Annotated in this window: 49 protein-coding genes, 1 tRNA gene and 2 pseudogenes (1 of these 52 running past the window's edge); 27 read left to right on the top strand and 25 right to left on the bottom strand. The window is 59.2% G+C overall.

Annotated features, from left to right (window positions below):
- The 3 genes from VG146_12975 to VG146_12965 all read left to right on the top strand — a co-directional run.
- Nucleotides 1-403 carry the 3' portion of a prepilin-type N-terminal cleavage/methylation domain-containing protein gene (locus VG146_12975; GenBank protein HEV2393260.1) on the top strand. Its footprint begins 377 nt before the window's first position, so only the last 403 of its 780 coding nucleotides appear in the window; its start codon lies beyond the left edge, outside the window; it ends in the stop codon at nucleotides 401-403.
- A gap of 48 nt (nucleotides 404-451) precedes the next feature.
- Entirely contained in the window at nucleotides 452-2,740 is a 2,289-nt protein-coding gene (locus tag VG146_12970) for a DUF5703 domain-containing protein (protein HEV2393259.1), read from the top strand.
- Between the two features lie 373 nt (nucleotides 2,741-3,113).
- Nucleotides 3,114-3,344, top strand: coding sequence for a hypothetical protein (locus VG146_12965; GenBank protein ID HEV2393258.1), 231 nt, complete (start codon nucleotides 3,114-3,116; stop codon nucleotides 3,342-3,344).
- 95 nt (nucleotides 3,345-3,439) lie between these two features.
- On the opposite strand, the gene VG146_12960 is transcribed toward VG146_12965, so the two are convergent.
- Entirely contained in the window at nucleotides 3,440-5,464 is a 2,025-nt protein-coding gene (locus VG146_12960) for an ATP-binding protein (protein ID HEV2393257.1), read from the bottom strand.
- 242 nt (nucleotides 5,465-5,706) lie between these two features.
- On the opposite strand from VG146_12960, the gene VG146_12955 reads away from it, so the two are divergent.
- From VG146_12955 to VG146_12945, 3 genes are read left to right on the top strand one after another with little or no spacing between them, the layout of a single operon-like run.
- Entirely contained in the window at nucleotides 5,707-6,285 is a 579-nt protein-coding gene (locus tag VG146_12955) for a hypothetical protein (GenBank protein ID HEV2393256.1), read from the top strand.
- 18 nt (nucleotides 6,286-6,303) lie between these two features.
- Nucleotides 6,304-6,687 (top strand): alpha/beta hydrolase family protein, encoded by a 384-nt coding sequence (locus VG146_12950; GenBank protein ID HEV2393255.1) that lies wholly within the window; start codon nucleotides 6,304-6,306, stop codon nucleotides 6,685-6,687.
- Nucleotides 6,688-6,691: 4 nt separating this feature from the next.
- Nucleotides 6,692-7,108 (top strand): Rrf2 family transcriptional regulator, encoded by a 417-nt coding sequence (locus VG146_12945; GenBank protein HEV2393254.1) that lies wholly within the window; start codon nucleotides 6,692-6,694, stop codon nucleotides 7,106-7,108.
- Between the two features lie 98 nt (nucleotides 7,109-7,206).
- Here VG146_12945 and VG146_12940 read toward each other — a convergent pair whose 3' ends face one another.
- The 10 genes from VG146_12940 to VG146_12895 all read right to left on the bottom strand — a co-directional run bounded on the left by VG146_12940 (nucleotide 7,207) and on the right by VG146_12895 (nucleotide 17,544).
- Entirely contained in the window at nucleotides 7,207-7,479 is a 273-nt protein-coding gene (locus tag VG146_12940) for a hypothetical protein (protein ID HEV2393253.1), read from the bottom strand.
- A 46-nt stretch (nucleotides 7,480-7,525) separates the two neighbouring features.
- Nucleotides 7,526-9,604 (bottom strand): thioredoxin domain-containing protein, encoded by a 2,079-nt coding sequence (locus VG146_12935; protein HEV2393252.1) that lies wholly within the window; start codon nucleotides 9,602-9,604, stop codon nucleotides 7,526-7,528.
- A 219-nt stretch (nucleotides 9,605-9,823) separates the two neighbouring features.
- Entirely contained in the window at nucleotides 9,824-10,216 is a 393-nt protein-coding gene (locus tag VG146_12930; protein HEV2393251.1) for a molybdenum cofactor biosynthesis protein MoaE, read from the bottom strand.
- Nucleotides 10,217-10,258: 42 nt separating this feature from the next.
- Nucleotides 10,259-10,504 carry a MoaD/ThiS family protein gene (locus VG146_12925; protein HEV2393250.1) on the bottom strand — a complete coding sequence of 82 codons (246 nt, stop codon included), beginning with the start codon at nucleotides 10,502-10,504 and terminating at the stop codon, nucleotides 10,259-10,261.
- A gap of 11 nt (nucleotides 10,505-10,515) precedes the next feature.
- Nucleotides 10,516-11,160, bottom strand: coding sequence for a hypoxanthine phosphoribosyltransferase (gene hpt, locus VG146_12920; protein ID HEV2393249.1), 645 nt, complete (start codon nucleotides 11,158-11,160; stop codon nucleotides 10,516-10,518).
- Between the two features lie 38 nt (nucleotides 11,161-11,198).
- Nucleotides 11,199-12,083: a polyphosphate kinase 2 family protein gene (locus VG146_12915; protein HEV2393248.1), complete on the bottom strand. Its 885-nt coding sequence runs from the start codon at nucleotides 12,081-12,083 to the stop codon at nucleotides 11,199-11,201.
- A 27-nt stretch (nucleotides 12,084-12,110) separates the two neighbouring features.
- Nucleotides 12,111-13,457 carry a threonine synthase gene (gene thrC / locus VG146_12910; protein ID HEV2393247.1) on the bottom strand — a complete coding sequence of 449 codons (1,347 nt, stop codon included), beginning with the start codon at nucleotides 13,455-13,457 and terminating at the stop codon, nucleotides 12,111-12,113.
- Between the two features lies 1 nt (nucleotide 13,458).
- Nucleotides 13,459-15,291, bottom strand: coding sequence for a homoserine O-acetyltransferase (locus VG146_12905; GenBank protein HEV2393246.1), 1,833 nt, complete (start codon nucleotides 15,289-15,291; stop codon nucleotides 13,459-13,461).
- A 53-nt stretch (nucleotides 15,292-15,344) separates the two neighbouring features.
- Nucleotides 15,345-15,728 carry a hypothetical protein gene (locus VG146_12900; GenBank protein ID HEV2393245.1) on the bottom strand — a complete coding sequence of 128 codons (384 nt, stop codon included), beginning with the start codon at nucleotides 15,726-15,728 and terminating at the stop codon, nucleotides 15,345-15,347.
- Between the two features lie 67 nt (nucleotides 15,729-15,795).
- Nucleotides 15,796-17,544 (bottom strand): arylsulfatase, encoded by a 1,749-nt coding sequence (locus VG146_12895; GenBank protein HEV2393244.1) that lies wholly within the window; start codon nucleotides 17,542-17,544, stop codon nucleotides 15,796-15,798.
- A gap of 316 nt (nucleotides 17,545-17,860) precedes the next feature.
- Here VG146_12895 and VG146_12890 point away from each other — a divergent pair, with 316 nt between their 5' ends.
- Nucleotides 17,861-18,124 carry a hypothetical protein gene (locus tag VG146_12890; protein HEV2393243.1) on the top strand — a complete coding sequence of 88 codons (264 nt, stop codon included), beginning with the start codon at nucleotides 17,861-17,863 and terminating at the stop codon, nucleotides 18,122-18,124.
- A 154-nt stretch (nucleotides 18,125-18,278) separates the two neighbouring features.
- Nucleotides 18,279-18,497: a PIN domain-containing protein gene (locus VG146_12885; protein HEV2393242.1), complete on the top strand. Its 219-nt coding sequence runs from the start codon at nucleotides 18,279-18,281 to the stop codon at nucleotides 18,495-18,497.
- A gap of 173 nt (nucleotides 18,498-18,670) precedes the next feature.
- On the opposite strand, the gene VG146_12880 is transcribed toward VG146_12885, so the two are convergent.
- From VG146_12880 to VG146_12855, 6 genes are all read right to left on the bottom strand, one after another.
- Nucleotides 18,671-18,757 (bottom strand) — tRNA-Leu (locus VG146_12880).
- A gap of 205 nt (nucleotides 18,758-18,962) precedes the next feature.
- Nucleotides 18,963-22,085: an efflux RND transporter permease subunit gene (locus VG146_12875; GenBank protein HEV2393241.1), complete on the bottom strand. Its 3,123-nt coding sequence runs from the start codon at nucleotides 22,083-22,085 to the stop codon at nucleotides 18,963-18,965.
- 3 nt (nucleotides 22,086-22,088) lie between these two features.
- Nucleotides 22,089-25,208 carry a multidrug efflux RND transporter permease subunit gene (locus tag VG146_12870; protein ID HEV2393240.1) on the bottom strand — a complete coding sequence of 1,040 codons (3,120 nt, stop codon included), beginning with the start codon at nucleotides 25,206-25,208 and terminating at the stop codon, nucleotides 22,089-22,091.
- Between the two features lie 11 nt (nucleotides 25,209-25,219).
- On the bottom strand, nucleotides 25,220-26,629 hold the full coding sequence (locus tag VG146_12865; GenBank protein HEV2393239.1) for an efflux RND transporter periplasmic adaptor subunit: 1,410 nt from the start codon (nucleotides 26,627-26,629) through the stop codon (nucleotides 25,220-25,222).
- A gap of 104 nt (nucleotides 26,630-26,733) precedes the next feature.
- Entirely contained in the window at nucleotides 26,734-27,132 is a 399-nt protein-coding gene (locus tag VG146_12860) for a pilus assembly protein (GenBank protein ID HEV2393238.1), read from the bottom strand.
- A 494-nt stretch (nucleotides 27,133-27,626) separates the two neighbouring features.
- Complete coding sequence (locus VG146_12855; protein ID HEV2393237.1) at nucleotides 27,627-29,480, bottom strand: Ig-like domain-containing protein; 1,854 nt, start codon at nucleotides 29,478-29,480, stop codon at nucleotides 27,627-27,629.
- A 368-nt stretch (nucleotides 29,481-29,848) separates the two neighbouring features.
- On the opposite strand from VG146_12855, the gene VG146_12850 reads away from it, so the two are divergent.
- The 4 genes from VG146_12850 to VG146_12835 all read left to right on the top strand — a co-directional run bounded on the left by VG146_12850 (nucleotide 29,849) and on the right by VG146_12835 (nucleotide 34,402).
- Nucleotides 29,849-31,552: a tetratricopeptide repeat protein gene (locus VG146_12850; GenBank protein ID HEV2393236.1), complete on the top strand. Its 1,704-nt coding sequence runs from the start codon at nucleotides 29,849-29,851 to the stop codon at nucleotides 31,550-31,552.
- A 104-nt stretch (nucleotides 31,553-31,656) separates the two neighbouring features.
- Nucleotides 31,657-32,115 (top strand): hypothetical protein, encoded by a 459-nt coding sequence (locus tag VG146_12845; GenBank protein ID HEV2393235.1) that lies wholly within the window; start codon nucleotides 31,657-31,659, stop codon nucleotides 32,113-32,115.
- A 106-nt stretch (nucleotides 32,116-32,221) separates the two neighbouring features.
- Nucleotides 32,222-34,048 (top strand): alpha-L-fucosidase, encoded by a 1,827-nt coding sequence (locus VG146_12840; GenBank protein ID HEV2393234.1) that lies wholly within the window; start codon nucleotides 32,222-32,224, stop codon nucleotides 34,046-34,048.
- A 129-nt stretch (nucleotides 34,049-34,177) separates the two neighbouring features.
- Nucleotides 34,178-34,402 (top strand): SHOCT domain-containing protein, encoded by a 225-nt coding sequence (locus tag VG146_12835; GenBank protein HEV2393233.1) that lies wholly within the window; start codon nucleotides 34,178-34,180, stop codon nucleotides 34,400-34,402.
- Nucleotides 34,403-34,459: 57 nt separating this feature from the next.
- On the opposite strand, the gene VG146_12830 is transcribed toward VG146_12835, so the two are convergent.
- Complete coding sequence (locus VG146_12830) at nucleotides 34,460-34,741, bottom strand: DUF2442 domain-containing protein (protein ID HEV2393232.1); 282 nt, start codon at nucleotides 34,739-34,741, stop codon at nucleotides 34,460-34,462.
- Complete coding sequence (locus tag VG146_12825) at nucleotides 34,725-34,958, bottom strand: DUF4160 domain-containing protein (protein HEV2393231.1); 234 nt, start codon at nucleotides 34,956-34,958, stop codon at nucleotides 34,725-34,727. Before VG146_12825 ends, VG146_12830 begins: the two co-directional genes overlap by 17 nt.
- Before the next feature lie 353 nt (nucleotides 34,959-35,311).
- On the opposite strand from VG146_12825, the gene VG146_12820 reads away from it, so the two are divergent.
- The 11 genes from VG146_12820 to VG146_12770 all read left to right on the top strand — a co-directional run bounded on the left by VG146_12820 (nucleotide 35,312) and on the right by VG146_12770 (nucleotide 45,865).
- On the top strand, nucleotides 35,312-35,653 hold the full coding sequence (locus tag VG146_12820) for a hypothetical protein (protein ID HEV2393230.1): 342 nt from the start codon (nucleotides 35,312-35,314) through the stop codon (nucleotides 35,651-35,653).
- 24 nt (nucleotides 35,654-35,677) lie between these two features.
- Complete coding sequence (locus VG146_12815) at nucleotides 35,678-37,066, top strand: hypothetical protein (protein ID HEV2393229.1); 1,389 nt, start codon at nucleotides 35,678-35,680, stop codon at nucleotides 37,064-37,066.
- A gap of 143 nt (nucleotides 37,067-37,209) precedes the next feature.
- A complete protein-coding gene (locus tag VG146_12810; GenBank protein ID HEV2393228.1) occupies nucleotides 37,210-37,674 on the top strand; it encodes a hypothetical protein in 465 nt (154 codons plus the stop codon).
- A gap of 5 nt (nucleotides 37,675-37,679) precedes the next feature.
- Nucleotides 37,680-39,626 (top strand): FAD-dependent oxidoreductase, encoded by a 1,947-nt coding sequence (locus tag VG146_12805; protein ID HEV2393227.1) that lies wholly within the window; start codon nucleotides 37,680-37,682, stop codon nucleotides 39,624-39,626.
- A 114-nt stretch (nucleotides 39,627-39,740) separates the two neighbouring features.
- Nucleotides 39,741-40,211, top strand: coding sequence for a ubiquinol-cytochrome c reductase iron-sulfur subunit (locus tag VG146_12800; protein HEV2393226.1), 471 nt, complete (start codon nucleotides 39,741-39,743; stop codon nucleotides 40,209-40,211).
- Between the two features lies 1 nt (nucleotide 40,212).
- Entirely contained in the window at nucleotides 40,213-41,487 is a 1,275-nt protein-coding gene (locus VG146_12795) for a cytochrome b N-terminal domain-containing protein (protein ID HEV2393225.1), read from the top strand.
- Nucleotides 41,488-41,492: 5 nt separating this feature from the next.
- Complete coding sequence (locus VG146_12790; GenBank protein ID HEV2393224.1) at nucleotides 41,493-42,884, top strand: c-type cytochrome; 1,392 nt, start codon at nucleotides 41,493-41,495, stop codon at nucleotides 42,882-42,884.
- 159 nt (nucleotides 42,885-43,043) lie between these two features.
- A complete protein-coding gene (locus tag VG146_12785) occupies nucleotides 43,044-43,940 on the top strand; it encodes a PocR ligand-binding domain-containing protein (protein ID HEV2393223.1) in 897 nt (298 codons plus the stop codon).
- Between the two features lie 89 nt (nucleotides 43,941-44,029).
- Nucleotides 44,030-44,647 (top strand): riboflavin synthase, encoded by a 618-nt coding sequence (locus tag VG146_12780; GenBank protein HEV2393222.1) that lies wholly within the window; start codon nucleotides 44,030-44,032, stop codon nucleotides 44,645-44,647.
- Between the two features lie 41 nt (nucleotides 44,648-44,688).
- The gene (locus VG146_12775) at nucleotides 44,689-44,859 is read left to right on the top strand and encodes a hypothetical protein (GenBank protein ID HEV2393221.1); all 171 of its coding nucleotides are present in this window, start codon (nucleotides 44,689-44,691) and stop codon (nucleotides 44,857-44,859) included.
- Between the two features lie 40 nt (nucleotides 44,860-44,899).
- Complete coding sequence (locus tag VG146_12770; GenBank protein HEV2393220.1) at nucleotides 44,900-45,865, top strand: XdhC family protein; 966 nt, start codon at nucleotides 44,900-44,902, stop codon at nucleotides 45,863-45,865.
- A gap of 33 nt (nucleotides 45,866-45,898) precedes the next feature.
- Here the strand turns inward: VG146_12770 and VG146_12765 are convergent.
- Nucleotides 45,899-46,039 (bottom strand): annotated as a pseudogene (locus VG146_12765) (glutamine synthetase).
- A 355-nt stretch (nucleotides 46,040-46,394) separates the two neighbouring features.
- Nucleotides 46,395-46,877, bottom strand: a pseudogene (locus VG146_12760) (GAF domain-containing protein).
- A gap of 120 nt (nucleotides 46,878-46,997) precedes the next feature.
- On the opposite strand from VG146_12760, the gene VG146_12755 reads away from it, so the two are divergent.
- The 4 genes from VG146_12755 to VG146_12740 all read left to right on the top strand — a co-directional run bounded on the left by VG146_12755 (nucleotide 46,998) and on the right by VG146_12740 (nucleotide 52,435).
- A complete protein-coding gene (locus VG146_12755; protein ID HEV2393219.1) occupies nucleotides 46,998-48,692 on the top strand; it encodes a carbohydrate binding domain-containing protein in 1,695 nt (564 codons plus the stop codon).
- A 155-nt stretch (nucleotides 48,693-48,847) separates the two neighbouring features.
- Nucleotides 48,848-50,974: a hypothetical protein gene (locus tag VG146_12750; protein HEV2393218.1), complete on the top strand. Its 2,127-nt coding sequence runs from the start codon at nucleotides 48,848-48,850 to the stop codon at nucleotides 50,972-50,974.
- Nucleotides 50,975-51,232: 258 nt separating this feature from the next.
- Nucleotides 51,233-51,397 (top strand): type II secretion system protein, encoded by a 165-nt coding sequence (locus VG146_12745; GenBank protein HEV2393217.1) that lies wholly within the window; start codon nucleotides 51,233-51,235, stop codon nucleotides 51,395-51,397.
- A 27-nt stretch (nucleotides 51,398-51,424) separates the two neighbouring features.
- Entirely contained in the window at nucleotides 51,425-52,435 is a 1,011-nt protein-coding gene (locus VG146_12740) for a zinc-dependent alcohol dehydrogenase family protein (GenBank protein ID HEV2393216.1), read from the top strand.
- Nucleotides 52,436-52,451: 16 nt separating this feature from the next.
- Here the strand turns inward: VG146_12740 and VG146_12735 are convergent, their stop codons facing one another.
- Genes VG146_12735 through VG146_12720 form a run of 4 tightly spaced genes read right to left on the bottom strand, consistent with a single transcriptional unit; the run spans nucleotide 52,452 to nucleotide 57,071 of the window.
- Nucleotides 52,452-53,780 (bottom strand): Gfo/Idh/MocA family oxidoreductase, encoded by a 1,329-nt coding sequence (locus VG146_12735; GenBank protein HEV2393215.1) that lies wholly within the window; start codon nucleotides 53,778-53,780, stop codon nucleotides 52,452-52,454.
- Nucleotides 53,781-53,838: 58 nt separating this feature from the next.
- Nucleotides 53,839-55,125, bottom strand: coding sequence for an MlaD family protein (locus tag VG146_12730; GenBank protein ID HEV2393214.1), 1,287 nt, complete (start codon nucleotides 55,123-55,125; stop codon nucleotides 53,839-53,841).
- A 22-nt stretch (nucleotides 55,126-55,147) separates the two neighbouring features.
- Complete coding sequence (locus tag VG146_12725) at nucleotides 55,148-56,068, bottom strand: SPFH domain-containing protein (protein ID HEV2393213.1); 921 nt, start codon at nucleotides 56,066-56,068, stop codon at nucleotides 55,148-55,150.
- Complete coding sequence (locus VG146_12720; GenBank protein HEV2393212.1) at nucleotides 56,061-57,071, bottom strand: SPFH domain-containing protein; 1,011 nt, start codon at nucleotides 57,069-57,071, stop codon at nucleotides 56,061-56,063. The genes VG146_12725 and VG146_12720 overlap by 8 nt, the downstream gene beginning before the upstream one ends.
- Between the last annotated feature and the right edge of the window lie 600 nt (nucleotides 57,072-57,671).

The raw sequence follows: 57,671 nt of genomic DNA, 5'->3' as shown, positions 1-57,671 counted from the left end.
GGCCCAGGCCGGGCCACGCTTGCGCAGCATCTCGATGAATTCGTTGGTGGGCGATCCGCTGGTCAAACCAAACCGGTTCAATCCCAACTGGTCCCAGTTCCTCAAAATCGTTCAGTTCCCACGTCCTTCGACCTTCTTTGTTTTCATCGAGGAACATCCGGACACCATCAACGACGGCTATTTCATGAACCGCTGGGACCAAATCCAGTGGGGCAACCTGCCTGCCTCCTATCACAATGGCGCGGCGAACATCTCCTGGGCGGATGGCCACATCGAGCGCCATCGCTGGATAGCTGACACCATCCGGGCTCCGGTTAAAGGGGCCGTTGGCGGTGGATTTGTCCCTTCGCCCACGACCGATTACCTGTGGCTGAGAGACCGCACAAGTTTCAAGATTAATTGATCACGAGCCGGAGGGGCGAGCGCGCCAGCCCCCCATATTTATTCATTTATGAAACCCGCTGCTTGTGTTGCCCTCCTGCTTGTTCTGCTCCCAATTGCGCCGGCCGCGCAGCCCACCGACTTCGCATCGTCGAATGACGTAACCTGGCATTCCCTCGGCGCCGACGAAAACAGCTCGATGCCGCTGGGCAACGGCGACCTCGCCCTCAACGTTTGGACCGAACAGAACGGCGATATCGTCCTGCTCCTGGCCAAGGCCGATGCCTGGAGCGAGAATGGCCAGTTGCTCAAGCTGGGACGAGTGCGGGTAAGGCTAACGCCTAATCCATTCACGTCTCCTGGTCCATTCACCCAAACTCTGAAACTGGAAGATGGCGAAGTTCGGATTCAAGCAGGCAAAACCCTCGCCAGCATTTGGGTGGATGCCAACCATCCGGTGGCGCACGTGGAGATTCACACCGAGCAACCGGTTGAACTCGATGCGAGCTCTGAACACTGGCGCGCGAAAACCTATCACCTCGAGCAACAAGCTGTCTCTCGCGCCGGCTTCTTTGAATGGGGCAATAATCCGGAGGGCCTAACCTTCGGCCCGGACACAATTTTGCCGGCGCGCCCGGATCGGGTTTCCTGGTGCCACTTTAACTCCAACAGCATTTATCCGCTCGTTTTTCAACGGGAGCATTTGGAGTCGTTGCTGGCAAAATATCCGGACCCGCTGCTGCATCGATGCTTCGGCATCACCATGCAGGGCCCGGGGCTGGCCAGCCGCGACAACCAGACGCTGCGAGCCAAAACCGCTTCCCGCTCATGGCGACTGGACCTCTTCGCCCTCACCAGCCAAACCAGCGGCCCCGAGGCATGGCAGGCCGCTTTGGATAAAAACATCGTATCCATCAGCGCAGTAAGCCTCTCTGCTGCGCAAAAAGCCCATCGGCAATGGTGGCGGGCGTTCTGGAACCGCAGTTGGGTGCATGTCGAAGGGACACCCGAGGCCGAGAAGGTTTCCCAAAGCTATGCTATCCAACGATACATGACTGCCTGTGCAGGGCGCGGCGCCCAGCCGATTAAGTTCAACGGCTCGCTTTTTACCGTTGGGCATAATCTGCCGGGGGGGTCCAGCTCGACGCAGAGCGCTCACGACCCCGATTACCGTGCTTGGGGCGCCTCTTACTGGAACCAGAATACCAGGTTGATTTATTGGCCTCTGCTGGCCTCCGGGGATTATGACCTCCTGGCGCCCTGGTTCGATATGTACGTGCGGGCCCTTCCCCTGGCTAAAGACCGCACACGTCAGTATTTTCATCATGGTGGAGGGGCGTTCATCGAGACGATATACTTCTGGGGGTTGCCCAATGTGAACGATTTCGGCTGGAACAACCCCGGCCCCGAACTCGAGAGTGAATGGATGCGCTATCACATCCAAGGTGGCATCGAGGTCCTGGCACAGATGCTCGACCGCTACGACAATACCCAGGATGCCGATTTTGCCCGCAACTCCCTCCTCCCCATGGCCGATGCCACCATCCAGTATTATGCCCAGCATTGGCAACCCGGACCCGATGGTAAGATTCTCATGGAACCCTCTCAATCCATCGAGACTTATCAAAAAAATGCGGTTAACCCAACCCCGGACATCGCGGGTTTGTTGAGCGTTCTGCCTCGCCTCCTCTCTCTTCCTCAAACCTTGGGCAGCCAGACCCAACGGGACCTGTGGAAAAAGGTCCTCGAGGAGCTTCCGCCGATCCCGATGGGCGCCACGGCGGCAGGAAAGCTACCCCCCGAAGGCCAGGGCGACCACGATGGAACCAAGACCATCCTGCCCGCTCAAAAATATGGCAGGCCAAAGAACCACGAAAACCCCGAGCTTTACACTGTCTTTCCATATCGCCTCTATGGCATCGGCAAACCTGGCCTGCCCCTGGCACGGCAAACCTTCGACGCCCGCCTTTATCCCTTTGCCAAATGTTGGGGTCAAGACGGCATGGAATCAGCCCTCCTGGGCCTGACGCCTGAGGCAAAGAAGGTCGTGCTCCAGGAGTTTACCTCCTACGGCGACCAGCGGTTTCAATGGTTCTGGTCCAAAAACAGCGACTGGATACCGGATATGGATAACGGCGGCGCAGGAATGGAAACCCTCCAACTCATGCTGGTTCAGTGCGATGGCAAGCGCATCCAACTTCTGCCGGCCTGGCCAAATGATTGGACGGCGGATTTCAAATTACACGCCCCTTTTCAAACCACCGTCCAAGGCCGTGTCCAGCACGGCAAAATTACCGAACTGGAAGTCACTCCCAAACGACGGGCTAAGGACATTATAGTGCTCCAGCGCTCGCTCTGATGCGAATGCGAAAACGCACTTCTCTGCCGGCCCACAAGAGGGATGCCAACCCAAAAGCTCCCCCGGATTTGCCTGCTGGTTAGGGGTTAAGCACCACGTTCTCGCGGCCCGATCCCGTAGCGCCAGAAGCGCCTCCAAAGACAGGAATCGCTTGCTGCCGCCGAGAATTCCCCCATCGCCGGCCCACCAAAACATTTTTTGCAAACAGGACTAGTAATTTCTTTTGGGCTATGCGATAGTAAAGCAACCCCAGCGACTGCGCAGGCGAGCGGGGTTACGAAGCGAAAAAGAAGTTCAACATTTTTTGAGCGGAGAACGCCAAAAGATGTCGAACCTAATAGACAATCAAATTCCAGACTAAAATTCGTTGGAAATGAGAAGACCGATTAAAGATGAATTCACGGACCTGCCGATTTCACGGCAGCGCAAGTACCAATTGCGGATGCAACGCGACCGGCGCTGCACCGAGTGCGGCGAACCGGCGGCCATGGGCTCGCGCTGTTTGAAGCACTTGGTCAAAGCCCGCGAGCGCCAGCGCAAGAAGCGCGGACTCAAGCGGCGTTATTACAACACGCTCAGCTATAAGCTCGAGGCGATGGCATAGAGAGACTGTTTGTAGTTCCCAGGGGGAGACCAGCCCTCGAAGGCTACCCCGCGAGGGTGCTCGTGCTGGAGTCCCTTCGACAATGGCGCCCCGGCTCAGCCGTTAAAACGCTGGTAGAACGAGGTCTCTCTACCGGCCGGCACCCCTGTCAATTGAGTCAGGGCATCCACCAACTCCGTCACGCGGGGGGGTTTGCTTAACACCGCATCGACGTTAGGCACTGCGTGGTCCTGTTCTTCGAGCATCGTTCCCCAGCCGGTGAGCATAATCACTGGGGTCTTGGGTGAGGCGCTCTTGATATCTTGAGCCACCTGGCGTCCGTTGACGCCGGGCATGCCTAAATCCGTAATGACCACATCAAAGGGCTTGCCGCGGGTGGTGGCTTGTGCGAAGAGGTCCAGGCCAGCCTGCCCGCCATCGGCGGTTTCCACGTGATGGTGATAGAATTCGAGGATTTCCTTGAGCAACTCGCGCAGGAGCGGTTCGTCATCGATGCACAGCAGGCGCAGGGGCGAGCTCTGGATGATTTGCGGCTTAAGCTGATTATCTCTCGGTTTGGGCGGGTCGCGGAAGGAAAAAATAAGCCGAATAGTGGTCCCTTTGTCGGGCTCGCTTTGGATTTCGATATGGCCCTCGTGCCGCTCCATCATGCCGTACACCATGGCCAGGCCGAGGCCCGAGCCGCCGTGTTCGCGTTTGGTGGAAAAGAATGGCTCCAGACAATGCTGCCGGGTGTTTTCGTCCATCCCGATGCCATTATCCGTGATTTCGAGAATAATATGGCTGGGCTTGCTATCGCCGTTGGAAGGGGTGGTGAGGCTGACGGTCCGAGTGGTGATGGTGATTACCCCCCCTTTGGGCAGAGCCTCTACGGCGTTAATGATCACGTTTGTCAGGGCTTCACGCAGCTCGGACTCATTGCAGTGCAGGTCCGGCAATCCATCAGCCAGATTGGTTTTGATGTCAATCGAGATGCCTTGGCCCTGGGCTATGTCGCGCCAGCGTGGACGAGTTAATTCGATCACTTGCTGAACCAGGTGGTTGATGCCTGCGGGGCGCAACTGCTCGTTGCGGTCCCGTTGCCGGTAAAATTCGCTCATGCGCCCTACGATTTGGGCGATGTCCTCGGCCGAGGTGTGGATGTACTCGAGGTTCTTGCGCGAGTTCTCTGCCAGGCGCCCTTCCTTCCTGAGCACCATCTCCGAATAGGCCAGGATCGGTGAGAGCGCATTATTGATATCGTGCGCAATGCCTCCCGCCATCTGCCCAACGGCCCGCAGGCGCTCCTCCTGCACCACCGACTGTTGCGTCTGGCGCAGTTCGTCATAAGCCGACTGGAGTTCTTCCCGGGAATTGGCTTGATGAAAGAGTTTTTGACATTGCTCCTCAGTCGAGAGGATTTTGAGCAATAACTCGCGTTTCTCGGCGTTGACCGACTGCACCTCTTTTTCGATTTCCTCGTTGATATGACGCGCCTCTTCGAGCACCAGAACAATCATGCTGACCGCGATAAACAGTTGCAGCACCGCCGAAAAGAGGAACTCCGCATTGACCAGGGTCTCGTATCGCTGGGAAAAGGGGTAGCTCATCAGATAAACGCCCCAGAGGAAAAACCCCAAAAAGAGCATTCCAACAGCAACAAACTGGCGCTGCTTGCGCAAGCGGTAAAAGCTCGCCCCGGCAAACATGCTCGACAACCCGATGAGCAAGAAAATGGGAATTTGTGTATAAAATGAGTCGTGTGTGAGAGCCCTGCCCGCGCAGCTCCAGGTCAAAAGAAACGCCATGAACAGGCCAAAAAGGGTTTGGGGCGTGCGCAATTCCAGAAAAGCCAGGCTGCCCCAGAGCAAAAACACCGCTGAAATAGAAACGCACCACTGTTTGAGAATCAGGACAAAGGAGTCGGGCCCAGGGGTGGGAAAGGACGCGCCGATAGTCAGCCACAACGCGTAAAACAGCCAGGCTGCAGTCCAAACTGTAAAATAATGGCGCTTGGTGTACCGATTCAGATAGTGGAACAGCGCAACCAGGACCCACACGCTCAACAGAGACACAAATACCGCCGCCCGCAGGTACTCACGCGGGAACACGATGTCGAATCCTCTAATTTCGTTTACCACTGAATTTTGCGTTTTATTCGGTCATTCCGCTGCCTGGTCGAGGCGCATTTATGGACATAATTGCCCTATTTACATACAGAACCCGGGAACTACTAAACCGACCCTAAGAGAGCATTCGCCAAGCCAGGGGCGGAGAAGGAAGGATGAATTGTGAAAAACCGGCTGCATGGACAGAACGGGCCATAGCCTGCATTGACAATCAATCCTCCCGGGTCCACGCTTTATCGAAACTGAGGCGTGCTATGAAAACGATTTTTGCAGTGGCCGGTCTGGCCATAGCGCTGGCGGGTGTTACTTACGGCGGGCCGGAGGTGATTATCAAACAACGCGCCAAGGAACTGGCTAATGAGAACAACGTGCGCCAGGGCGTTGCGCCACCCACCACAGCGCCGGCGCCCGCATCCAGTGCCGCCACCCCAACCCCAACACTTGCCCCCGCCTTGGGCCGGTTTCAAACTGATTTGACGGCGATCTCCGCTAATTCCCAAGTTACTGCCGCTCAAAAACAAAAGCTCACTCAGGAATTGCTCGCAGGCGCGCTCCAGGCCAAGCCCTCCCCGGCTGCAGCGGCCAAACTGGTTGATGATCTGGCGGCCGCTTTCGCCGAAAAGCCGCTTTCCCCTTCGAGCCGCGCCCGCCTTCTGATGGAATTGGATGCGGTCCTGAACCCTGCCAAATATCCGCAGGCCAAAATGGAAGGCATCTTCGCGGACATCCAGGCCATCTTCCAGGAAAACGGCTTGAGCCGAAATAAGGCCGTGACGATCTCGAATGATGTCAAAAGCGTGTCTGCGGAAATCCAACACGGCGGGGCCAAATAACCGCCCCTGGCCGATGAAATGAGAAAACCCCGATTCCGGGCTCTGCTGTTGGCGGCCCTGACCGGTTTGGTGGCCCAGCCCCTGATGTCGCAAACCAATCTAACTGATGCGGCGCGCTGGCTGGCAAAAGCGGAGCTGCCACCCCCTTTCTCGGCTCCTCAATCCGAAGGCGATTGGAATCTCAAACGCAAGCAGATTCGGGCGCAACTCTGGGAGCTTCTGGGCAAACTTCCTCCACGCCCGAAAGTACCGCAGGTCCAACTGGTTTCTCGCGAAGAGAGGCCCGAATATATTGTCGAGAAATTCCAGTTCGATAATCTCGCCGGGGCGATTGTTCCAGGATATTTGATCATTCCCAAAAGGCTTGCCGGCGGACCTTGTCCTGGATGGATGATTATTTGAACCGGTGAAGCTTTCCGTAAAGAGCGATTACGCAGCACGCGCTGTTCTGGGTTTGGCCCGGCATTATCCTGCGCGCGTGGCAATGCGGGTCGAGCATTTAGCGGCGGAGCAGGGGCTCCCACCCAATTATCTGGTCCAGATTTTACTCGAACTCAAAGCGCAAGGCATTGTTCGCAGCCTTCGCGGCAAAGAAGGGGGTTACCTCCTGGCTCGGCCTCCAGCAGAGATCACCCTGGCCGATGTGCTCAACGCTGTCCACGGAACGGTTTTTGACAGCCCCGCGCTCAACGACAGCGCCTGCCCGCCGGAATTGCGCCGCGCTTGGCAACGGCTGCAACAAACGCTTCAAGCCACCGCCGGCGCCATCAATTTCCAGCAGTTGCTCGACGAAGGCATCGAGAAAAAAATGTACTATATATGAGGCCCGAGTCTCTTCGGAACAGGCCAAAAACACCAGCGCTTAAAGCTGCATAAAAACGGGGGCTAACCGGATCATTCGGGTGCCAGACCCGCTCAGTGTCAGGCGGCAACACGGGCAAATCCCTCCTCTATATGCTGTAGGATTCTCTCGACAATCGGCTGAGCGCGCGCAGACTCGGGCGTCCCTTCCGCCCTGAGAATTGCCCATTCCTGGCGCACGCGTTTGAGACCGAATTCCAGCGCGATCTCCAGCAGTTGGCTAAAACGAGGCCGCACCAACGCCGCTCGAATGTGCGCAGAATCCCCGGCGCCCGGATTCGACCACACCAACCCGGGGTGCTGCTCCCAAAAAGCTCTCCTGCTTGCCGTCATGCTTAAAACCTATCCGTGCGCTCTCCGCTTGGCAATCGGAACCAAACTATTCTATTTCCTTAAGCATTTGGGAAAGCTTTTGGGAATCGTTTGTAGGTGGCTGGCAGGCCGTTCCCGTGCAGAGATAAGCGACAGGCCCTTCGGTCGTGGGCAGAGTCCGGGCGAACGGTTCGACAGGCCCCGCGGAACCCAGGATGATTTTGTGCGGATGGTAAACCGAATGAGCCGCGTGAATGAGCCTCTTTGTTTCCGGGTGCTCCGGGTCTCCCGCGATCACAGCCCGCACAGGTTCGACCAGCCAAAAATCCAGCGCCTGCAACATAAAAGCCATGGCTTGCGGGATTTGCCGCAAACGACCAGCGAACAAGTGGAGGGTCTTTTCGGCGGCTTGAATGAAGCTTTCGTTGCCTGTGAGCCTTCCCAGTCGCAGGAGTCCCATCATGGCCGCTGAGTTGCCCGAAGGTTCCGCCCCGTCGTAGTACTCCTTGAGGCGCAGAATCAGGTCCGTGCTTTGAAGCGGGCTTTGCCAAAAACCGCCTGATCCGGAGTCAAAGAAGTTCGCCATCATGCTTTGCGCCAGGGCAATGGCGAATTCCAAATGACGCGGCAGGAGTGTCGCTTCGTATAAATCCAAAACCCCGGAAAGGAGGAAGGCGTAACCTTCGAGCAACTGCGCCTGGTCGTGCTCGCCCTCGCGCCAACGATGATGGAGAGTTCGCGTCTCTGGGTCCCAAAGTCTCTTTTGCAGGAAACCCAAATTCTTCTCGGCCGCGGCGCGATAAACCTCCTCGCCCAGCACGGCATAGGCGCGCGCCATGGCCCCGAGCATCAGCCCATTCCATGAGGCCAATATCTTATCGTCCAAATGCGGACGCACCCGATGGCCGCGCGCCGCAAACATCTTGCGCCTCGCCGATTCCAGCGGCGGACGCTCCAAATCGGACACGTTTGGATCGACGATGCTCAAGACGTTTTGGTTCGACAGCGGCTGCGGATGACTATGATCGACAAAGTTGCCCTTTTCGCTCATCCCAAAATAGCGGGCAGCAACTTTGAACTCTTCCCTGCTCAGCAGGCTGGACAGTTCTGCCGTCGTCCAGCAATAGAATTTGCCCTCGTGGCCTTCGCTGTCGGCATCTTCGGCAGAATAAAATCCACCCTCGGGATGCGTCATGTCTCGCAAAACGTAGTCGAGAATATCTCGTGCCACAAATGCGTGAAGCGGATTGCCGCTGACCAGCCAGGCCTCCAGGTAAAGCTGCGCCAGTTGCGCATTGTCGTAGAGCATCTTCTCGAAATGCGGCACCAGCCACGCTCGATCCACCGAATAGCGCGCAAAACCGCCGCCAAGCTGATCGTGAATGCCGCCCGCCGCCATGTGCTCGCAGGTGCGCAGCACCATGTCGATGGCTTCAGGGTCGTGAAAGCCGGCGCCATAGCGCAGCAGGAATTGCGGGTGGCTCGGTTGCGGGAACTTCGGCGCGTCACCAAACCCTCCATGGACTGGGTCATAGTTTTGCTTGAGCCGCGCGCCCGCGGAACGAACCGCCTCGGGCAAAAGGCCGGCATCGCAAGCCTGCCCCTCGGCAGCGGTCGCCTGTTCGAGCTTCGAATGGATGTCCTGCGCCGAATTGGCGACATCTCCGCGGCGCGATTCCCAAAGCTGCCGGATGTGTTCCAAGAGCTGCAAAAACCCGGCGCGGCCATGAATGGCGTCCGGTGGGAAATAGGTGCCGCCGAAAAAGGGCTTCAGGTCCGGTGTGAGGAAGACATTCAACGGCCAACCGCCCTGGCCGGTGGTGGCCTGGACAAATGTCATGTAAATCTTATCGACATCCGGCCTTTCTTCCCGATCCAGTTTGATGTTGATGAAGTGCCGATTGAGAAACCGCGCCACCCGCTCATTCTCGAACGATTCCCGCTCCATGACATGGCACCAATGGCATGTCGAGTAGCCAATGCTGAGGAAAATGGGCTTGTCCTCCCGCCGCGCGGCGGCAAAAGCCTCCTCCCCCCAAGCGCGCCAATCCACCGGGTTGAATTGGTGCTGCAGAAGGTAGGGCGATTTCTCCCGTGCCAGGCGATTGGCCTGGGGGCGCTCGGCGGTCGTCGAAATGGTCTTCACAATCTAAACCTTGTGCATGATGAGGAGCCGCTCGTCCGGGACGAATTGCTCGGGAAATTGGCGGCACGAGCGGCCTTGTCCACCATAGCCCCTGCCCAAGAACTTGCAAGGGGCAAGCGAAAGACGCGGGAAGCTTTGACCGCATCTAACAGCGTGCGGTAAGATTACGACATGCGACAGGCGCTAATCTACCCCTGTGGATGAGTTCAAGAAACTACTCTAGTTCTTAACCGGTTTCTTCCAAATCGGCACGACGCGCTTCATTTCATCGATCAACCAGCGGCAGGCCTCGAAGGCCACTCCGCGATGGGGCGCGACGACCTCCACCCAAAGAGACGGCTCGTTGACGGCCACCACCCCGGTCCGGTGAACCAGCCTGACCGACTCGATTGGCCAGCGCTGTTGCATTTGGTCGAAGAGCAATTCGAATTGGTGTTCGGCCATCCGCTGGAAGGCCTCGTACTCGATGGCCGCAATCTTTTGTCCCGCCTCGCTCTCGCGCACCACACCAGTAAAACAGACCACCGCCCCCATTCCGGTGGAGAGCGCGCGCCCTGAGAGCAACTGGTGTTCATCAACCGGCTCGTTAGTGATCTTTAGTTCCCGTTTCACTGCTTTGCAAAGGCCCGCATCGAAGGAAAGACGCTCTCCCAATCACCCTCCTTGCACCGGTGGGAAGAGCGAGACCTCGTCGCCTTCCTTTAAGACATAGCCGGGTTCCTGGTACTCGATTCCCACGGCGACCAGAGTCGATCTTTGCATCGGTTTCAATTGTGGAAAGCGCTTCCAGAGGGCTTGCAACAGCTCCTCCAGCTTGCTGTCCTCGGGCAGTTCCTGAGCTATTTCCGAACATCCCGCCAGCTCTTTAAAATAAGAATAAAAACTGACCTTTACGCGCATACGCTCCCGCTTCACGCGCCATTTGCTGCGCGCTTCGCAGTGCCTTGGGCATAAACGTGGGGGTGCAGGACCCCTACGAAAGGCAAGTTTCGGAATCGCTCGGCAAAATCCAGCCCATATCCCACAACGAAAAAATCCGGGACGTCGAATCCCACATAGTGCGCCTCGACCGTCCCGATGCGGCGCGCCGGCTTGTTCAGCAGCACGCAGACTCTGATCCGGCGCGGCTTGAGCGCGCGGAGTTTTCCCAGCACCCGGCGCATGGTCTTGCCCGTATCCAGGATGTCATCGACCAGCAGCACATCGCGCCCGCGCACATCCAGCCGCAGTTCCTTGGTGATGACCAGTTCGCCCGACTCTGTGCCTGCTCCATAACTGGAGATGCCGATGAAGTCCAGGCGCAGGGGCAAATCCAGGTAGCGGACCAGGTCCGCCAGAAACATTACCGTGCCGTTAAGCAAGGAAACCACCACCAACTCACGTCCCGCAAAGTCGCGCTGGATATGACGGGATAGCGTCCGCAACCGGCGTTGAATCTGCTCCGCCGAGATCAGGACCCGCTCGATTTCACCGCGCCAGCGGAGTGGAACGGCAGGCGCGTTCGAGTTTCGAGCGCTCGATGCCATGCCGGAGAGGATTCTTTTTGGCCGGTCCATTGTGATTGTTTTGCGACGATCCATTGGCGGCGGCATTTCTATCGCTTCGACTCTCGCATCAGCGCCTTGCGCATGCCGGCCAACTCCTTAAGCCGGGACGGCAGGACCTTGGGGTAAGACAATCCCAAGCCTTCGAGGGCATCCACAACCACCTCCGCCACCACCAGCCGCGTGAACCATTTATGGTCTGCGGGCACCACATACCATGGGGCCTTTGCCGTGGCCGTTCGCTGAATGGTTTCTTCGTAAGCCTTTTGATAATCTTTCCAGAGCTTGCGTTCCTCGACATCAGCTACGGAGAACTTCCACATCTTTTCGGGCTCGTCCAGCCGGCTCAACAGACGCCGGCACTGTTCCTCTTTCGAGAGATGCAGGAAAAACTTTCGCACGATGAAACCGTTGCGGTGCAGATGGCGCTCGAATGATTCGATGCTTTCAAAGCGCTCAGACCAGATGTCCTTTGTCACGCATTGGCGCGGGAGCCTTTGGCGGTCCAGCAGTTCGGGATGCGCTCGCACCACCAGGACTTCTTCGTAATACGACCGATTGAAAATGCCTATCCGGCCCCGCTCAGGCAGGCACTTGGCGGTGCGCCAGAGGAAATCATGGCTGAGTTCCTCATCGGATGGGACTTTGAACGAATAGACCTGGCAGCCCTGGGGATTGACGCCCGACATCACGTGTTTGATGGTGCCGTCTTTGCCGGCCGCATCCATGGCCTGAAAAATGAGAAGCAGACCCCATTGGTTCTGGGCGTAAAGCCTGGCCTGCAATTCGCTGAGCCTGGCCACGCCCTCTTCAAGCCATTCCTGCGCGTGCTCTTTGGATTTGAGCTTCCAGGTGTCACCGGGAGCTATTGCATCGAGCTTGAATTTCTTTCCATTATCAATCCGGTAGCGTTTGACCAATTCGCTCTTTTTCATGTTCGAGTTCCCTTTCTTCGCTGTGCGCTATAAATGGAATTGGCTCCTGTTTTGCAGGGCCTGGTGCAAGGCACTCTTAACCGCGTCGAGCCGGGCCGGCAATTCCAGCGGTTGATTTGCGTGCCGGCAGGGAAAATCCAGCGCCTTTTGATGGTACTGCACTTTCATCTCAACAAATTTCAACCCGTGCGCCGTGGAAATCACCACCACCCTCTGGGCCTTGTCGATCTTGCCCGCCTTCAGCAGCTTGAGCATCACGGCCAATGCCACACCCGTATGCGGGCAGTTGAACATCCCGGTGCGGTCACCCAGGGCGGCGGCATCGGCCAGCTCCTCTTCGGTGGCTTGTTCCACAATGCCGTCAAATTGTTTGAGCGTTCGCACGGCCTTTTGGAAACTGACTGGGTTGCCAATCTGAATGGCGCTCGCCAGGGTTTTTTGGGCCTGCACAGGTTCGAAGCTTTCGAAATGACGCAGGTATGCGCGATAGAGCGGATTGGCCCGCTCGGCCTGGGCGACGACGATGCGGGGCAGTTTGGCAATCAGGCCAAGGTCTTTCATCAACAGCAGCCCTCGGCCAAGCGCGGAGACGTTGCCCAGATTGCCGCCTGGGATGATGATCACGTCCGGCGCTTCCCAATCAAACTGCTGGGCTATCTCGATGCCGACGGTCTTTTGTCCCTCAACTCGCAGCGAGTTCATCGAGTTGGCCAGGTACAGGGTCGGGTCCTTGGTGATCTCCTGGACCAGCCGCATACACCCGTCAAAGTCTGTGTCGAGCGACAGCACCAGGGCATCATTGGACAGTGGCTGCACCAATTGAGCGATGGAAATTTTGCCGCGAGGCAGGAGCACGATGGACGGGATGCCCGCCGCAGCGCAATAGGTGGCCAAAGCCGCCGAGGTATCGCCTGTCGAGGCGCAAACGACTGCTTTTATAGGCGCGCCCTGGGCAATCATCTGTTTGACCTGGGAGACCAGGACTGTCATGCCCAGGTCTTTAAACGAACCGCTGTGGGTGTTCCCGCACAGCTTGATCCAAAGGTCCTTTAGCCCGATGACCTTCCCGAAACGCTCCGCCCAAAAAAGGTTCGTGCCCCCTTCGTACAGCGAGACGATGTTCTCGTGGTCGATTTCGGGCAGAATCCATTCCTTTTTGCCCCACACCCCCGAGCCGTAAGGCCACTCATTGCTCTTGTATCGCTCCTCGAAGAGCCTCTTCCAGTCGGCAGCGCTGCGGCCAGCCAGCGCTTCCCGGTCGTGCTCGACTTCCAGCAGTGAACCGCACCGCTCACACTGGTACACAATGGCATTTAGCGGGTAGGTCGCCCCGCATTGCCGGTTGATGCATTGGAACCAGGCGCGATTCGACATGTTACTCCCGCCTCGCCGGTGAAACCGGCCCCTTGCGGCTAATGACGAAGATAGCCAGGTCCGCATTGAGGTTCGGTTCGCTGAAGACTTCCGCCCCGGCTTCCGTGTCAAACGCGATTTGACGGTGAACTCGAATCTCTTTTGAGCGGCAAAAATCTTCAAAATCCGCAATGGTGAAGAAGCGAATGTTCGGGGTGTTATACCATTCGTTGTGCAAAACACCCGCGGATTTGGGCGACCGGCCCTCCTCCGCCAGCATGCGGCGGAGTCGATGATACCCGAAATTAGGGATGCTCACGATGCACTCACGGCCAACCCGGAGCATTTCTGTCAGGAGACCGTCCACATCGAACACAGCCTGCAGCGTTTGCGACAATATCACGCAGTCAAACTCATCCGTCCCGAACGCAGCCAGCCCTTTGTTCAGGTCGGCCTGGATGACGTCCAGCCCGCGCCCGATGCAGGTGAGAATCTTGCGTTCGTCCAGTTCGACTCCAACCAGCCGCCGGGGATTGCGCCGCTGCAGGCCGGCAAGCAATCCGCCTGACCCGCAGCCCAGGTCCAGCACGCTCGACCCGGAGGGCACCAACTCCAGGATGCGGTCGTAATCCAGCCGATGCTGGTGGAAGATGCTGGTGGGACCATGCAGCTCGTCTTTGATGGCCGCGTGAGAGTTGCCCTCTGGCGCCAGGTCATCCAGAAACGCCCGCATCATCCCGCCGTAAATCTCGATCTCGTCCGGCAAAAGGAAGGCGTCGTGCCCGCAACCGCTCTGGACATTGCAGTAGCTGACGGCCGCGCCGTTGGCGACCAGGGCATTGACGATGTCCCGTGACTGGGCAGGGGGAAACAGCCAGTCACTGGAAAAACTCAGCACCAAGCAGCGGCAGCGGGCTGGACGAAACGCGGCGGCCAGTTCGGCAGGTGTATTCCCCAGGTCGAACAGGTCCATCGCCAACGAAAGGGTCACGTAACTGTTGGCGTCGAAGCGCTCGACAAATTTCGCCCCTTGATAGCCCAAATAGGAACCTACGGAGAATTTCTTCTCGAATTCGATCGCCACGTCCCGCGGGTGCAGACGGTCCGCCTCGAATTTCTCGCGCATGGCCTCCGGAGACAAGTAGGTGATGTGGCCTATCATCCGAGCCAGCGCCAGGCCCACCGACGGCCCGTTGGATTTTCCATAGTATTGGCCGCCGTCGAAGTGCGGGTCGCGCAGAATCGCGTTGCGCCCCACAATATCGAACGCCAGGGCCTGGCTGGTCAGGCGCGGCGAGGTTGCCAGGGCAATGACGCCGCGCAGGCGGTCTGGGAAACGGGTCGCCCAGGTCAGCGCCTGGTGTCCCCCCAGGGAGCCCCCGACAACCGCGCGGAGTTGGCGAATACCCAGAGAATCAATCAGCCGGCGCTGGACCTCCACCATATCGGCCACGGTGACGGTCGGGAAATCGCGCCCATAAGGCTTGCCCGTAATCGGATTGGCGCTGCCCGGCCCCGTGGTTCCGCGGCAGCCGCCCAACAGGTTGGGGCACACCACGAAAAACCTGTCCGTATCAATCGCTTTCCCAGGACCGACTGCAATGTCCCACCATCCGGGATCGTCCTGGTCGCTGTGCCTGGCCACATGGGAATCGCCGCTGATGGCGTGGCAGACCAATACGGCATTATCCCGAGCCGCATTGAGCCGACCATATGTCTCATAGGCGATTTCCAGGCTCGGCAAATGGCCGCCAAGTTCCATCTCCAGCGGCTCATCCAATTTCAGCGATTGGACGTAGCGCAGAGGCTTGGAGTGCCGGACACTGTCGCTGCTCTCAAAGGCGGTTGCGTTCACAACAGACCTGCTTTCTACGCATTTAGGCTACCCAATGCGAGCTAATTTCCCAGTCAATCCGTGATCACGTGAAGGGCGACGATGGCCAGTATGCCTCCGGCCATCAGCGTTGCCCCGGTGATGAGCAGCATCGCCAGGTGTGAACGGACAGCGGCAAGCGCCTCCAGGCTGGCCTGCCGCAGTTCCGCATCGCCACGCCAGTTGCGCAACACCGTAGCACAGCCAATGACCAATGCTGCAAAGGGCAGCGCGATGAGCAAGATGTCGAGGCCAAGAAACCTGCGGGCGCTGAACCACTCGACCAGGCGCAGGGCCGTGTGCGCCGGTTCGTACTGCGTCGGCTGAATGTCCCGCACGAACAGCGCGGTCATGAACAGCGTAGCGGGCAAGACGAGGAGCACCTCCGCGGTGGCGATGGCGCGTTTGACGATATTCATATTTACTTTGTAATACAAAGCAAATCCCCTGTCAAGAGCACCAGGAAAACCCAAAACCTCTTTCCAATTAATCCTTCAATCTGTTCGATTCCTGAATCGCTGACGCGGCGGTGGCCGGCGTGATGGGCCGTGGACGCGGAAGCTCTTCTGGAGGCAGGACGTTGCAACGCGCGGCCCAGGCGTCATAGAGCGCGGACATTTCCTCCACTTTGCCGGTATGGCTCGAAGCCACGTTGTTCAGCTCGGTCCGGTCTGTTTGTGTATCGTAGAGTTCCCATTTTTGCCTATGGAGCGCCACCAACTTCCATTGCCCCAGCCGGACCGCCCGGTTGCCTTCGTGTTCCCAGAAAATCGGAGCCGGATGCTCGCGTTCGCGGCCCTCGAAAATGGGCATGAGGCTGGCGCCTTCCAAGAGGAGAACCGGTTGGCCGTTGTACATTTTCGGGTGCGTGGCCCCGGCGACCTCCACCAGGGTGGCCATGATGTCGGTGACATGGCCAATTTGGCGCGACATCACGCTCCCCTTTTGAATGCGAGCCGGCCAGCGGACTATCAATGGCGTTGAAATGCCCCCTTCCTGCGTAAAATGCTTATACAGCAGGAAGGGTGTATCGCTGACGTTCGCCCAGGGAATGCCATAGCTTTGCCAGACATCCTCGGGCCCTGCCAATACGGTGTGATCGCGATTGCCCACTTTGACCCTCTGCCCCGACCGGGTGCGGCTGGGAACATCATACCACTCGGGCTGAATCACCTCCGCGCAGGCGCCATTATCTGAAAAGAAGATGACTAGCGTGTTCTGCTCGATGCCCTGTTCCTTTAGCGCCTTGAGAATGCGCCCGACTCCCTGGTCCAACCGCTCGACCATTGCCGCATAAGTCGCCATCCGGTTAGCTTCCCATTCTTTGTCCCGCACCTGGGTCCACGCCGGCACTCGTGGGTCCCTGGGTGATAATCCCCAGCGCTGGTCTATGATGCCCAGTGCGAGCTGGCGCTGGTAGCGGTTTGTGCGAATGACATCCCACCCTGCCAGGTAGCGCTCCCGATACTTTGCAATGTCCGCTTCCGGCGCTTGCAAAGGCCAATGCGGCGCAGTGAAGGCGGCATAGAGAAAAAACGGTTTGTCCTTGCCGGCGTACTTTTCGATGTCGGCAACTGCATGTTCAGCGATGGCGTCGGTATAATAGAAGCGCTTTTTCTGGGGCCGGGTGGGTGTGTTATTCTGCGTCAGCGAAAAGGGATCGTAATAGCTGCTCACGCCATGGATCGTGCCATAGTACTTCTCGAATCCCCGCTGAAGCGGCCAGTCATGTTTATCATCCCAAAACGGGACATTCGACTGGTAGTTTAGTTGCTTCTTTCCGTCGAAATAGATGTGGCACAGATGCCATTTGCCCACCATCAGCGTGTGGTAGTTCGCCCGGCGCAGCTCTTCGGCGATGGTGAGACAATTGGTCCCAAGCTCGCCACGATAGCCAGGAACGCCACGGTCCTCCATCATCCCGCCCATTCCCGCTTGCTGTGGATACAACCCGGTCAGCAGGGACGCCCGCGATGGACAACACCGCGGCGTCGTATAGAACTCGGTCATTTTTAGCCCTTGCGCCGCCAAGCGGTCCAGGTTGGGGGTCGATATCTCGGAACCGAAACAGCCCAAATCGGAATAACCCAAATCATCAGCCAAAATCAGAACAATATTCGGACGAGGCGCCTGCGTTGCAGCAGTGCCTGATTTCAACTCCGCGCCCAGCATGGCGCCTGCGATTAGGAGGCGCATCCACTGCCAGAGCAAAGCCGCCCGCAAATCCTGTTTCATAGATGTCCCAGGCTACCCCTCGGGCGCCGTTCTCGCAATCCCGCTCGGTCAAGCAAATCAACTCAAGGCGGAAAACCCGCGAGGCGTGGATTACGCCGTGACCACGTGAGGCGCGCGATGTGCCGGCGGAACGTCACATTCCCGCAGAATGGGTGGAGCGGACGGTGCGCGAACCAGAGTTGAAACTGTCAGACCCGACCGACGCCACGGTGGGGCGGCGTTATCGCAAAATACCAGAGCACGGCAACCGTCCGGTAGCGTTAAGATCTGCCAGGTAGATTATCGACCAGACCCATAAATATGGTAGGGTGCGCTTGTGAAGACAACCATTGAAATTCCAGGCACGACGCTCCGACGCGCCAAGAGCGTTGCCGCCTCACGCGGTATCAACCTCAAACAGTTCTTCACCGAGGCCCTCGATGACAAGCTCAAGACTGCCGGAACGCCCTCCGCGCCGCCGGCCTGGATGAAATTGGCAGGCGCCTTCGGCAAGACCGCATCTGACCGCGCCGAGACTCGTCGCATCCAACAGCGGATTGACGAGGAGTTCGAGGTTTTGGAACCCGAGGACACGCTGTGATCCTGGACACGAACGCGATCACGGCTTTCGCTGAAGGCAACCTGTCGGCTCGAGAAAAGATCGCCACCGGCCCAGGGCCGCATCTTCCTGTGATTGTCATTGGCGAGTATCGGTTTGGCCTGCTGGAGGGTCGCGACCGTCCACGCCGCCTAGCTTGGTCGGAGCAACTGACCCGGCACGGACGGTGCTTGAAATCTCCCTGGACACCGCTGCCGCTTACGCCGAAATTCGGCAAACCTTGAAGGAGCGCGCCAGTCCCATCTTTTCCAACGATGTCTGGATTGCCGCCCTGGCCCGGCACCACAATTTATCCATCCTGAGCGCCGATCCCCACTTCGACAGCGTCCCTGGCATCCGCCGGATCAGTTGGTGACGAAAACGAGAATGCGCGTCTGACCAATGCCGCAACGGCTGGGCGCCGAGCGGCGACAAAGGCCCGGCGCGCGGTCCCATCAGATATCGATCACCAGGCCACCGCCATCGTGGCAGTCTGAATCCCGCGGAAGACGGCGGCGCTTGAAATGGATTCGGGAGCCTCCTGTGCGGTGGTGCCGATGGAGGGGGTCGAACCCACACATCCTTACGGATACCAGATTTTGAGTCTAGCGCGTCTGCCAATTCCGCCACATCGGCTTGCCCTTACCGGGCGCTGAAACATACAAGAGCCCCCTAGCCCGGCGCAAGTGGCCAATTTGCGATTGCCCGGCTAAGATAAACGGAGTTTCGGCCCCGGCAAGGGGCGAGCATTCAGGATTAACCATTAAACTATTAGACAGAAGCCAAGCCTGAAAAATATTATCAGAATCTATGTTTCTGCTTCCATTTTTCCGCCTTCCCTTTATGCAGTCTCGGCTGTGGCGCGGCGGCGCCGGAGGGCGGGCCATTGCGGGCGCCAGCGGGCGAACCAGCGGCGGATGTGTTCGAATAAGAGATAAACCACGGGTGTTGTGAAGAGCGTGAGCGCCTGGGAAACGATTAGGCCGCCGACGATGGCGATGCCCAGAGGTTTGCGCAATTCCGAGCCGGCGCCGAGTCCGATGGCCAGCGGCACAGCGCCAAACAAGGCAGCCATTGTCGTCATCATGATGGGGCGAAAGCGAATGATGCAGGCCTGGTAAATGGCCTCCTCCGGCGAGGCGCCGTCGTTGCGCTCGGCTTCGAGGGCGAAATCGATCATCAGGATGGCGTTTTTCTTCACAATGCCGATAAGCAGGATGATGCCGATGAAAGAGACCAGAGACAGTTCGAGGTGTGTTGCCAGCAAGGCCAGCAGCGCCCCCACGCCAGCAGAAGGCAGCGTCGAGAGGATGGTGATGGGATGGATGAGGCTCTCGTAAAGCATCCCCAGGACGACATACACCGCAATCAAGGCGGCCAGCGCCAGGACCGGCGTGCTCGCCATCGATGCCTGGAATACCTGCGCCGTCCCTTGAAAGCTGCCTTGCACCACCGAGGGTATGTGGAGGCTCTCCACCACGCGCTGCACGGCTTCCGTCGCCGCGCCCAACGAGGCGCCGAGGGCCAGGTTGAATGAAAGGGTGACTGCCGGGAATTGACCCTGGTGATTCACCGAGAGGTAGGTGTTGCCCGTCTCAAATTTGGCTACGGCCGATAAAGGGACGAGCAGGCCCGTGGAGGATTTGACAAAGATTTGTTGGAGAGACTCAGGGTCGAGAAGAAAGCGCGGTTCAGCTTCCAAAACCACAAAATGCTGGTTGTATCGTTTATACATTGTCGAGACCTGGCGCTGCCCGAAGGCGTCATAGAGAGTGTTGTCGATAGCGGCCAGTGAGATACCCAGGCGCGCGGCGGCATCGCGATCGACCACCACGTTGGACTGCAATCCGCCCGTGAGTTGGTCGCTGGTCACGTCGCGCAACAAGGGTTCCTGGCGCAATTTATCCAGGAGCACCGCCGACCAGTGTTTGAGTTCGTCCAGGTCGCTCGATTGGAGGGCGTACTGATATTGGGCCTTGCTCATGCGTCCTCCGACCCGGATGTCCTGACTGGCCTGCATATAAAGCGTGATGCCTGGCAGAACCGACAGCTTGCGGCGCAAGCGGTTAATCACCTGGTCCGCCGTGACATTGCGTTGTTCGACTGGTTTGAGGGTAATGAACATGCGGCCATTATTGACGACCGAGTTGCCGCTGCCGCTGAGGAACGAGCCAATCGACTCGACTGCCGGGTCAGCCATGACAATCGAAAGAGCCTGCTGGTGAAGCTTCTTCATCGCTTTGAACGAGATGTCCTGGGCCGCCTCGGTCGTGCCCATCAGCCCGCCGGTGTCCTGCTGTGGAAAGAAGCCCTTGGGAATAAACAAGTACAGCACGACAGTTGTGGCCATGGTCACGAAGAACACCACCAGCATAAATGCCTGATAGCGCAGGACCCAACGCAACGCGGATTCGTACCCGCCCAGCATCCACTTAAACCCGCGCTCGGCGGAGCGATAGAACATGCCCGGGGGTCCGTATGTGGCCTCGGCGCGCAAGAAGCGCGAGCACATCATCGGGGTAAGGGTCAGAGAAAGCACACCGGAGATCAGGACGGCGATGCTCAACGTCACGGCAAATTCGTGAAACAAACGGCCAATCAACCCGCTCATGAACAGCAACGGAATAAACACAGCCACCAACGAGGTGGTCATCGAAACGATGGTGAAGCCGATTTGTCTGGCTCCTTTGAGGGCCGCGGGAAATGCCGCTTCGCCGTGCTCGATATGGCGATAGATGTTTTCAATAACGACGATGGCGTCATCGACAACGAACCCGACGGAAATGGTGATCGCCATTAAGGAGAGATTATCCAGGGTATAATGGCAGAAGTACATCCCGGCAAACGTCCCTGCCAATGCGAGCGGGACGGTGATACTGGCGATGAAGGTGGGCCAGAAGCGCCGCAAGAACAGGAAAATGACCATCACGACCAGGGCGATGCTCAGCATCAGGGAAAACTGGACTTCCTTAACCGAGGACTCGATGGTGCGCGTCCGATCGCTAATGGCAGTGAGCCTGACTGCCGGCGGCAACCATTCCGCCAGGTGAGGCAGCTCTGTTTTGATGCGTTGCACCGTCTCGAGTACATTCGCGTCGGCCTGTTTAAAGATGATGACCAGGACGGCGACATTGGTGCCGGACCACCCGGCTTGGAGGGTGTTCTCCAGGCCGTCAAAGGCCTGGCCAACGGCGGAGAGTTTGACAGGGCCCTTCGGCTTTTCGGCCAGCACGAGCCGCTGGTAATCGCGCGCCACCAGGAGTTGATCGTTACTGTCCAGAGTGTAGGCCAGGCCGTTTCCTTCCAGACTGCCCTTGGGTTCATCCACATTGACCTGTCCGAGCAGGGCGCGGACGTCTTCCAGGCTCAGCCCGGCCGAGGCCAGGACGGCGGGGTTGACCTGGACGCGAATGGCATTTTTGGCCGCACCGCTGATATAGACCTGGCTGACGCCTTCGACCTGGCTGAGGCGTTGGGCGATGATGGTGTCGCCATAATCGTAGATTTGTGTAGGCGGCAAGGTTTGAGAAGTCATGGCCAGGATCATGACCGGGGCATCGGCGGGATTGACCTTTCGGTAGGTGGGAGGGGCGGGCAGGTTGATGGGCAGGTCGCCTGCGGCGGCATTGATGGCCGCTTGCACATCCCGCGCCGCGCCATCGACGTTGCGATCCAAATTGAACTGGATAGTGATGCCCGCCCCGCCCAGGGTGCTGACGGAGGTGATTTCGGAGACGCCGGAGATTTGGCCCAGGCGTTTTTCAAGCGGGGCGGCGACCGTCGAGGCGACCGTCGCAGGGTCGGCCCCCGGCAGCGAGGCCGAAACACTGATCATCGGGAAATCCACGCGCGGGATGGGGGCGACCGGAAGGAAATGATAGGCGATGATTCCGGCCAGGAACAGTCCCGCCGCCAGCAACGACGTGCCGACTGGCCGGCGGATGAATGGCTCAGAAACGCTCACGGCTCAGGTCTCAGGCGAAGGCAGGCCCGCAGGCTCTGCCAAGTGTGCTGCCTGACGCCAGCGCCGGAACCAGGCGCCGAGCCGGTCGAGGTACAGATACACCACCGGGGTTGTATAGAGAGTGATGAACTGCGAGAGCAACAGGCCGCCGACAATGGCGATGCCCATGGGCCGTCGCAACTCGGAGCCTTCGCCGTGCTGCAACGCCAGGGGCAATGCGCCCAGCAGCGCGGCCATGGTGGTCATCATGATGGGACGAAAGCGCAGCAAGGCAGCTTGGTAGATCGAGCGTTCGGGAGGCAAACCCTCGTTGCGCTCGGCATCGAGCGCGAAATCAATCATCATGATGGCGTTCTTCTGCACGATGCCAATCAGCAGCACGATGCCGATGAGCGAGATAAGGGAAAGGTCCTGGCCGGTCAACATCAGCGCCAGCAGGGCGCCCACCCCGGCCGAGGGCAGGCTCGAGAGAATCGTGATGGGGTGAATGTAGCTTTCATAGAGGACCCCCAGGACAATGTAGATGACAATAATGGCCGCCAGAATCAGGAACGGTTCGCTTTTAAGCGAAGAGCGGAACTCGGCGGCGCTGCCGGAAAAGGTGGTCACAACAGTTTCGGGCAGGCCGATGCCCTTTTCGGCAGTTTGAATGGCCTCAACGGCGGTGCCCAATGAGGAGCCGGACGCCAGGTTGAAGGAGAGGGTGACAGCGGGGAACTGGCCCTGATGCACGACGGTCAGCGGGGCAATCCCGGTCTCGACGTGGGCAAAGGTGCTCAGTGGGACAACCTGGCCTGTGGATGAGCGGACGTAGATTCGCTGGAGCGTTTCGGGCGTCATTTGAAACGCAGGGTCGGCTTCGAGTATGACCCGATATTGCGTGAGCTGGGTAAAGATAGTCGAGACCTGGCGCTGCCCGAAGGCGTCATAGAGGGTATCATCGATGGCCTGAGGCAGGATATTCAGGCGGGAGGCCCGCTCCCGGTCCACAACGACGCTGGCCGTCAGGCCGCCCGGCTCTTCATCGCTGGCCACATCGGTCAGTTGGGGCAGTTGGCGCAAACGCTCCAGGAGCCGCCCTGCCCATTGGGACAACTCGGCCTCGTCGGCGTCCTGGAGGGTGTACTGATATTGGGTGCGGCTGACGCGGCTATCGATTTGCACATCCTGGACGGCCTGCATGAACAGTGAGATGCCTTCCACACCGGCGGTTGCCTTGCGCAGCCGTGCGATGATGTCCCTGGCGCTGGCCGTTCGCTGACGAAGCGGTTTAAGGCCAATATACAAACGGCCTGTGTTCATCGTCGGGTTGACAGTCCCGCCGCCGACAAACGAAGCTATCTTCGCCACATCGGGGTCGTGGGCGACTACCTCCGCCAAGCGCCGCTGCCGTTCGACCATGCCCTTGAAGGAAATGGTTTGTGGCGCGTCCGTAATGCCCAGGATTAGACCGGTGTCCTGCTCGGGCAACAACCCCTTCGGCGCCAGAACATAAAGCCAAATGGTCGCCACCAAGGTCACGGCCGCAACGCCCAGGACAAAAAGTTGATGTGCCAGAACCCATTGCAGCCCGCGTTCATAGGCGTCCAGCATTCCTTTGAAGAACCGTTCGGAGGCCAGGAACAGGCGGCCATGTTTCTGCTTATCTTCCGGCTGGAGCAGGCGCGCGCACATCATCGGGGTGAGGGTTAGCGAGACAATGGCCGAGACCATCACGGCGATGCTCAGAGTGATGGCAAATTCGCGGAAAAGCCGCCCTACAATGCCGGTCATGAAAATCAGCGGGATAAAGACCGCCACCAGTGAAAAGCTCAGCGATACCACCGTGAAGCCGATCTGTTTGGAGCCTTTCAGGGCGGCTTGCAAGGGCGGTTCGCCCGCTTCGATGAACCGGACAATGTTCTCGATCATGACGATGGCGTCGTCCACGACAAAGCCGGTCGAGATCGTCAGGGCCATCAGCGAGAGGTTATCCAGGGTGAAGCCGATGAGTTTCATGAGGCCGAAGGTGCCGATAACCGCCAGCGGGAGGGCAATGCTGGGGATAACGGTGGCCCAAAGTTTGCGCAGGAAGACGAAGATGACCATCACAACCAGGGCCACTGTGAGCACCAACGTGAGTTGCACGTCGCGGACCGATGCCCGGATGGTTTCGGTGCGGTCGGTTAGGATGGAGATGGTGACCGAGGGGGGGATAGCCGCGCGCAACCTCGGCAGGAGAGCTTTTACTCGATCGGCTGTCTCGATGATGTTGGCCCCCGGCTGGCGCTGAATGTCCAGGATGACGGCGGGCCCTTGGCCGACCCAGCCTGCAAGCCGCACGTTTTCCACGTTATCGACGACTTGGCCCACATCGCGCAACCGGACAGGAGAGCCGTTCCGGTAAGCGACGATGACATCGCCAAATTGCGCGGCAGAGAAGATTTGGTCATTAACGCCAATCGCATAAGAGAGCCGCTGGCCATCAAAGGAGCCTTTGGGGGCGTTGATGTTGTTCTGCATCAGGCCGGTCCGGACGTCCTCGAAACCAAGGCCCAGGGCGGCAAGGGCGGGGGGATTGACGCGAACACGAACGGCGGGCTTTTGATTGCCTTCAATCGTAACTAGGCCCACCCCGGTCACCTCGCTGAGTTTCTGCGCCAGGACGGTGTCCGCAAGGTCGTTAACCTTCTCGAGCGGCAAGGTATCCGATGTAATGGCCAGTGTTAAGATGGGGGTGTCGGCGGGGTTGACTTTGCTGTAGGTGGGCGGGTTTGGCATCCGGGGCAGGACGCCATTGGCCGCGTTCATGGCGGCCTGCACATCTTGCGCTGCCGCATCGATGTTGCGGTCGAGATTAAACTGGAGCGTGATGCTCGAATTGCCGAACGAGCTAATGGATGTCATCTGGGAAAGCCCGCTGATTTGCCCAAACTGCCGTTCCAACGGGGTGGTGACCGATGAGGCCATGACATCCGGTCCGGCGCCGGGGTACTGGGCTGTCACCTGTATCGTTGGGAAATCGACGGGTGGCAATGCGGAGACCGGCAGGAGGAAATATCCCAGCAAACCCATCAGAACGACGCCGGCCATCAAAAGGGAAGTGGCGATGGGCCGGCGGATGAATGGCTCGGAGATGTTCAAGAGCGGGAGTCTTAACGCGTGACAGGGTCCAGCAAGGGCTTTTTGCCGGCCTGCTCCCCGCGCTGTCCAGAGGCCTGCTCGGCGGCGTCTGCCTTTTGTTGCGGGCTTTGGGGACGCGGCCTGGCGTCCTGGCCGGGCAATTTAACCTTCGAGCCGGGTTGCAGCTTGTACTGGCCGTCCACCACCACCATCTCGCCAGCCTGGAGGCCCTCATCGATCAGCGCCATGTTTTGGCCGATGCGTCCCACCTTGATCGGACGCACTTGGGCAAGGCCATTGCTGATGACGAAAGCAAACGTGCCATCTGGCCCGCGCTGGACGACCGAGGCGGGCACCACCAGCCCCCCCTTGCGGACCTCGATCAGGAGACGGACATTGACGAACTGGCCTGGCCACAGGCTTAAACCGGTATTGGGAAAAGTCGCTTTGAGGCGGATCGTGCCGGTGGTGGTATCGATTTGGTTATCGATAACAGCCAGGGTCCCTTGCGCGAGCGTGTTGGTATTGTCCCGGTCCATCGCCAGCACCTGGAGGCCCTCGCCTTTCAACGCGTGTTCCTGGATTTCGGATAGATACTGTTCCGGCAACGTGAAGACGACGGAGATTGGACGTAGCTGGGTGATGACGACCAGCCCATTAGAATCGGTTGCATGGACGATGTTGCCCTGGTCCACCTGCCGAATACCGGTTCGCCCGTCCAGGGGCGAGGTAATCCGGGTGTAATCGAGTTGCACCTTTGCATTGTCAATAGCCGCCTGATCCCCGTTGACGGTGGCGACGAGCTGATCGACCAGGGCTGATTGGGTGTCATAATCCTGTTGGGCAAGGATTTTGCTTTCCAGCAATTGGGCGTCGCGGTTGAGGGTCAGCTTTGCCACGGCCAACTGCGCTGCGTCCTGCGCTTTTTTGGCGACATCCTGGTCGAGCATTGCCTGGAAGGGGGCCGGATCGATTTGCGCCAGCATATCGCCAATATGGACATCCTGCCCCTCGGTAAAGGCTATCTTCTGCACCTGGCCATCCACCCGGCTGCGGATCGTGACGGTGTTGAATGCCTGGACGGTGCCCAGGCCATCGAGATAGATCGGCACATCTTTGGTTTCCACCGTCCCCGGGATGATGGGGACAGGGAAGTTGCCCGTGGAAGCCCGGCCTCCGGGGCCGGGCGCGGCCCCAGCCTCAGGATTTCTCGAACGCTTTGTCCAAAACCAGCCCAAAACGGCTACCCCAATGATGATGCCTAAGAGTGTAATGACGCCCCAGCCGCGCCGAATGTTGGGCCCCGGAGCCGGGCCTGGAGTGCCGGTTCCGCCATGTCCCTGGGGCGGAGCGGGGTTTCCAGATTGGTCTTGGTTCGCCATGAAGTTATTCAGTCGCAACAGAGTATCTGATTGGAGGTTGCGGGCAATGGCTTTATTCATTGAGACTGAATGGGATTTTAGATTTTTGAATTGCGGTGTTTGATTAGGGGATTGGCGGCTAACCCAAATCACGGTCACGAACACCTGCTCACGCCAAATAACGCTTAGGCCGGGAAATCACATGGGATGACCTGCCGACCATGGCGCCGATACACCCTGAAGTCCTTCCGATCTATCGTCCATACTTTGCAAGAATCGCTCAACTCGGTCATACATACGAGGCAAGCGTCAGCCAATTGCATCTGGCGATCGGCATACTTATCGAGCAGTTCCAGCACGCGAGGGATATGAGAAGCGAGGTCGAAATCCAGCGCCAGATCACCCCGAGCCACAAGCCTGATGCCCAAGCGGGCGTCCTCTGTGAGGAAAGCCAGTTCATCGAGCACGGCTTCACAGGTGGCAAAAGGAGCGTGGGCGACGAATTCGCGGCTTCCCCACTGGTGGAACGGGTCTCGCCTGTCCAGCGCCGCAAGCAGCAGACCGGTATCAGCGATGCGCTTCATGACGCTGCTTCAATTTCTGCCGAATGATACGCCGCATGTTTTCGTTGGTTGCTGGCCCAACACCAAGAGCAAGGCATCCGATGAGGTCCGTCGAGGCGAATTTATGCCGGTCCGGGTTCTGCGGCCCCTGCAGAGCTTGATCAATGAGTTCCCTTAAGTATCCAGACCGGTCACGGCCCGACTGAGCGGCTTTCTGATCGAGCTTCGCCAGTTTGGCCGGCGAAATTCGAAGTGTTAGAATATGCGACATACGCTAGTGTATTACGCAAAATGAGTTTTGGCAAGAATTGTTTGCGGCATTTACGGGGAGGGCCGTGGGACGGACTACACACCGAGGGCCCCCTCTCCCCTCCCGCTGCGACGGCGCGACAGCGCGGCGAGTCGGAATGGGAGAGGGGGAAGCATTGCCATCAATCTCGGCGCCTATTGACCCCCTCGGGGCCTCGGTCCCGGTCCACGGCGGTTTTATCGAATCGGAACCGACGCAGTGAACTTCAGTAGCGATCGTAAAAGCTATTTGCGGTCGGGTAGCCGTTGTCCCATGTCAAACCAGAGGCTGTTACGGAAGTGACAACTGTATGGTAGGTGCCTCGATGGGCATTGGTGAGTTGCAACGTAACCTGACCATTGGACCCGGTGCTCGCAGTGCCGCTCGCATAGGGCGAGCCGTTCAGATCAAGCGTGATCGACACTGAGGCGCCCGACACCGGATTGCCGGTACTATCGACCACTGTTAACGTGATGTTCAGATTGGAGTTGCGCCGTCCGGAGGTCGAATAGCTAATGGAACTAACCGTCATGGTAGTTGGCGTGTTGGCAACTGCCAGAGTCGCCGATGCCTGGTGAGTGAGCGAAGGCGTAGTCGAGGTCCCGGTGACACTGAAGCCATAGGAGCCTACGGAAGTGCCCGGGGCCACCGTGAGTGTCAGAGTCGTCGCTACGGTGGCAGTGGCATCGACCTGGGTAGCCGTCCACGACGGTGTGACGCCCGACGGCATGGAAGCTAAAGAAAGGTCCACCGTACCGCTAAAGCCGCTGAGAGGCGTGACGGTGACGGTGTAATTGGTCTGACCGCCGGTGGCGGAAACCGTGGCGGAGGAGGGAGTGATTGAAAGGCTGAAGTCAGGCGTGGGCGGCGCCGCGCCCCACGTGGCCAAGGCCGGCACGAGGCTGCCGGCCAGGGGGGAACCGACACCCGTCACGAGGTCGTAGCCGAAAATGCCCTGGTCGTCAGGGTCGCCACCATTGTTGCCTGAGGTGACGTCGTGGAAGTAATTCGGATTGATTGTGTAAAGGCCGTTGACCTGGCCATTATTCGCGATGCTGTAGATGGCCTGGCCGGGTGTCGGCAGGCCCGCGCCACGCTGTTCATTAGCCAGTGCGACCAACGCGGCCCACTGGGGCGCGCCGACGCTGGTGCCACCGAATTCATACCACCCTCCATGGTACCGAACATAAACCCCATAGTTGGGGTCGGCCAGGTAACTCACATCCGGCACGCCGCGAAGGTTGCCCAGGTAGCTGCTCCAGCCGGTTTGCCAGGAAGGGAGCGGTTCGATTGTGCTGATGCCCCCGCCGCTGCTGGCCCAGGCGGATTCGGAGCCGTAAGTACCGTCCGAGTTGATGACGAGCGTTGTTCCGCCGACCCCGATCACGTTGGGCGAGGCGGCAGGCCATTCCACACCGGTGCTCTCACCGCTATCACCTGCCGACGCAACGTAGGTGACGGCATTTGAAGTGAAATAAGCATCCGAAGAAGTCTCGCCCGAGGATTCTCCGCCACCCCAACTCATGGAAACGACGGTTGCCCCGTTCTGCACCGCGACCTGGGCCGCCTGGAGCAGGTAAGCCGTGCTGTTGTTGTAGGCCTCGACCAGCAAAATCTTGGCGCCGGGGGCTATGGCATGGGCCCATTCGACATCCAGCGACTCTTCCTGTTGCCAGCCCGTGTTGGCCGAAGGTTTGGCCCCTTGCGCGTAAATAATTTGAACGGTGGTCGGCGGGAGTCCGAACTGATTGCAGAAATAGTTCAGGTCGTTCTGAATATTCGCGCTGTCATCGTAGGCATCAACGATCCCAATGACCTGGCCGGTGCCGTCGAATCCGCTCGCGTACACCTGGTTGAAGCCGTAGGCGCTGCTGACTTGCTTCGGCGTGTAAGGCGGCGCGGCCGTGCCGGTGGAACTGTTGGGCCGGGCCTGGGGATTCAAGTTCATCCAAAGCGGTGGCCGCGCGGTGCCCCGCGCCGGCGGGCCAAAAACGCGCACCGGCTGAGCGGTGGCAGCGGCGGTGAGGATGAGAAAACTGCCCGCAATGGGCGCAAGGGTGGCCAGGATTCTTGTGTTCATAATACGCGACAACGTGTTTAGCACGATGAATTCAAAGGCTTAGACTATCGAATACACAATCTCCTGGTTCTGGTCAACCTGCTTTTATGCGGGGTTATGCGGAAAGAGGTATCCGGGGTTTCCCGGACAACTCGGGACGGATGAGGAAGCCAGGCAGAGTCCCGATGGGAAACACGTACGTTTCACAGACTCCAGTCAAGCCGTGGCTTCTCCTCTCCGCGAGCCCAGATGTGGTTCCAACGCTTCCCGTGGAAAGCTGCTCGTGTCTGAAAGGCATCGCAGGTCAGCCGCCTCCTGGGACGCCTTGGGGGCGGGTTGCCTTTCTTTCTAGCCTCGCGCTGTGTGACCTGCTAGGATGGTGTATTCACGTGAAGCTGGCTACGGTTGCATCATTGGTTCTGGTTGGCGAGGCAGTGCTCGCCTCCAACACGGATGTCACTTTTAATAAGGATATCGCTCCGATTGTGTTCGCGCATTGTTCGATCTGCCATCGGCCAGGTGAATCGGGACCCTTTGCGCTCTTGAGCTTTCGTGATGTCGAGAAGCGGGCGAGGCAAATCGCGCAGGTGACCCGGAGCCGTTACATGCCTCCGTGGCTGCCAGCCGGCGCGAGGGGAGAATTTGTGGGAGACCGCCGGCTAACCGGGGAGCAGGTCGAATTGTTTGCGCGCTGGTTCCAAGCCGGTGCGCCGGAGGGCGCGCCGTCGCAGCTACCGCCGCTTCCTCGATTTGTGGGAGGTTGGCAATTGGGCAAGCCCGATTTGGTTGTCCGGATGCCGCGCCCATTCACGCTTGCCGCCGATGGGCGCGACGTTTACCGAAACTTTGTTATCCCAGTTCCCCTCAAGGTTCCCCGGTATGTGCGCGCGGTCGAGTTTCGTCCGGACAATCTTCGGATCGTTCACCATGCTTTTGTAAAAGTGGACACATCAGGGCAGGCGGGGAGCTTCGATGGCGCGGATGGCCAACCCGGGTTTGACGGAATGAATTTGCCCAACAGCGTCCGAACCCCTGATGGCTATTTTCTGGGCTATCAGCCGGGCAAGATGCCGTCCTCCGAGCCGCCAGGGTATGGCTGGACACTTAAGCCTGGCGAGGACCTGGTGGTGCAGGCGCATTTGAGGCCGACGGGAAAACCTGAGACGATCCAGGCGCAGGTCGGGCTCTTCTTCACAGATACGCCCCCCACCAATACAACCATGATCCTTGTCCTGACTTCGCTCAACATCGATATCCCTGCCGGCAATAACGCCTGGGTTTTGGAAGACCAATTCGTCCTGCCGGTCGATGTCGAGGTTCTTTCGGTTTTGCCCCATGCCCATTACCTTGGCAAACGACTCGAGGGCTTCGCGCGTCGAACCGACGGCAGCATTCAGCCGCTGCTGACTATCCCCGACTGGGACTTCAACTGGCAAGGCGACTATCGCTATGCCCATCCAGTGCATTTGCCCGCCGGGACAGAGCTTGGGATGCACTTTACCTATGACAATTCAACCGCGAACCCCAGAAACCCAAACCAGCCCCCCAAAGAGGTTCTCTACGGTCCGCAGACAACCGATGAAATGGGCGAGCTTTGGTTCCAAGTCCGGCTCAATAATCCGGGCGACGGCGCGCGGCTCAAGGAAGCTTACAACCAGAAAAACCAACAGCTCATTCGACGTTACGCCGAGTTTCGGCTGGCCCGCAACCCGCGCGATGCTCGCGCGCGCACCGAACTGGGTTTCGCACAATGGGCTGCCGGCCAAACGACCGAAGCCCTTGAGACCCTCAGAGAGGCCTGCGCCGACGACCCCAAGTACGACCAGCCTCATTATTACAGGGGAGTCATCTACCGCACCCAAAACCTCCTGACCCGCGCCCGCACTGAGCTGGAGGCGGCTATTCGCCTCAACCCAAGAAACGCGCGCGCTTTTGGCAACCTCGCTTTCTTGTTTCTGGACCTGGGCGACCTCGATCAGGCGGAGAAAAAAATCCGGCAGGCCCTTCTGCTGGACCCCACCGACGCTCTGGCGCGTGAAACCTTGCAGCGAATCGAGCGTCTTCGCGCCGCACCTGAGGCGGCCACCAAATGAGGCGAGCCTTTCCGCTTCTGGCTTTGGCCGCGCTTGGTTGCCTCTTCCCAGGCTGTTTGAACCGTCATAGTGTAATCTCGGTATGGCCTCGCCCGGCTGATCCGTTGTTGCCAACCAACCTGGTCGCCCGAGTCCTGATTTTCGTGAGCAATGATTGTCCGCTGGCCAATCGCTACTGCCCCACCATTTCGCATTTGCGCCAGCAGTACGCCCCACGGGGCGTGGCGTTTTGGCTCGTGCATTCTGACCCGGAGGAAACGGCGGACAGCATCCGGAGGCATGATCTCGAATACAAGTTGACTCTCCCTACGCTCCTGGACCCCCACCAGCTTTGGGCCCGCCGCGCCAGGACGGATACCGTGCCTTCGGCCGCCGTCTTTGGCATGAAGGGCGAGCTGCTGTATCATGGCCGAATCGACGACCGCTTCGCAGAGATCGGACGGGAACGGCCAGCGCCCACCCGCCATGACTTGGAGGAGGCCCTAAACGCGATACTGGCTCACCACTCGATCCAAGTGCGCGCGACCAAATCCATCGGCTGTTACATTCCCAATCTGCAATAACAGCGCTCTGGACGTGCTCCGCTTTTGACCCCGCTCATTTGAGCACCCAGTACGTACTTTGTTCAACTGGTCTCAGCCTGTCCAGAAGGTCTAAACTGACCGCCAAATGAAACAGCTCCCTATCATTGTATCCGCCGGGTGCTTGTGGCTGGCAGCGCCCTTCCTCGATGCGCAGCCGTTCCCGATTCCGCCAAAGAACAGCCCGAAGCTGGAGTGGTGGCGCGATTCGATGAAAACCCATGATGCGCGCATCGCCTGGTGGCGCGATGCCCGCTTCGGCATGTTCATCCATTGGGGTGTTTACTCTTCTTTGGGCAATGAATTCCACGGACGCAAAGGCGGCACTTATGCCGAGCACATCCAAAGGGTCTTGAAGATTCCTATCGCTGCGTATCGAAAAGAGGTCGCCGGGAACTTTAATCCAACGAATTTTAACGCCGAGGCCTGGGTTCGAGCGGCAAAAGACGCCGGCATGGGGTATATGATTATTACAGCAAAGCATCACGACGGTTTTGCCATGTGGCCTTCGGCAGTCAGCCCCTATAATATCACCAATTGCACTCCTTTTAAACGTGACCCCATGGCCGAATTGAGCGCGGCGTGCCGCAAATACGGCTTAAGGTTCGGCTTTTACTATTCTCAGGCATTTGATTGGAGTGACGAAAACGCCCCAGGCAACGATTGGGATTACCACAATCCCGGCGGCGATAAGCTGATTGGCGGGCGGCGCTGGTGGGAGACGACTCCCGAGTTCCTCCCGAAGGCCAGAAAGTACGTCGATCAAAAAGCCATTCCCCAATTGCAGGAATTGATAAGGCGCTACGACCCGGACATTCTCTGGTTCGACACCTCGAGCAAGCTGCCTGAATCGGAGAATCTGCGCATCATGCGAGCCGTGCGCGCAGCCAGCGCGCGTGTGGTGATTAATGGACGCCTGGTGCGCGGGTTGGGCGATTACTCCTCGACCGCCGATCGTCCGGCGGATTTCGCGCCCCACGAGGCCGATTGGGAGGGCATTCCCACCACCAACGAATCCTATGGCTGGAACCGCTTCGACCATTCACACAAGCCGCCTTCCCATTTCATCCGGCTGCTCGCCAAAGCCGCTGCGCGCGGCGGCAACATCCTGATGAATGTGGGGCCGATGGGTGATGGCCGGATGGACCCAAAAGACCTGGCGATTCTCGATGGGATTGGGGCATGGTGGAAGCTAAACGGTGAATCGATCCGCGGCACAACGCGCTCTCCACTGGCGGTGCAATCTTGGGGCGAATCGACCCTCAAGGGCAATACCCTTTACCTCCATGTCTTTGACTGGCCTGCGAGCGGCAAACTGGTTGTCGGCGGGTTAATGTCCGCCGTAAAAACCGCGCACGTACTCTCAGCCTCCCCCTGTGGCCCGCTTACCATCAGCCGGCTCAATCCCCTCGACCTCACCATCACAGGCCTTCCAGCGGCCCCGCCAGAGCAGGCCGATTCCGTCATTGCGCTGGAATGCACGGGCGAGATTCAATCTGACCCCAGGCGCCTCCTCCAACCGGCAATGGGCTCCGAAACCCTTCGCGTCTTCGACGCCGTGTTGCACGGAAAAGCTTTGAAGTTCGGCCCAGGCAAGACGCGGGACGCACACGTGACGGGCTGGACCAACCCGGGCGAATGCATTACCTGGCCCGCGCGCATAAATGAGCCTGCCGTCTATGAGGTCTCCGTGACCTACGATGCTCAGGAACAATCCGCCGGCAAATGGTTCACGGTGGAATTCGGGTCGCAGGTGCTCAAGGGGCAAATTACTCCCGGAGCAATTCAAACCACGGCATTGGGCCGGGTTTCACTCAAACCAGGCCGCGTCGAGATCAAACTTTCGACCCAGGAGAATAGCGAAGCCGAGTTGATGCAACCGCGATTGGTAATCCTGAAAACGCTCGGGCGATAGAAGGGTCTTCTCATTAGCAACCATGCCCGGCGTCTGCGTCTGAAGTCTGCTTGACATTCGGCCCAAAGGGCCTAACACTTCCCCGGTCAGCTTGTCTTTTCGAAATTGGATATTAAGCAAGGAAACACGATGAAACCGAAATTATCAAAATCGATGCGCTTGGTTGCAGCCGCAGGCTTCATGGGCCTTCTGCTCTCCGGATGTGCATGGCAAATCGGCGGCGACAAAAAGGGAACCAATGTCGTGCAAACGACTCGTGGCCAGGAGTTGATTGACCTCAAGAAGGCCCTCGACCAGGGTGCTATTACCCAGGATGAGTACCAGGCGCAAAGGCAGAAGATAATCCAACGGTAATCGCTCTTCTGAGGTCGAAAAGGGGGCGGTCATAACTATTGACATTCCTGGTCATGATCACGACGGCTGCCCCCTGTCGGCTCCACGCTTTGGGGCGATATTCTGATGCTGTCCGTAGTCGCCTCTCAACAATCCTCGCAAGGAGAGGTCCTCATCGAGCTCGGGCCAGTGAATGCCATACGGTGAAATCTCGATCCGGCTCAACTGCTCCGATGTACCACACGCCAGGCGCGGGTTCTCGGCCACGGGGAAACGAATCTCCGCCCCGCTCTCCATCGCGATAATAATCTGGCCATCCTGGAAGACGGCTCTGCGCGCACTATCAGTTAAAACGCTCATTCCACCGTTTAATAATAAGCTCGCGATGCTCCTTTGCAAGCTCCTCCGCTTTCGCCAACTCCCGCACCTTAAGTCCCTGCGATTCGCGCAGATCTACTCGCCGCTCTACCTCAAACACGGCTTCTCCACCACCATACCGAACGTGAACGTGAATGGGACGGTGTTCATTGCTGTAAAAAAAGAATCTGTAGCCGTCCTTCTCGAAAATCTTCGGCATGCGCCCAAGCTACCGGACGCCAAACGTAAAAGCGACTATTTTTGTCCAACGTTTTGCTGAGCGACCGCCGCTCAAGATGCAGGCCCGAGCGCGAACGCCAACGCTTCCAATCCGAGGCCGATGCCAATAGGCAATCACAAATAGCCAACCGGCAAGTAGCCGGTTGAACTCCAATTGAGGTACAAAGCTCATGCTGAGAATTGGTCAGGCGCAGATCATCCCCTTTGCCACTAGCCTTCAAACGAAAGCAGGCGTGGCAGAGAGAAATGAAGGCCTGTCTAGGAAATGCCCCGAACAACGGGTGTTGTTTGAGGCCGGTCATGGCACATAAACGTTCGAAACCAAAACAAATCATGAAGCGACTCAGTTTATTCAAATGGGCGCGGCGCCCCGGGGCGATTCTCGCGTTGTCGGCGGCGACGCTCTATGGGGCATCGGTCTTCTGCGCAGTGGCGGCGGATACCAAGGCAGACAAACCCGCCAAAGCGCAGAAGAAGGCGAAGAAGGTCTCAAAGCTCACCGGCGCCGAGCTCTACAGCATCAACTGCAACCGTTGCCATCCGGAACGTTACGCCACCGAGTTCACCGCTTCCCAGTGGAAGACCCTCATGACTCACATGCGGGTGCGCGCCAATCTCCCGGCGTCACAAGCCAAAAAGATACTCAAGTACCTGCAGGAAGACAGCGGCAGCTAACCCAATCTGAAAGACCAACACCTTATGAAACCTCTTTCCTTGATGCTGGCATTGGCAGTGGTTCTGCCCTCAGCCGGCTGGGCGCAGGTAAGCAGCAACGATTTCAACGACCTCAAAAACATGGTCGATGAATTAAGCAAAAAAGTGCAACGCCTCGAACAAACCCACGAACAAGACCAGGCAACCCATCAGCAAGACAAGCAGCAAATCGACCAGTTAAAGCAGCAATTGGGCGAAACCCAGACCGTGGCCACCAATGCCGCACAGCAAGTCGAGGCGGTCGCCAAGGCCCAGGCCGCCGCGCCGGTCGCTCCCATGCCAGGGCCGCCTGCCACTCACCAATTCCAGGTCGTTGGCGACGCCGAAACCATCTTCGGACGCATGCCGGGCCAGCACAGCGCCTTTGCCTTCGCCGATTTCGCGCCCATCTTCCTGTTTCGGGCCAATGACAATATCCTGTTTGAAGCGGGATTTGATTTCACCCTGGCCAATAATGCGCCAGCCTCCGCCGGCACGTCATACGGTTTTGATCTGAGCTTTGCCACCCTGGATTATCTCTTCAACGACTATCTGACAGTCGTGGCGGGCAACATGCTCCTGCCGCTAGGCACCTACAGCGAACGCAGCGCCGGCTGGCTCAATAAAATTCCCGATAACCCCATGCCTCGCGGTTTGCTTCCTGGCAATGGCATCGGCATCCAGGGGCGCGGGGCTGTTCCCATCGGGGACAACGGCCAAATGCTTACCTATTCGGCCTATGGCGTGAATGGTCCGTCGTCAGTCGATGGGACCGGCAACTCTGGCTCGCTGGACCTGGGTGGGAACGTGGGCGTTCTCTCCCAAGCCACCACAGTGCCGAGGCAATACGGCTTTGGCTTGCCGGGCACGACCTTTTCGGCTCTGGGCAATTTGCATTCCGACCCCAGCGGTGGCGGGCGGCTTGGCTGGTTCTTCCCGTTGAAACCGCATTATGACCTCGAGTTGGGGGTTTCGGGCCAGACGGGCGAGTGGAATGACCTGGGCAACCAATGGTCAGCCGCGGTGGTTGATGCCGCCCTGCACATCACCCCGAACGTCGAGGTCAAAGGCGAGTATATCAACACCTGGGCGGATACCACGGACATGGGCACCATCCACCCCAGAGGCTGGTGGATTCAGGGCAGTTACAAGCTCGCCGGCTTGAACCGGGACTGGCCCCTCATCAACAACCTCGAACTGGTGGGCCGCTATGACGAGTCCAACGACGGCCTGGCGCCGGCGACCAAAGCCGACCGCTACACCGCCGGGTTCGTTTATTACTTCTCCAACACCCTGCTCTTCGAAGGCGATTACGAATGGCTCCACAGCACCGGCCCCGGCTCGGCATTTTTCCCATCGAACGAACTGTTGTTCCAAGTCTCCTACGGGTTTTAACCAAAAACAAAAGCTTACTGACGAGTCCCTAACATGAACTACACCGTTAATCTGCCGATGCTTCTCCCTCTCCACTTCCGAAGGGGAGAGGATCGGGCAGAGGGGCCCCTCGCTGTAGTCTATGCCACTGCCCAATCTATACTATGAAAACAAAAGTTGTACTTACTTCATTGCTCATGGGCGCTGTCGCTGCCCTCACCACGTTCGCCGCGCGCGCAGACGAACCGTTGGATGCTCAAACCAAGGCGCGCATCGAGCGGTTCGAAAAAGGTCCCGCGACCGTTGATGTCTCCAAATATCCCGATGCGATTCAGGACAATTATCAGGTGTTTTCGCAGAAATGCTCGCAGTGCCATAAATTGAGCCGCCCCATCAACTCGGATTACGCGCTGCCTGATGAATGGTCGCGCTACATCAAACGGATGATGCACAAACCGGGCAGCGGCATCAGCGCCGGAGAAGGCAAAAAGATTTACGAGTTCCTGGTCTATGACTCCAGCCTCCGCAAAAAGGCCATGGTCGATGAGAAGCTGGCCAAGGCGACGCCGGAGGAAAAGGCGGCCGCGGAGACCAAGTTCAAGGAACTTCACGACAAATACGATAAGTAAGGCATTTGGCGGATCATCTTTTTGGCGCCATGCAAGCCAGTTATGCCGTCGAACTGCCGGACGTGAGCTACTTCGCGCGGCAGGTGCTCTGCCGCGAAGGTTGTCCGGTCCGGACGGACTCCGGCGGCTACGTGCAGGCCATTGCCGAAGGACGCTACGAGGATGCTTACCTGATAGCCCGGGCGCCCAACCCGTTCGCCTCGATCTGCGGGCGGGTTTGCGCCGCACCCTGCGAAGCCAAGTGCCGGCGCGGAGCCTTGGATGCCGCCGTTTCCATCCGCGCCCTCAAAAGGTTTATTTGTGAAAAATTCGGGGTCGAGTCGTCCGATTTCGATCTGGGCCGGGTCTATCCGCAATTGAAGCAGAAGGACCGCGAGCGCCTGGGCGCAGGGCGCAAGGTCGCGGTCATCGGGGCGGGGCCGGCCGGGTTGTCCTGCGCGCATGAGTTGGCGCTGATGGGATTTTGCCCGACGGTTTTCGAGGCCCAGGATGTCTCCGGGGGCATGCTGGTGCTGGGAGTTCCCGAATACCGCCTGCCGCGCGAGATTATCCAGGCCGAAATCGAGGCCATCCAATCCCTGGGTGTCGAGATTCGCAATAACCGCCGCCTGGGCCGCGACTTTAGCCTCTCCGACCTCAAGGGACAGGGTTACGAGGCTGTGTTTCTGGGAATCGGCGCCCATAAGAGCCGCGAAATGGCCATCGAAGGCGTGCAATTGGACGGGGTGCTCCGGGCGATCGAGTTTCTGCTCAACATCAACTTGGGTTTCCGCGTGTCACTGGGGCGCAAGGTGGTGGTCATTGGCGGCGGCAATGTCGCCTTCGATGTGGCACGCTCGGTGGTTCGCCAGGCCGAACAGTTGGCCGGCATGAGCGAGGCCGAACTGCGCGCCGCGCTCCACCACGCCGCCGCCGCGCTCGAACAATTAACGGCCCGCGAACCCGAAGCGCCAGACGAGGTGCGCCTGGCATTGGATGTCGCCCGCGAGGCCATTCGCAAGGGCGTGCCCGAAGTCCACATGTTTTGTCTCGAGAACCTCAACGAGATTCCCGCTGCGCGCGAGGAGATTGAAGAAGCCGAGAGAGAAGGCATCCGCCTGCACACGCGCTACGGTCCCAAACGCATCGTGGGCCAGGAGGGCAAGGTCACTGGCATCGAGTTGGTTCGCTGCAGCCGTGTGTTTGATGAAAACCGGCGATTCAACCCGCAATTCATCGAGGGGAGCGAGGAGACCGTCCCGTGCGATACGGTGGTCCTGGCCATCGGCCAAGCCCCCGACCTCTCCTGGGTTCGTCCCGAAGACAACCTCAAGGTGTCGGCCCGGGGCCTGGTCCAAACCGACCCCCAGTCTCTGGCCACCTCCCGTCCCGACATCTTTGCCGGCGGCGACCTGGCTTTTGGTCCGCGTATCATTATCTCTGCAGTCGCCGAAGGCCAGCGCGCCGCCCGCTCGATTGCCAAATTCCTCACCGGAAGGGCCCCCGAACCCCCCCGCAAAGCGCGTGTCACATCCTTTCCAACCCAGACCTACCGGATGGCCGTCGGATACGAAAAAATCGTCCGCCGCACTCCGCCGACTCTGCCTCTGGACCGCCGCATTGGCATTGCCGAAGTCGAGCAGGTTTACCCTCAAACGAATGCCTCCGCCCAGGCATTGCGTTGTTTGAAGTGTCACGTTAGCCCGGTTTTTAACGGCGACAAATGCATTCTCTGCGGCGGCTGCGCCGATATCTGCCCGGAAAGTTGTTTGCGCCTGGTTGATGTCGCCTCCATTCGCGCCGATGAAAAACTCCAATCTGCAATCCTGGCCCGATACGGTCACCTCCCGCAACCAGGCCAGCAGGGGGGAATCATCAAAGACGAAACGCGCTGCATCCGGTGCGGTCTTTGCGCCCTGCGCTGTCCCACCGGCGCGATCACCATGGAAAAGGTCGAGTGGGTGGCCGCCTAGTTTCCGTTTACTGAAGAGTCTCTAACATGAACTACATCTTGAATCTGCCTTGCTTCTCCCTTCCCCCTTCCGAAGGGGAGAGGGGTGCCTCCCGGCAGTCTATGCCACGGCCCCATGTTTATGATTCAAACGCCTAACGAGAAACTTCAACGCCGCGCCTTTCTGAGCCTGTCGCTCGGCTGGTGTTCGGCCCTATTTGCGGCCGGGGCTTCCCTGGCCGCCGCTGGCCGATTTCTGGTCCCCAATGTCCTGTACGAACCCAGCCGCCGCTTCAAGGCCCTAAAGCCGGACGATTATCCCGAGGGACCGACCTTTATGCCCAATCTGCGCGTGTTCCTGTTCCGCAAAGGCAACAGTTTCCGGGTCGCTTCGGCGGTCTGCACGCACCTGGGTTGCACGGTTAACCTCGCTGGCAACGGGTTCCATTGCCCCTGCCATGGCAGCGTCTTCGACCAAAGCGGCGCGGTCATCAGCGGCCCTGCTCCCGCCTCCTTGGCCTGGTTCCAACTTTCTCTGAGCCGGGATGGCTACCTGGTTATCGATACCTCTCAACCGGTCAAGGCTGACAAGTACCTGGTGGTGTAACGTGCTCAAGAATCTTTGGAACACCTTTCGCCTGACCCGGGTTGGCCGCTCGGTCTTCCGCGTTGGCCTGCCCGAGAGCAACCTCGAACGCGCGCAGGCCGCCATATCCAGCTTTTTGCTCCATATGCAGCCCGCCAAGGTTAACCGGCGCACATTGCAATTCCGCACAACCTTGGGCCTGGGTCTGATCACCCTGTACCTGTTCCTCATCCTGATCGCGACCGGGGTGCTGCTGATGTTTTATTACGTGCCGGCCACGGACTACGCCTATCAAAACATGAAGGACCTGGAGTTTGTGGTCACCGCCGGCCAGGTCCTGCGCAACATGCACCGCTGGGCGGCCCATCTGATGGTCCTGTTTGTTGTGCTTCACATGTGCCGCGCATTTTATACCGCAGCCTACAAACCACCGCGTGAGTTCAACTGGGTCATCGGTGTCAGCTTATTCCTGCTGACCCTCGCGTTGTCCTTTACCGGTTACCTGCTGCCTTGGGACCAGCTTGCCTATTGGGCCATCACCGTGGGTACCAGCATCGCCGGTTACGCCCCGCTCGTTGGCCAAAAACTTAAATTCCTTTTCCTGGGCGGCCACATCGTGGGCGAGTCAGCCCTCATCCGCTTTTATGTCCTGCACGTGATCGTTTTGCCTCTGGTCGCGCTGGGCCTGGTGGCTGTCCATCTGTGGCGCGTGCGCAAAGACGGCGGCCTGGCGCATCCAGCCGAGCCGCAAATTACACAGGAGGAATTTGCTGCCGCCCAATTGCCTTCCGCCAAAACCTACGGGTTGATGGAACTGGCCCGTGGGACAACCCCGGCCGTGGGAATCCTGCCCGAGGACGAAGTGTTCACCTGGCCGAACCTTATCTTCCGTGAGATTCTATTGTTGATGATCACCATCGCCGTGGTCTTGCTTCTGGCAATTTGCTGGAACGCGCCTCTCGAACAAATCGCCAACCCGGTCCATCCGCCCAATCCGGCCAAGGCCCCATGGTACTTCCTGGGCCTCCAGGAATTGGTGGCTTACTCCGCCTTTTGGGGAGGAGTCGTCGTACCCGGGTTGGTGGTTACCGCGCTGGTTGTCTTGCCATACATCGACCGCAAGCGCCGGGGCGTGGGCGTCTGGTTTTCGGGCGAGCGCAAAGTGGCTCTGACCCTCTTCAGCCTTTGCCTCAGCGTGGCCGTCATTTTGACGGTCATCGGAACCGCCTTTCGGGGGCCTAACTGGTCTTTCCAGTTGCCCTGGAAACCGCTCCATATCGAGGAAACTTCTCACTAGCCCAAATGGACTCTTCCCTCCGCAAGCTTTACCCTTGGTTCACCCTGCTGGGCTTGATTATCGGCAGCCTGGTCATTGTCGCATTCTATAAAGATCAGTTCCGCGAATGGAAAGAATGGCAGGCCAAGTACAATAAGCAGGAGCTGGCGCGCGCCACCACGCCAGAGCAACGCTCCGAGGCCACCCGGCTCCCCATCGAGGTGCGCCAGATTTTGTTAAACGATCCCGAACGGGTGGACCGCTGCACCAGTTGCCATGTCGCCGTCGAGGACCCAAGCTACGCCGGCATGCCCGAGCCCTTGGCTTATCATCCCAACCACGACCGCCACCCCTTCAACAAATTCGGCTGCACCATCTGTCACCAGGGCCAGGGCCGCGCCACCACCCGCGACGCCGCTCATGGAGAAGTCGAACATTGGGACCGACCAATGCTCGCGATGAAATACATCCAATCGGCTTGCGGTAAATGCCATCTGCCCACCGATGTGCCCGATGCCCCCAAACTCGCCCAGGGCCGCGAGGTCTTCGAGCGCTCCGGCTGTATCGGCTGCCATAAACTCCAGGGCGCCGGCGGCGTCATTGGCCCCGAGTTGGACAAAGTGGGAGCCAGCCGCAGCCCTGAGTGGTTGATGAAACATTTCAAAGACCCGGCGGCGGTTACTCCCGGCTCCGCCATGCCCCCCATTCAGGCCAGTGATGCCGAGCTGGAGGCGCTGACCCTTTACGTCCTGAGCTTCACCGACGAACCCTTGAGCGCCTATTATGTCTCCATGAAGACCATCCCCGGGCCGCAGGCCGGACGCCGCCTCTTTGCCGAAAAGGGCTGCCTGGGCTGCCATAGTCTTGGCGGCAAAGGCGGCGTTGTCGGGCCGGCCCTCGATAAGGTCGGCCAGCGTCGCGATGCGCAATGGATTATCGCCCATTTCAAAAGCCCCACCGCCCTTTCTCCGGGCTCGCTGATGCCTCAATTCAATTTCACTGACCAGGAAACCCGGGCATTAACCGAGTTCCTCCTCTCTATCAGCGACACGAATGTCATTGGATTCCTGAATATTCCCGCTTTGATGACGCCTCTGGACCGCGGCAAAGCCGTCTTTAAAAAATACGGCTGCGCCGGCTGTCATGGCCAGAACGGTCAGGGCGGCGTTCCCAATCCAAACGCCAAGACGGCTCAACAAGTCCCCGGCCTGAAGTTCGTCTCCGAAGGTTATACCAAGGACGAATTGAAAAAGCGCATCCTGGACGGCCAGCGCGAAATCCCCGCCCTGGACCCCAACAAGCCGGCGCCCCCGCTCTACATGCCGCCCTGGCGGGGAAAGATTGCTGAAGGCGAACTCAATGACTTGGTCGCCTTTCTCAACAGCCTCACACCCAAAGGCGAAAAGCTCGATTTCTAGAACAACGGATTGCGCGCCTTCTCCTCGCCAGCCAGCGTGAAGGCGCGTACTTGGAAATGCGGCGGCAAGCGCAACGCTCCCGCCGCTTTGGACATGGCTGCGCAGCTTCGTGAAATGTTCCTTGTCACAACTCTCTTATTAGAGGAATGTTAGGCATTAATGAAGCCTCTGGACTTCGAGGACCTGGCGAAGCTGCCCGTGATTCAATATTTCGAGGCGGCTTTTCGCAAAGCCACGGGCGTCTCGCTCATGGTGGCCCCGCCGGACGGCGATGCTCAACTGCATCGTTTTGCCGCGATGGGCAACCGCTTCTGCTCGCTGGCGGGCTCGACCTCCGCAGGGTGCGCCGCCTGCAACGAGAACGAACGCGGGGTTCAGCAACGGGTCGCGCGCAAACTGACTCCGGTGCAGATCCATTGCTACGCCGGGCTGACGGTTGTCGCTGCGCCGGTTCTGGTCGGCAAAAGGCACGTCGCCACACTTCTCGGGGGCCAGGTGTTCCGGCGCGAACCGACCGAGCGGGACTTTCTGCTGGTGCTCAAGATGCTGGGCGATGGGCCCGACACAGAATGGGTTCAAAAGGTGCGCAAGTCCTACTTTGAAACTCCAGTCCTCCCAGCCGACCGATTTCAAGCCGTCCTCCAATTATTGGAAGTCTTCTCGCAATATCTCTCTGACTTCGCCAGCAAACAGGCGATTGCCTCATCGGAATGTGAACCGGATGCGGTGACGAACGCCAAGGAGTTCGTGCAGGCCCATGTCGAGGAGCCAATTACGTTGGCCCAGGTAGTCGATCACGTTCATGTCAGCCGTTTCTATTTTTGCAAGCTCTTCAAGAAAGTCACCGGGCTGACTCTCACCGAATACATCGCCCGGGTGCGGGTTGAAAAGGCCAAGACACTGCTGGTGGACCCTTCCCGGCGGATTTCCGAGGTGGTGTTTGCGGCCGGTTTCGGCTCCATCCCGCGGTTCAATAGCGTTTTCAAACAGCATGTCGGCATGGCCCCAAGCGAGTTTCGCTCCAGCCTCCGCAGCGGTCCCACTGCCTCGGCGTGAAACTTCCTGCTCGATAGGGCACGGTAAAGTCCGTAACCCAGGTCAAGTTTTTCCTTTCTTTCGGGCAGTAATCCGCGTACTCCGCGCTCATGTTTACAGGCATTGTGGAAGAAACCGGCAAGATCGAACGCATCAAGCCAGGTGAAAAATCCATCGAGCTGACGGTGCGAACTCGCGTATGCGGGCGCGGGTTAAAGCTCGGGGGCAGCCTGGCCATCAACGGCTGCTGCCTGACCGCCGTGAAAGTCGCTTCCCGCGCCGCGCAAAAGCTGGCCCGGTTTGATCTGCTTCAGGAAACCTGGAAACGCACCAACCTGCAGTTCGCCAAGCCGGGGGCCCTGGTCAACCTCGAACGGCCCCTGCGCGCAGATGGCAATCTGGGCGGCCACTTTGTCACCGGCCACATCGACGGAGTGGGAACAATAACGCGCTGGGAACGGGCTGGGCAGGACCACGTGCTGGACATCGCGGCGCCGCCTGAGGTAATGCGCTATGTCGTCCCCAAAGGCTCGATTGCCGTTGATGGCATCAGCCTTACCGTGGCAGGCATCCTCGACAAGGGCTTCCGGATTTGGATCATTCCGCATACCTACGAGGTCACCGCGCTGCGCGAACGCAAGGTGGGCGATGCGGTCAACCTCGAAGCAGACCTCATTGGCAAGTACGTCGAACGATTCGTGTCCGCGCGCCAAAGTTCTTCAGCTTGACTGCCGCACCCGGGTAGCTCACTTTGCCGATCCTCAGGTTTATGGCCTTGTTTGGTAAGCCGAAAGAAAAAGAGCGGTTTTATCTGCTGCCTGGGATGGGCGGCAGGAACCTGCGACGCAAGCGAAGACTGATTCTGCAGTGGGCAATTGTGGCCGGACTGTTTGCATCGGCCATCCTGGCCTGTATCCTTTACCTCATCAGCACCCGGTAAGGCATTGCTGACCCGCCGCTTCGGCTTGGCCGGCTCACTTATGAACAATCCCGTTTTTGAGGCCCTCGCAGAGGCGGCCCGCGTCGCGGAGCCAGTCACTCTGGGCATCATTTGCGGGGTGAAGGGGTCGAGCCCGCAAAAGGTGGGAGCCAAAGCGCTCTTTTATGCCGATGGCCGTATCACCGGCACCCTGGGCGGCGGCTGTCTCGAAGCCGAAATCCAGCACCGCGCAATCAAAGCCCTGCGCACAGACCGGCCCTCGACTTTCGACCTCCTGCTCGACCACGATTTCGGTTGGGATGACGGCTTGATCTGCGGCGGGAAAGTGCAAGGAGTGATTCTACCCAATGCCCAAAGGGCCGGTGAATCCTTTTGGCGCGACCTGGCGCAACGGCGCACTCCTCTGGCATGGGGCGTGCGCAATGACTTTTCGATTCAATTGCTGCCGGCGGAGGTCTCGCGCAGCCGTTCTGGTCAAACCATGAGTTCGACAGCTATCGCGGAGTCATTTTACCGCGAAATCATCGCCCCACCCGGCGCTCTATGGATAGCGGGCGCAGGCCATATCGCTCAAGCCGTAGCCCCTCTCGCCTTGCAATTGGATTTTGCTGTGACCGTCTTCGATGACCGTCCGGCCCTGGCCAGCCGCCAATTTTTTCCACCTGCAGTCGCGCTGCAAACCGATGTCTGGGAGAAGTTGCTGAAGGTCCCATTGCCGCCGGTGCCCACGTTCGCGTTGATAGTCACTCGAGGCCATCGCCATGATGCCCTGGTCTTGCGTGATTGGATTCATCAGCCGTTCCTCTTTGTAGGCATGATCGGAAGCGCCCGAAAAGCCAGAACCATTCGCGAACATTTCATCGAGGAACACATCGCCAGCCCGGAGCAACTCGAGCGCCTGGCCTGTCCCGTGGGAATCAAGATTCGCTCGAAAAGCGTCATGGAGATTGCGGTGAGCATTATGGCGCAGTTCATCGATAAACGGGCCGAGCTGGCGCCCCAATAACCACGCCCACTCAGATTCGCTCGAAATAGCGAATCTCTCCCAATCCGTTACGGCGTTATTGAATGCCTCAAGCTCAAGCCGCGCGTGATGGACATAGAAATCCACCACCCCATCTCCGAATGCAGGGCGGGCGAGTTTTGAACCGCTCATCAAATCGGCTGCGTCCCGTAATGTTTCCTTCGCCCAAAGCCTTTGCCAAGGACCTGTGAGCATCCGAAGCAAGCAAGCCGGCGTCCGTGACCACCAGTGGCCGCCCAATACCAAATCCGGTGAGGCGGGCGGATAACTCCTCCAGAGCACCCGAACCGAACAGGGTTCTTGTGGGAAAGGAAAAAGTTGTTAGACCCACCACGCCTTAGAGACGGCGCGCCTTGAGTGAACGCCTCACCTTCCCGTTGGCGCGCGGAGATTTCCCGGATTTCCTCTTCGCCAATTCCAGGCGCGCGGCGGCTAATTCTGCGCGCAATTGCTCGAGTTTGCTTTGCGATTTGGCGTTTGCCTGCCGGACGTCGGCTAATTCGCGTGAACGCCGCCGCAATTCGAGCTGCGAAACGACGTGCCGGGCAAGGATGCGCAGGCCCTCTTGCTGGTCGGGCCGCAATTGGCGCGGAACCGTATCGATAACGCAAAGGGTCCCCAACGCATAGCCGTCTGGCGTCACCAATGGGGCGCCGGCATAAAAGCGGATTTTCGGGTCTGAGGTGACCAACGGGTTGCGGGCGAACCGGGGGTCCTTGCTGGCATCCGGCACGATAAACAGACCCGATTGCTGGATGGCGTGGGCGCAGAAGGAAACGTCTCGCGAGGTTTCGGTTACAGTGGTTCCGACCTTCGATTTAAACCACTGCCGTTTTTCATCGACCAGCGAGATCAGGGCGATGGGCGCCTCGCAAATGCGGGCCGCCAGTTCCGTTAGATCATCGAAGAGTTCCTCGGGAACGGTGTCCAGCACCTCGTATTGCCAGAGCACCGTCAGTCGCTTCTTTTCGTTCTGAAGAGTCGGTTGGCTCATGGGTCGTTTGTTTCCTGGGCCGCATCATATCGTTTCGCGCATCGAACGCAACGCCTTTCGGTTTCAGGCGCGATTTTCTCTCTCGCCTCCATTGGCACGGCAGCATTAGCTTGGAGCGTTATGCAACCCGCCCTAAAGCAACTCGCCAAACTTCACCTCACCCCGGCTGTTTTCACCCTTTTCGCCCTGATCGGAGCCGTGTGGTCCGCCACGGGGGATTCCGCGAATGCGGCCCCTGAACAGAGGCTGCAAAAGCGCTGGCTCTTCGTCTGGCGCAACATGGATGACCCAAAAGAGGTCGAGCGGGTGATCGCCCGGTTCCCGCAAGCCAAAGCCGGCGGCTACAACGGCGTGGCCTTCTCGTGGAACGTAGCCCCGGGGAAAGCGGCGGAATTTAAGCAGGCGGCGAAGGAAAATGGCCTGGACCTGGTCGCCATCGTGATGGGCGGCGCGCACGACCACAATTACGTCGAGGGGGTGCCGGTCAAAGACGCCGTCTTCGTGGCGCATGATGGGCGGGCGGCGCTCGAACCTGACACCACAGCGCGCGTGGCCAATGGGGATTTCGAGACGGCGAATGGGAATCATTTCTCGGGCTGGGGCATGCAGGACGACGAGGGCCTGACGACCTTCGCCGATCACGATGTCGTCCATAGCGGCAAGACGTCGCTCCGGATGCAGGACATCAGCAGGAACCGATACCAACATTGCCGCCTCGCCCAAGCGATCAGCCTCCAGCCCTTCCGGCAGTATCATCTTTCGTTTTGGCTCAAGACGGAGAATCTCTCTCCCGCCGATGCCGAGGTGAAGGTGCTCGATACCGAGGCCTCACGGTCAATTAGTTTTCAGAGTTTCCATGTGGATGCGACACAGGACTGGAAGCATTATGACCTGGTATTCAACAGTCTCGATCACACCAATGGCCGGGTCTATCTGGGCACCTGGTCGGGCAAGAGCGGTCGAATGTGGTGGGACGATTTGCTTATCGAGGAAATCGGCCTGGTCAACGTGCTGCGCCGGCCCGGATGCCCGGTCACCGTGCGCGGTGAGGATGGCGCCTCTTATGAAGAAGGGCGCGATTACCAGCGCATCGTGGACCCACAGCTCCATCCCTGGGTCGCCTTTCACCAAGCCCCGCTCATCAAGCTCACCCCTTCCTCCCGCATCCACGAAGGCACCCGCCTGCGCGTCAGCTATTATCATCCTCTCATCGTCTATGAAGACCGGATCAACAGTTGTCTGAGTGAGCCGAAGATATTCGCCGATTGGGAGGACGAGGTAAAGCAGGCCGACGCCCTGCTGCACCCAGCGGCCTTCTTGATGTCACATGACGAACTACGCGTCATGAATTGGTGCGCGGCCTGCCAGGCCAAGCACATGACCCCAGGCGAATTGCTGGCCTGGAACGTCCACCAGGCCGCCGGCATTATCCGCAAACTCCGCCCGGATGCAGAAATCTGGGTCTGGAGTGATATGTTCGACCCGATGCACAACGCGGTGGACCACTATTATGCCGTCAACGGAAGCCTGGCGGCGTCATGGAAGGGCCTCGATAAAGATGTCGGCATCGTCAATTGGCATGGTGGGCTTAAGGGCAAGAACTGCCGGTTCTTCGCAGACCTGGGCTTGCGCCAAATCCTGTCCGGCTATTACGACTCCGACGAGGACGGCTCGGGCATCGCCCAGTGGCTGGCGAACACAAAGGACATCCCCGGAATTGTCGGCGCCATGTACACCACCTGGGAAGACAAATACGCCGCCATGCAGCCTTGGGCCAGGAAAGCATGGGGAGAAAGAGCCAATCTACCCAAATGAAGCGCGCGCGCTTTGGTGCAGGTTAACCTCCTGAGAGTTTACTGAGGAGTCCCCAGCATGAACTACATCTTTAATCTGCCGATGTTTCTCCCTGTCCTCTTCCGAAGGGGAGAGGGTCGGGGAGAGGGGTCCCTCCCTGTCTATCCGACGGCCCCGTGTATATAATGAGAAACACCAGGACGATTCGGCTGGCCCGGCCAGGGTGGCTTCTCAGGCGCTACCCTGCTGGATATTTCACACCCACGAGACTGGAACGCCGGATTCAGCCCACAGACTTGGGTCCTCGGGGGTCGCTGCCGGCTGAAGCCGGCGTTCCGGTGTGTTGGCATTCCATGCGGTGTGTGAAATATACGGGCTACATCTTGTGGAAGTTGCTTGTCATCGGTGGCTCGCTGCTCTGCCTGATGTCCAGCTCGGCCGTGGCTGTTACCGAAGACCTTGGGAACGGCTTCTTCGACCACGGTGTGGCCACGCCGGTCAGCAACCACCGCGGCACTGTTGCCACCCGTGACGGGCAGGGGCGCGATGTGGTTCTGGTCTGGCTCTTCGACCACCGGGGCGGTTATGCCCTGCTGATGATCGACGCCCAGACAGGCAAGAGCCGCCAGTTCCCGACGCCTTTCCCGCCAGGCGGCGACTGTCCCTACGCCTCCATCCTCTCAAGCCATAACCGCTACTACACCCATTTCAACAGTTACTTCTGCGAGTTCGACCCCGCCAAACCGGGGTTCACCTTTTTTCACAAAACCGCCCCGCAGATGGCCATGAGTATGACCGAGGATAATAACGGGGTCATCTGGTCGGTCACGTACCCTCAGAGCGGGGTTGTCTGTTTCAACCCCGCGACGGGCCAGTTGAAGGATTACGGCCACGTTTATCAGCAGAACTGGGCGCAGTACCAGCGCAGCGTGGCGGCCGATGCCACCGGCTGGCTCTACTTCGCCGTTGGGAACACCGCCAGCCAGATCATCGCCTTCGACCCCACGACCGGCAAGGGCGCGCCCCTGGTACCCGAGAACGAGCGCGCCCACGGCACCGCTTACGTCGTGTGCGATCTGGACGGCAAAGTCTATGGGTTAGCCGCCAGGGGCCGGCACGATTGGCTCGAACTCGACCATGGGCGGGCGCGCAAGCTCGGCGATTATGAGCCCCGCCCCAAGCCGATCATCGCCGGCAGCCAGGCCCTCTTCTATCGCCAGTTCCCCAGCGGCAAAGTGCTCCAGACATGCGACCTGGTCGAGCGCCGGCTGGTGGTGGCGGACCCGCGCACCAAAGAGACCAAGGAGCTTCGCTTCGATTACACCAGCGAAGGGGCGGACATTATGGGGGTGGCAACAGCGCCAGACGGCGCGATCTGCGGCGGGACCGCCTTCCCGATGCGCTTTTTCAGCTACGACCCCAAGACCGACCGCTGGGCCAACCGCGCCGCCTACGGGCAGTGGAACGCGGTGGCGACGCAGGGGGACCGCTTCTTTGTCGGCGGCTACACCGCCGGATTCCTGCTGGAGTGGAATCCCTCGCGGCCCTGGGTAGCCACCGTGAAGGACAAACCCGGCAGCAACCCCCTGTTCCTGACCGAGTGCGCCCCTTCAATCTACCGCCCACACCGCCTGCTGCCCTATCCTGACGGCAGGAGGCTCCTGCTGGCCGGCACCCCCGATTACGGCCTGACCGGCGGTGGACTCCTCATCTGGGACCGGAAAACGCGCTCCGGCGCGCTGCTGGAGCACACGCAGCTTCTGCCGGAGCAATCCACCATCAGCCTCGCGGCGCTTCCTGAGGGGAAGGCGCTGGGCGGCACCACCACCAGCCCGGGCACCGGCGGCGAGAAAAAGGCCAGGCAGGCCGAGCTTTACATCCTGGACCTGGCGTCCAGGCGCATCGAGTGGCACCAGGCGATCTTTCCCGGCGCTCAGGAGTACACCGACCTTTGCCCAGGGCCAAAGGGCCTGGTCTTCGGCTTCGTGGACCGCAAGAGATTCTTCGTCTTTGATTCGAAGCAGCGAAAAGTGCTGCACCAGCAAGAGACTGGCGCCACGTTTGGAGCCACGACCTCCCAGCAGTCCCCGCGTGTCTTCGTTCTGGCGCCGGAGGGCGCCATCTACATCCTTTTCACTAAAGCCATCGCGCGCCTCGATCCAGACACCTTTACCATCAACCTGCTCGCCCCGAGCCCCGTCCCCATCGGTCTTGGCGGCGACTGGCTCGATGGCCGCATCTACTTTGGCAACGGCTCCCATCTCTACAGCTACAAGCTACTTCGCAGGAACGAGCCCCCGTGAAGGCTCTCGCGAGTTCGCATCAGGGGTTTTGCTGTGTGCAGTGCTGCCACAGCAATTCTCACTTTGGAGCCGCTGCCGCATAAATGCGGCGTTCCGCGCGTCCGGAACGCCGGCTTCAGCCGGCAGCCCCGTAGTCACTGAGGCATTACTCGTGTTGCCGAAAACCAGATTGCCAGGTTGATGGAACAGCGTTAAGCTAATTGAGTAAACCCAAACACGTAAAACCCGAGCGGATCGCACGCGAAAGCAGAGGCGCCCATGACTACACAGGGCTGGCCGAGAAACCGGAGCACCCGATCCGGGGAGCGGGTTTGCGCGCGCATAGCTTTCACCTTGATTGAGTTGTTAGTGGTGATCGCCATTATCGGGTTGCTCGCCAGCCTGTTGCTTCCGGCTCTCAGCCCCGGGCTGCCAATGCCCTGAACGCCCATTTGGGGGTTCAGTTTTATCATGCGCGCGATGGTCCTGGAAACCCCCGGCCAGGCATTTATCCCTGCCGAGTTGCCGCGCCCCAAACCCGGTCCGGGCGAAGTCCTCATTCAGGTGCGCGCCTGTGGCATGTGCCGGACGGACCTGCATGTTGTCGATGGCGAGTTGCCCCATCCCAAACTGCCGCTGGTGCCCGGACATGAGATCGTCGGGCTCGTCGCGGAGCGGGGCGCAGGGGCCGCGCGTTTCCCGTTGGGCGCGCGCGTGGGTGTGCCATGGCTGGGCTGGACCTGTGGGCAATGCCCTTACTGCGCCTCCGGACGCGAGAACCTCTGCGACAACGCCCGGTTCACCGGCTACACCCTGAACGGAGGTTACGCCGAATATACTGTCGCCGACGAGCGCTTCTGCTTTGCGGTCCCCGCCGGTTATTCGGATGCCGAAGCCGCTCCCTTGCTCTGCGCCGGCTTGATTGGTTACCGATCACTGGCCAAAACCGGCGAGGCAAAACGCATTGGGATTTACGGCTTTGGCGCGGCGGCGCACATCATCGCCCAAGTCGCCCGGTTCCAGGGCCGCGAGGTTTATGCCTTCACGCGCGCGGGTGATACACAAGGCCAGGAGTTTGCCCGCTCGCTGGGCGCTGCCTGGGCCGGGCCCTCGGATTCCCTTCCACCGCACCCGCTGGACGCCGCGCTCCTCTTCGCGCCGGTCGGCGCTCTGGTGCCCCAGGCTCTCCGGGCCGTTACAAAAGGCGGCATTGTCGTCTGCGGTGGCATTCACATGAGCGACATACCGGCCTTTCCGTATGAGATTTTGTGGCAGGAGCGCATGATTTGTTCGGTGGCCAATCTGACACGCAACGACGGCGAGGAGTTCTTCGCCATTGCCCCGCGTGTGCCGGTGCGCACAACCGTGCAGATATTCCCGTTGACTCAAGCCAACGAGGCCCTGAACCGGCTGCGCTCGGGCAACATAACCGGCGCTGCCGTCCTGGTCCCGGACAAGACAATCTCCAGCCTTCCCTCGTAGCGAGGGGTCCCTAACGTCAGACCATATACGGGGCTCGCATGGCGCGGGACCGCATGCGGTTGGCTTCCGGATCGTCGAGAAACTCAGACTTGCGCAGATCGAATTTGAGATTTCGCTGTGCTTGCTCGCAGATGTCGGCGGCCAGGCAGATGCTCATCGACCGATACATGACCCCAGGATTGGCGACCGTAGGCTGTCGCGAGCGGATGCATTCGAAGAAATCGCGCACGTGGCTCAGGGGTCGTTGAGTCCGGGCCGTGTAATCCGCCAGAATATTGCTGTAATCGCGCAGCAGCGCGGGCGATGAGACATCGGGTTCTGAATAACCATCGGCCGCCGCGGCCCATCCTTCGGGACCATCGAACCGCTCCCCACAAGCGCCATGCCAGTATTTGCACGGTTGCCAAACCGAGCCCGCGGTTCGGAACAGGACCAGTTTTATCCCGTTAGACAAGCGCGTCATCATCGTCGCATCCGGGCCGGCATACTCAAATTCGATGAAAGAGACGTTCGACATGTCGAGTCCGGCGAGGGCCTGGGCAATCGAGTGCGCGCCCCACATCGCGACATCCGTCGCGAAATCATAATAATGATACCACCCGCCGCCATTGACGTAGCCCGGGTTGTAGGGCCGCCACGGAGACGGACCCAGCCAGAGGTCCCAATCCAGTTCATCCTTGGGCGGTTCCGGTTCCGCCGCGAGCCAGTCGTGGCGCATCCCGTCGCGCCAGCGGCAATCCGCGTAGGCAGTATGAATCTGGCCCAATCGGCCAGAGCGGGCCAGTTCGATGGCAAACACGTGATTGGGCTCGCTGAGCCGCTGAGCGCCCGTTTGATAAACCCGGCCATAGCGCCGCGCGGTTTCCACAACCATCTGCCCCTGCGCCATCGTCAGACAGGCTGGTTTCTCACAATACACATCCTTGCCGGCCCGCATCGCCAGGGTGGCCGCCAGCGCATGCCAGCGGTCGCCGGTGGCAATCAGCACGGCATCGACATCGGGCCGCTCCGCCAGGAGTTGGCGCATATCGCCAAACATGGCACAGTCTGTATTGCCATATTTACTATCGACCACGTTTTTGGCGGCTTCCCGCCGGTGTTTCAGGACATCACAGACGGCGACCCAATGCGCATCTGGTTGAGCCAACATGGTCCTCAAATCATAGGAACCGCGACCGCCGATGCCTATTCCGGCCATCACAATGCGTTCGCTGGGCGCAACCGCCCCATCACGGCCCAGAGCGGATGCGGGAATGTAATAGGGCAGCGCCAGCGCACTGGCCGCCATCGTTGTGCGCGTCAGGAACTGGCGCCGGGTACAGCGAGAACTGTTGCGGTTGCTCATGGAGTTGCAGTTTTTCCGTTTCAGCGTAGCGCGATTAAGACTGGGAGTCCAGAACGCGTTACGGCTGCGCGCTTTTTTCTTTGGGCGAAAGCACCGGTTGGGGTGGCGGCGCCGGGGGGACGTTGGTTTGTTTGGATTTGAACAGGCGCCGGAAGAGCCAGAAACGCTTTAGGCCCTGCACGAATTCATCCGAATGGGTGACGGTGCCGGAAATGGAGCTGAGCAGGTTCGTATTGGCCTCGACCTGGTTATTAAGGTTGCTGGTGATATCGGCCAGGTTATCGAGCGTCCGATTCAGGTTCCCAACCAGCGAATCCAGGTTTGTATTGACGCCGGCGAGGGTGGCATTGGCTTGGGTGAGAGTGCCCGAGAGTTGCTGGTTGAGGTTGGTGGGCAGGAGCCATTCCCCGAGGGCGCCCGGATGGTCCAGGTGGGTCGTAGCGGCAGCCAGGTTGCTCACGGCAGGCCGGGCCGCCAGGGCCACGACGTTCAGGTTTGAGGTCAAGGCGGCGCTATTGCCCAGAACAGTCGCCAGTTGATTGGTCAGGCGCAAGATGTTGGGCAGGGCCTGTTGGACCTGGCCAATCATCTGCTGGATTTGCTCGGTGACGGCCGGCGATTCGTCCGAAATCAGCCAGTACTTGCTCACCCCATTGGTGAAGGGGTCGTAGCGGCCTTCCTGGTCGTTCCACATCCCGCTGATCGTGCTGCGTTCCTTGCCCGGGGCGGCATTGAGGACCACAATATTGGTGTAACCGGCCGCGAGCACCGCCGTGAGGTTGGTCAGCGGCCATAGGGGGCGGGCCAGGTAATTTGTCCCGTCTGGCGCGAAGATTTCTTCGCCAAAAACCCAATGGGCAAAATCGGGCAAGTTAGGCGCCTCGCCGGCATTGACGACCTCCAGCGGGTAAAACACATAGCTCGGATAGCCATTGGTGCCTTTGGTCACTTCGAGCACGCGTTTGCCAAGCAGATCGGCCGCATTCACCTTGGCCCGCGAGCCTTGGGTCCAGATGTAACCGTAATTGGGCGCCTTGAGTTCGAACTCGATAAAGACGTTGTAAGTGAATTGATCGGCGGCCATTGGTTTAATGGCGGTGATCGCCCCGGCGTCGAAGCCCATCAACATCACCGGGTCGCCCACTTTAAGTCCCGTAGCGGTGCTGACGTAAAGGAAGTAAGGGGCCTTGGTAACAAACCAGCCCTTGCGCTCGGCGGTGTTGTAGATGTAATAAGCAAACCCAACTCCCAGCAACACCATCGCCAGAATCACGAACCAGCCGACCGCCCGTTCCATTCGGCTCAGCCGGGTGCGCAATTGGGGAGTTAAATCCTGTAACGCCATGCGGCCCCTGAGAATTCCGCTATTACATCCTCGCCGGAGGCGCTGTCGCTCTGGGCGCCGGTTCAAGCGCCGCGAGTTGTTTCAGCAGATCGTTCCCTTTGGGCACCAAGGTAATGTCGGTTTGGCCATCCAGCAATTGCGGGGCTTCCAAAATATCAAACATGGCCTGAGCGATATCCGGGTCGCGCGCAATCTCCTGCAGACCTGCTCCGACAATTCGCGGGCGCATGGCGCCGGCTTTGGCAAATTCGATGGCCGCCTGGCGCTCGGCGGTGCTGGTGATGATGCTCACCTGGTTGGCCCCGTCCTGTTTGATGGCCGATGTCACCTGGCGCAGCCGGTTGACCACCTTCTCCTCGATCTGCTTGATCATGTTCGCATCCCGAAAATGCACCTTGCGGATATAGACCGAGCCGAGCTGATAACCCCACTCATGCGATTTCGGCGAGACTTCGGCGCGGACAGTCTGGCTCATGGCGTGGCGATTCTCGAGCATATTGCCCAGTTTCAGGTTGCTCAGGCAGCGCACCGTCGAGTTGCTGACGTTGGCCGCCAGCGACCCCCGCGGATCGGCATTCTTGAACAGATACGACACCGGGTCGCTCACGAACATCTCATACCAAATTCCTATGCCCATCGGGGCGCCTTCCTCCGAGTTCACCGGCTGGCTGCGGAGATACTCCTGGTCCAGGCGCATATCCAGCACATGACAATGCCCAAGCCAGTTCACGATCGGCGCTTTCCAGCCCAGCTTTAGCCAAAGCATGTGCATCCCCGGTTCGTCCAGGACCAGGGCGACTTTGCCGAAAAGCATATACACCTTGCACTGGCGCTCCGGGACAATCGTGTAAAAACCAAACCCGCGGCACAGGCCCGAGATGATGGGTCCGACGATAAACAACCCGAAAAAGGCCGCGGCCGCCGCGATAAGGAAATTAATCATGCGGCACCTCCAGGACGGCGCGGCGCGCCTGGTTAAACAACTTCAAACGCACGTTGCGGACATAGGCGCCGAGGGCATCCGGCCCGCTCTTCTTGAGTTCGCGCAATTGGGCAGCCAGCGCCTTGAGCGGCTCCACTTCCGCCTGGGCCTTCAAGGTCTCAATTTCGACGGCCGTTTTGGATTGCACCATCTTTTGGTCCGCCCCGGCCTGGGCCAGGCTGATGTCGGAGGATACCTGGTTATAGGCGGTATTGATGGCGGCCAGTGCGGATTCGACCTCACCGGGTGGATCGATGCCCGTGATGAGCGAGGCATCCAGGGCAATCCCGTAGCGGGCTTCCGAGGATTTGCACTCGCGGTCCATGTGCTCGTTAATATCGCGAAGATTCTTGCGCAGATCATTGATGGAAACCCCAATGGCCGCCGTGGCGACCTCCGGCGGTGGAATGGGCGCCCCGCTCTGCGGCACAGGCGTGACCACCGCCGGCGCTTCAAAATTCGCAATGCGTTCCCGCAGGACCGAGGTGAAATAACCCATCACGTGAACGATGGGCCGTTTCACCCCGAAGAGGTACGCATAGAGATTCTTTTCCGAAATCCGGTAGCGGATTTGGCCCGTCAGCCCCGTATTGAGCTGGTCCTTGGTCACCGCTTCGAGCACCTGGCCACCCTGGTTCGCCGACGGTGTTTCCGGGTCGTAAGCCATGTTGATCGTCTGCGTCGCAATCGACACCTTATACACCTTTTCCCACGGCCATTTAAAATACGGCCCGCCCGGTGGAATCACGCGCACCTGGGGATAATTATAGCGTTCCTTTTCCTCGTCGAGCAAGGCCTCGGCCATCGGGTCTTGGAGTGTCGTCGCGTTGCCCACTCGCTCAGCCCGCCCGAAACTCGTCTTCACCGCCCGCTCGTTCTGGTTAATCGTAAACAGGCCGGCCACCAAATAACGGACCAGGAACCACGCGATGCATCCAATAGCGACTCCCATCAGGATATTCATAGGCCTTGCTTTCTGCGCCCAGAATGACAGCCGCCCCCCAGCCCCACAAGATCAAAACCCGCGACTGATGACGCCTTTTTCGCTCTGATCCGGGGAGCGGGGGGCGCAACCGGAAAGTGCGCACCCCCGCTGAGGCGGCGGCGGCCTGAGTCGCGATTGGAATCCGAGTAGTTATGTCAAAGAGCGGGGCACGTCCGAGGGCGCGCGGGGCCTGGAGAGCCAAAAGCGGGGAGAATGACAAAATTACGGCATGGTTTTGAAAGGAGCTGGAAAGGGCAGGGCAAGGCTGCGTGGAATTGGGCTTTCTGGAGTAACAGTTAGAGTCAAAATGTGCGAAGTGTGATTTGGCGTGAGTAGGTGTTAGTAACCGTGATTAGGTGTTAGCAGGCGTTATTGGTGGGGGTGGCGCCGGATGGGGGGGGGTACGGGGGTGGATTGGCGTTTTTTGCATAGGCGTTCTGCAGGGGCGGTTCGAGTGAATGAATTGGAAGTGAGGGCGGTTCATTTTTATACGCGAATTGGTGTCTGTTGGTGTCTGTTGGTGTCTGTTGGTGTCTGTTGGTGTCTGTTGGTGTCTGTTGGTGTCTGTTGGTGTCTGTT

This window comes from Verrucomicrobiia bacterium, from assembly GCA_035946615.1.
GTDB lineage: Bacteria > Verrucomicrobiota > Verrucomicrobiia > Limisphaerales > UBA8199 > DASYZB01.
Note: the sequence above shows the minus strand (reverse complement) of the source record. Positions and strands in the feature narration are given on the sequence as shown.

What these genes read in the sequence shown, in the direction of transcription:
- VG146_12970 (HEV2393259.1), top strand. Translation starts at nt 452, where the DNA reads ATGAAACCCGCTGCTTGTGTTGCCCTCCTGCTTGTTCTGCTCCCAATT.
- VG146_12965 (HEV2393258.1), top strand. Translation starts at nt 3,114, where the DNA reads ATGAGAAGACCGATTAAAGATGAATTCACGGACCTGCCGATTTCACGG.
- VG146_12955 (HEV2393256.1), top strand. Translation starts at nt 5,707, where the DNA reads ATGAAAACGATTTTTGCAGTGGCCGGTCTGGCCATAGCGCTGGCGGGT.
- VG146_12950 (HEV2393255.1), top strand. Translation starts at nt 6,304, where the DNA reads ATGAGAAAACCCCGATTCCGGGCTCTGCTGTTGGCGGCCCTGACCGGT.
- VG146_12940 (HEV2393253.1), bottom strand. Translation starts at nt 7,479, where the DNA reads ATGACGGCAAGCAGGAGAGCTTTTTGGGAGCAGCACCCCGGGTTGGTG.
- VG146_12925 (HEV2393250.1), bottom strand. Translation starts at nt 10,504, where the DNA reads ATGCGCGTAAAGGTCAGTTTTTATTCTTATTTTAAAGAGCTGGCGGGA.
- hpt (HEV2393249.1), bottom strand. Translation starts at nt 11,160, where the DNA reads ATGGACCGGCCAAAAAGAATCCTCTCCGGCATGGCATCGAGCGCTCGA.
- VG146_12915 (HEV2393248.1), bottom strand. Translation starts at nt 12,083, where the DNA reads ATGAAAAAGAGCGAATTGGTCAAACGCTACCGGATTGATAATGGAAAG.
- thrC (HEV2393247.1), bottom strand. Translation starts at nt 13,457, where the DNA reads ATGTCGAATCGCGCCTGGTTCCAATGCATCAACCGGCAATGCGGGGCG.
- VG146_12900 (HEV2393245.1), bottom strand. Translation starts at nt 15,728, where the DNA reads ATGAATATCGTCAAACGCGCCATCGCCACCGCGGAGGTGCTCCTCGTC.
- VG146_12895 (HEV2393244.1), bottom strand. Translation starts at nt 17,544, where the DNA reads ATGAAACAGGATTTGCGGGCGGCTTTGCTCTGGCAGTGGATGCGCCTC.
- VG146_12865 (HEV2393239.1), bottom strand. Translation starts at nt 26,629, where the DNA reads ATGAATAAAGCCATTGCCCGCAACCTCCAATCAGATACTCTGTTGCGA.
- VG146_12860 (HEV2393238.1), bottom strand. Translation starts at nt 27,132, where the DNA reads ATGAAGCGCATCGCTGATACCGGTCTGCTGCTTGCGGCGCTGGACAGG.
- VG146_12855 (HEV2393237.1), bottom strand. Translation starts at nt 29,480, where the DNA reads ATGAACACAAGAATCCTGGCCACCCTTGCGCCCATTGCGGGCAGTTTT.
- VG146_12840 (HEV2393234.1), top strand. Translation starts at nt 32,222, where the DNA reads ATGAAACAGCTCCCTATCATTGTATCCGCCGGGTGCTTGTGGCTGGCA.
- VG146_12835 (HEV2393233.1), top strand. Translation starts at nt 34,178, where the DNA reads ATGAAACCGAAATTATCAAAATCGATGCGCTTGGTTGCAGCCGCAGGC.
- VG146_12830 (HEV2393232.1), bottom strand. Translation starts at nt 34,741, where the DNA reads ATGAGCGTTTTAACTGATAGTGCGCGCAGAGCCGTCTTCCAGGATGGC.
- VG146_12825 (HEV2393231.1), bottom strand. Translation starts at nt 34,958, where the DNA reads ATGCCGAAGATTTTCGAGAAGGACGGCTACAGATTCTTTTTTTACAGC.
- VG146_12820 (HEV2393230.1), top strand. Translation starts at nt 35,312, where the DNA reads ATGAAGCGACTCAGTTTATTCAAATGGGCGCGGCGCCCCGGGGCGATT.
- VG146_12815 (HEV2393229.1), top strand. Translation starts at nt 35,678, where the DNA reads ATGAAACCTCTTTCCTTGATGCTGGCATTGGCAGTGGTTCTGCCCTCA.
- VG146_12810 (HEV2393228.1), top strand. Translation starts at nt 37,210, where the DNA reads ATGAAAACAAAAGTTGTACTTACTTCATTGCTCATGGGCGCTGTCGCT.
- VG146_12800 (HEV2393226.1), top strand. Translation starts at nt 39,741, where the DNA reads ATGTTTATGATTCAAACGCCTAACGAGAAACTTCAACGCCGCGCCTTT.
- VG146_12790 (HEV2393224.1), top strand. Translation starts at nt 41,493, where the DNA reads ATGGACTCTTCCCTCCGCAAGCTTTACCCTTGGTTCACCCTGCTGGGC.
- VG146_12785 (HEV2393223.1), top strand. Translation starts at nt 43,044, where the DNA reads ATGAAGCCTCTGGACTTCGAGGACCTGGCGAAGCTGCCCGTGATTCAA.
- VG146_12780 (HEV2393222.1), top strand. Translation starts at nt 44,030, where the DNA reads ATGTTTACAGGCATTGTGGAAGAAACCGGCAAGATCGAACGCATCAAG.
- VG146_12775 (HEV2393221.1), top strand. Translation starts at nt 44,689, where the DNA reads ATGGCCTTGTTTGGTAAGCCGAAAGAAAAAGAGCGGTTTTATCTGCTG.
- VG146_12770 (HEV2393220.1), top strand. Translation starts at nt 44,900, where the DNA reads ATGAACAATCCCGTTTTTGAGGCCCTCGCAGAGGCGGCCCGCGTCGCG.
- VG146_12755 (HEV2393219.1), top strand. Translation starts at nt 46,998, where the DNA reads ATGCAACCCGCCCTAAAGCAACTCGCCAAACTTCACCTCACCCCGGCT.
- VG146_12745 (HEV2393217.1), top strand. Translation starts at nt 51,233, where the DNA reads ATGACTACACAGGGCTGGCCGAGAAACCGGAGCACCCGATCCGGGGAG.
- VG146_12740 (HEV2393216.1), top strand. Translation starts at nt 51,425, where the DNA reads ATGCGCGCGATGGTCCTGGAAACCCCCGGCCAGGCATTTATCCCTGCC.
- VG146_12735 (HEV2393215.1), bottom strand. Translation starts at nt 53,780, where the DNA reads ATGAGCAACCGCAACAGTTCTCGCTGTACCCGGCGCCAGTTCCTGACG.
- VG146_12730 (HEV2393214.1), bottom strand. Translation starts at nt 55,125, where the DNA reads ATGGCGTTACAGGATTTAACTCCCCAATTGCGCACCCGGCTGAGCCGA.
- VG146_12725 (HEV2393213.1), bottom strand. Translation starts at nt 56,068, where the DNA reads ATGATTAATTTCCTTATCGCGGCGGCCGCGGCCTTTTTCGGGTTGTTT.
- VG146_12720 (HEV2393212.1), bottom strand. Translation starts at nt 57,071, where the DNA reads ATGAATATCCTGATGGGAGTCGCTATTGGATGCATCGCGTGGTTCCTG.